The 57,671-nt window shown below is 61.7% G+C and carries 44 protein-coding genes and 3 tRNA genes (1 of these 47 running past the window's edge); 23 read left to right on the forward strand and 24 right to left on the reverse strand.

The annotated features are described in order from the left end of the window. Positions 1–247 precede the first annotated feature (247 nt). On the forward strand, positions 248–2,413 hold the full coding sequence (locus AB0N65_RS17455) for a RecQ family ATP-dependent DNA helicase (protein WP_364164427.1): 2,166 nt from the start codon (positions 248–250) through the stop codon (positions 2,411–2,413). A 110-nt stretch (positions 2,414–2,523) separates the two neighbouring features. Beyond that, a complete protein-coding gene (locus AB0N65_RS17460; protein WP_364164430.1) occupies positions 2,524–3,945 on the forward strand; it encodes an MFS transporter in 1,422 nt (473 codons plus the stop codon). A 120-nt stretch (positions 3,946–4,065) separates the two neighbouring features. On the opposite strand, the gene AB0N65_RS17465 is transcribed toward AB0N65_RS17460, so the two are convergent. Both AB0N65_RS17465 and AB0N65_RS17470 read right to left on the reverse strand, forming a co-directional pair. Next, a tRNA-Ser gene (locus tag AB0N65_RS17465) sits at positions 4,066–4,154 on the reverse strand. A 171-nt stretch (positions 4,155–4,325) separates the two neighbouring features. After that, on the reverse strand, positions 4,326–6,650 hold the full coding sequence (locus tag AB0N65_RS17470; protein WP_364164433.1) for a prolyl oligopeptidase family serine peptidase: 2,325 nt from the start codon (positions 6,648–6,650) through the stop codon (positions 4,326–4,328). Between the two features lie 59 nt (positions 6,651–6,709). On the opposite strand from AB0N65_RS17470, the gene AB0N65_RS17475 reads away from it, so the two are divergent. Beyond that, on the forward strand, positions 6,710–8,698 hold the full coding sequence (locus AB0N65_RS17475; RefSeq protein WP_364164436.1) for an FAD/NAD(P)-binding protein: 1,989 nt from the start codon (positions 6,710–6,712) through the stop codon (positions 8,696–8,698). Between the two features lie 72 nt (positions 8,699–8,770). Here AB0N65_RS17475 and AB0N65_RS17480 read toward each other — a convergent pair whose 3' ends face one another. From AB0N65_RS17480 to AB0N65_RS17495, 4 genes are all read right to left on the reverse strand, one after another. Beyond that, positions 8,771–13,300, reverse strand: a complete 4,530-nt coding sequence (locus AB0N65_RS17480) for an ExeM/NucH family extracellular endonuclease (RefSeq protein WP_364164439.1) — start codon at positions 13,298–13,300, stop codon at positions 8,771–8,773. 181 nt (positions 13,301–13,481) lie between these two features. Continuing rightward, positions 13,482–13,973 carry a septum formation family protein gene (locus AB0N65_RS17485; RefSeq protein WP_364164441.1) on the reverse strand — a complete coding sequence of 164 codons (492 nt, stop codon included), beginning with the start codon at positions 13,971–13,973 and terminating at the stop codon, positions 13,482–13,484. Between the two features lie 183 nt (positions 13,974–14,156). Next, a complete protein-coding gene (locus AB0N65_RS17490) occupies positions 14,157–14,942 on the reverse strand; it encodes a VOC family protein (protein ID WP_364164444.1) in 786 nt (261 codons plus the stop codon). 198 nt (positions 14,943–15,140) lie between these two features. Then, positions 15,141–15,231 (reverse strand) — tRNA-Ser (locus AB0N65_RS17495). A 102-nt stretch (positions 15,232–15,333) separates the two neighbouring features. Here AB0N65_RS17495 and AB0N65_RS17500 point away from each other — a divergent pair. From AB0N65_RS17500 to AB0N65_RS17530, 7 genes are all read left to right on the forward strand, one after another. Next, positions 15,334–16,317 (forward strand): NAD(P)H-quinone oxidoreductase, encoded by a 984-nt coding sequence (locus AB0N65_RS17500; RefSeq protein WP_364164447.1) that lies wholly within the window; start codon positions 15,334–15,336, stop codon positions 16,315–16,317. A 49-nt stretch (positions 16,318–16,366) separates the two neighbouring features. After that, a complete protein-coding gene (locus AB0N65_RS17505) occupies positions 16,367–16,903 on the forward strand; it encodes a PadR family transcriptional regulator (protein ID WP_364164450.1) in 537 nt (178 codons plus the stop codon). 152 nt (positions 16,904–17,055) lie between these two features. Further along, positions 17,056–19,317, forward strand: a complete 2,262-nt coding sequence (locus tag AB0N65_RS17510; RefSeq protein WP_364164453.1) for a carbon starvation CstA family protein — start codon at positions 17,056–17,058, stop codon at positions 19,315–19,317. Continuing rightward, positions 19,317–19,508: a YbdD/YjiX family protein gene (locus AB0N65_RS17515; RefSeq protein ID WP_364164455.1), complete on the forward strand. Its 192-nt coding sequence runs from the start codon at positions 19,317–19,319 to the stop codon at positions 19,506–19,508. Before AB0N65_RS17510 ends, AB0N65_RS17515 begins: the two co-directional genes overlap by 1 nt. A gap of 79 nt (positions 19,509–19,587) precedes the next feature. Next, a complete protein-coding gene (locus AB0N65_RS17520; protein WP_364164458.1) occupies positions 19,588–20,241 on the forward strand; it encodes a bacterial proteasome activator family protein in 654 nt (217 codons plus the stop codon). 8 nt (positions 20,242–20,249) lie between these two features. Then, complete coding sequence (locus AB0N65_RS17525; RefSeq protein ID WP_364164461.1) at positions 20,250–20,690, forward strand: hypothetical protein; 441 nt, start codon at positions 20,250–20,252, stop codon at positions 20,688–20,690. Positions 20,691–20,822: 132 nt separating this feature from the next. After that, positions 20,823–21,662 carry an aldo/keto reductase gene (locus tag AB0N65_RS17530; RefSeq protein WP_364164463.1) on the forward strand — a complete coding sequence of 280 codons (840 nt, stop codon included), beginning with the start codon at positions 20,823–20,825 and terminating at the stop codon, positions 21,660–21,662. Between the two features lie 157 nt (positions 21,663–21,819). Here AB0N65_RS17530 and AB0N65_RS17535 read toward each other — a convergent pair whose 3' ends face one another. From AB0N65_RS17535 to AB0N65_RS17555, 5 genes are all read right to left on the reverse strand, one after another. After that, complete coding sequence (locus tag AB0N65_RS17535; RefSeq protein ID WP_364164602.1) at positions 21,820–23,382, reverse strand: APC family permease; 1,563 nt, start codon at positions 23,380–23,382, stop codon at positions 21,820–21,822. Between the two features lie 146 nt (positions 23,383–23,528). After that, positions 23,529–25,187 (reverse strand): GMC oxidoreductase, encoded by a 1,659-nt coding sequence (locus AB0N65_RS17540; protein ID WP_364164466.1) that lies wholly within the window; start codon positions 25,185–25,187, stop codon positions 23,529–23,531. Next, the gene (locus tag AB0N65_RS17545) at positions 25,188–26,684 is read right to left on the reverse strand and encodes an aldehyde dehydrogenase family protein (protein ID WP_364164468.1); all 1,497 of its coding nucleotides are present in this window, start codon (positions 26,682–26,684) and stop codon (positions 25,188–25,190) included. Between the two features lie 355 nt (positions 26,685–27,039). Next, a complete protein-coding gene (locus AB0N65_RS17550) occupies positions 27,040–27,639 on the reverse strand; it encodes a TetR/AcrR family transcriptional regulator (RefSeq protein ID WP_364164471.1) in 600 nt (199 codons plus the stop codon). A 94-nt stretch (positions 27,640–27,733) separates the two neighbouring features. Beyond that, positions 27,734–28,543, reverse strand: coding sequence for a cyclase family protein (locus AB0N65_RS17555; protein WP_364164474.1), 810 nt, complete (start codon positions 28,541–28,543; stop codon positions 27,734–27,736). Between the two features lie 295 nt (positions 28,544–28,838). Here AB0N65_RS17555 and AB0N65_RS17560 point away from each other — a divergent pair, with 295 nt between their 5' ends. From AB0N65_RS17560 to AB0N65_RS17590, 7 genes are all read left to right on the forward strand, one after another. After that, positions 28,839–30,173, forward strand: a complete 1,335-nt coding sequence (locus AB0N65_RS17560) for an MFS transporter (protein WP_364164476.1) — start codon at positions 28,839–28,841, stop codon at positions 30,171–30,173. A 46-nt stretch (positions 30,174–30,219) separates the two neighbouring features. Next, complete coding sequence (locus tag AB0N65_RS17565) at positions 30,220–31,359, forward strand: thiolase family protein (RefSeq protein WP_364164479.1); 1,140 nt, start codon at positions 30,220–30,222, stop codon at positions 31,357–31,359. Beyond that, positions 31,356–31,679, forward strand: a complete 324-nt coding sequence (locus AB0N65_RS17570; RefSeq protein WP_364164482.1) for a zinc ribbon domain-containing protein — start codon at positions 31,356–31,358, stop codon at positions 31,677–31,679. The genes AB0N65_RS17565 and AB0N65_RS17570 overlap by 4 nt, the downstream gene beginning before the upstream one ends. Beyond that, positions 31,676–33,271: an ATP-dependent acyl-CoA ligase gene (locus AB0N65_RS17575; protein ID WP_364164484.1), complete on the forward strand. Its 1,596-nt coding sequence runs from the start codon at positions 31,676–31,678 to the stop codon at positions 33,269–33,271. The genes AB0N65_RS17570 and AB0N65_RS17575 overlap by 4 nt, the downstream gene beginning before the upstream one ends. A gap of 29 nt (positions 33,272–33,300) precedes the next feature. Next, on the forward strand, positions 33,301–34,254 hold the full coding sequence (locus tag AB0N65_RS17580) for a LysR substrate-binding domain-containing protein (protein ID WP_364164486.1): 954 nt from the start codon (positions 33,301–33,303) through the stop codon (positions 34,252–34,254). Between the two features lie 115 nt (positions 34,255–34,369). Continuing rightward, on the forward strand, positions 34,370–36,085 hold the full coding sequence (locus AB0N65_RS17585) for a thiamine pyrophosphate-binding protein (RefSeq protein ID WP_364164489.1): 1,716 nt from the start codon (positions 34,370–34,372) through the stop codon (positions 36,083–36,085). 315 nt (positions 36,086–36,400) lie between these two features. Continuing rightward, a complete protein-coding gene (locus AB0N65_RS17590) occupies positions 36,401–37,186 on the forward strand; it encodes a phosphatase PAP2 family protein (RefSeq protein ID WP_364164491.1) in 786 nt (261 codons plus the stop codon). Between the two features lie 318 nt (positions 37,187–37,504). Here the strand turns inward: AB0N65_RS17590 and AB0N65_RS17595 are convergent, their stop codons facing one another. Together AB0N65_RS17595 and AB0N65_RS17600 are read right to left on the reverse strand one after the other, a co-directional pair. Then, entirely contained in the window at positions 37,505–38,443 is a 939-nt protein-coding gene (locus AB0N65_RS17595; protein WP_364164494.1) for a site-specific integrase, read from the reverse strand. A 206-nt stretch (positions 38,444–38,649) separates the two neighbouring features. After that, complete coding sequence (locus AB0N65_RS17600; RefSeq protein WP_364164497.1) at positions 38,650–39,303, reverse strand: hypothetical protein; 654 nt, start codon at positions 39,301–39,303, stop codon at positions 38,650–38,652. Positions 39,304–39,755: 452 nt separating this feature from the next. Between AB0N65_RS17600 and AB0N65_RS17605 the strand changes: the two genes are divergently transcribed. After that, entirely contained in the window at positions 39,756–40,247 is a 492-nt protein-coding gene (locus AB0N65_RS17605; protein WP_364164500.1) for an HNH endonuclease signature motif containing protein, read from the forward strand. A 525-nt stretch (positions 40,248–40,772) separates the two neighbouring features. Here the strand turns inward: AB0N65_RS17605 and AB0N65_RS17610 are convergent. Together AB0N65_RS17610 and AB0N65_RS17615 are read right to left on the reverse strand one after the other, a co-directional pair. Next, positions 40,773–41,000: a hypothetical protein gene (locus AB0N65_RS17610; protein WP_364164503.1), complete on the reverse strand. Its 228-nt coding sequence runs from the start codon at positions 40,998–41,000 to the stop codon at positions 40,773–40,775. 25 nt (positions 41,001–41,025) lie between these two features. Further along, positions 41,026–41,316 (reverse strand): endonuclease VII domain-containing protein, encoded by a 291-nt coding sequence (locus AB0N65_RS17615; protein ID WP_364164605.1) that lies wholly within the window; start codon positions 41,314–41,316, stop codon positions 41,026–41,028. 246 nt (positions 41,317–41,562) lie between these two features. On the opposite strand from AB0N65_RS17615, the gene AB0N65_RS17620 reads away from it, so the two are divergent. Together AB0N65_RS17620 and AB0N65_RS17625 are read left to right on the forward strand one after the other, a co-directional pair. Next, on the forward strand, positions 41,563–42,345 hold the full coding sequence (locus AB0N65_RS17620) for a hypothetical protein (protein WP_364164617.1): 783 nt from the start codon (positions 41,563–41,565) through the stop codon (positions 42,343–42,345). Next, complete coding sequence (locus AB0N65_RS17625; protein ID WP_364164506.1) at positions 42,249–42,566, forward strand: helix-turn-helix transcriptional regulator; 318 nt, start codon at positions 42,249–42,251, stop codon at positions 42,564–42,566. Before AB0N65_RS17620 ends, AB0N65_RS17625 begins: the two co-directional genes overlap by 97 nt. Positions 42,567–42,822: 256 nt before the next feature. On the opposite strand, the gene AB0N65_RS17630 is transcribed toward AB0N65_RS17625, so the two are convergent. From AB0N65_RS17630 to AB0N65_RS17640, 3 genes are all read right to left on the reverse strand, one after another. Next, positions 42,823–43,545, reverse strand: a complete 723-nt coding sequence (locus AB0N65_RS17630) for a hypothetical protein (protein ID WP_364164509.1) — start codon at positions 43,543–43,545, stop codon at positions 42,823–42,825. Between the two features lie 381 nt (positions 43,546–43,926). Then, entirely contained in the window at positions 43,927–44,409 is a 483-nt protein-coding gene (locus AB0N65_RS17635) for a type II toxin-antitoxin system VapC family toxin (protein ID WP_364164512.1), read from the reverse strand. Next, positions 44,399–45,229, reverse strand: coding sequence for a hypothetical protein (locus AB0N65_RS17640; RefSeq protein ID WP_364164515.1), 831 nt, complete (start codon positions 45,227–45,229; stop codon positions 44,399–44,401). The genes AB0N65_RS17635 and AB0N65_RS17640 overlap by 11 nt, the downstream gene beginning before the upstream one ends. 218 nt (positions 45,230–45,447) lie before the next feature. Here AB0N65_RS17640 and AB0N65_RS17645 point away from each other — a divergent pair, with 218 nt between their 5' ends. Continuing rightward, on the forward strand, positions 45,448–46,371 hold the full coding sequence (locus tag AB0N65_RS17645) for a tyrosine-type recombinase/integrase (RefSeq protein WP_364164518.1): 924 nt from the start codon (positions 45,448–45,450) through the stop codon (positions 46,369–46,371). 11 nt (positions 46,372–46,382) lie between these two features. Here the strand turns inward: AB0N65_RS17645 and AB0N65_RS17650 are convergent, their stop codons facing one another. The 3 genes from AB0N65_RS17650 to AB0N65_RS17660 form a co-directional block, all read right to left on the reverse strand. Continuing rightward, the gene (locus AB0N65_RS17650) at positions 46,383–48,971 is read right to left on the reverse strand and encodes a DEAD/DEAH box helicase (RefSeq protein WP_364164521.1); all 2,589 of its coding nucleotides are present in this window, start codon (positions 48,969–48,971) and stop codon (positions 46,383–46,385) included. A gap of 226 nt (positions 48,972–49,197) precedes the next feature. After that, entirely contained in the window at positions 49,198–52,434 is a 3,237-nt protein-coding gene (locus AB0N65_RS17655; RefSeq protein WP_364164524.1) for a type ISP restriction/modification enzyme, read from the reverse strand. Between the two features lie 231 nt (positions 52,435–52,665). Beyond that, a tRNA-Thr gene (locus AB0N65_RS17660) sits at positions 52,666–52,738 on the reverse strand. Between the two features lie 215 nt (positions 52,739–52,953). On the opposite strand from AB0N65_RS17660, the gene AB0N65_RS17665 reads away from it, so the two are divergent. Next, on the forward strand, positions 52,954–53,685 hold the full coding sequence (locus tag AB0N65_RS17665; protein WP_364164527.1) for an HAD family hydrolase: 732 nt from the start codon (positions 52,954–52,956) through the stop codon (positions 53,683–53,685). 13 nt (positions 53,686–53,698) lie between these two features. Here AB0N65_RS17665 and AB0N65_RS17670 read toward each other — a convergent pair whose 3' ends face one another. From AB0N65_RS17670 to tmk, 3 genes are read right to left on the reverse strand one after another with little or no spacing between them, the layout of a single operon-like run. Next, positions 53,699–55,333: an alpha/beta hydrolase gene (locus AB0N65_RS17670; protein ID WP_364164529.1), complete on the reverse strand. Its 1,635-nt coding sequence runs from the start codon at positions 55,331–55,333 to the stop codon at positions 53,699–53,701. Between the two features lie 8 nt (positions 55,334–55,341). Further along, positions 55,342–56,493, reverse strand: a complete 1,152-nt coding sequence (locus AB0N65_RS17675) for a DNA polymerase III subunit delta' (protein ID WP_364164532.1) — start codon at positions 56,491–56,493, stop codon at positions 55,342–55,344. Beyond that, a complete protein-coding gene (gene tmk / locus AB0N65_RS17680) occupies positions 56,490–57,170 on the reverse strand; it encodes a dTMP kinase (RefSeq protein WP_364164535.1) in 681 nt (226 codons plus the stop codon). The genes AB0N65_RS17675 and tmk overlap by 4 nt, the downstream gene beginning before the upstream one ends. A 73-nt stretch (positions 57,171–57,243) precedes the next feature. On the opposite strand from tmk, the gene AB0N65_RS17685 reads away from it, so the two are divergent. After that, positions 57,244–57,671, forward strand: the start of a protein-coding gene (locus tag AB0N65_RS17685; RefSeq protein ID WP_364164538.1) for an aminotransferase class I/II-fold pyridoxal phosphate-dependent enzyme. The gene runs 757 nt beyond the window's last position; the window shows 428 of its 1,185 coding nt (coding positions 1–428); the start codon lies at positions 57,244–57,246; its stop codon lies beyond the right edge, outside the window.

Raw genomic sequence — 57,671 nt, forward strand, 5'->3', positions numbered from 1 at the left:
AACGCAGCACCAACGGCCTCGACAATCTCAGCCGTGATGGATTCCCCCACGATCCCCCTGACGTCATACGCCTTAAAGGAAGCCGAAAGGTCAAAGGTCTTGATCTGCTCGCTAGTCACGCGCTCAATCCTACTGTGGTGGCGCAATTCGGCATGAAAACGGACCCGGCTATGTGGAAAACCCCACTTGTCCACATAGGGCAGTTCACGGGTTCTGACCGTCGGAGCCTGCTGTAATACTGGGTTGCATGTCCAACACCTCTCCAGATGCCGTTGTTTCCGTGCAAACGCCAACCCGACAGGAGGCGTTGGCGTGCTTGAGGGAGCTTGTAGGGCATCCGGAAGCTGATTTCCACGATGGACAATTCGAGGCCATTGAGGCGTTGGTTGACGCAAGCCGCCGTGCGCTGGTTGTCCAGAGGACCGGCTGGGGAAAGTCGGCCGTTTATTTCGTTGCCTCGCTGCTCCTGCGCCGGCGGGGTGCGGGTCCAACGTTGATCGTTTCGCCGTTGCTCGCCCTCATGCGGGACCAGGTTGCGGCGGCCGCGCGGGCAGGAGTCCGTGCAGTAGCCATCAACTCCGCGAATGCACTTGAGTGGGACACGGTACTGGCGCAACTGGCTGCCGACGACGTGGACGTCCTCCTGGTGTCGCCGGAGCGGCTTACCAACCCGTCATTCCGGGAAAACCAACTTCCCGAGCTCATCCGGCGAACAGGACTGCTGGTTATCGATGAGGCGCACTGTATTTCGGACTGGGGACACGATTTCCGGCCGGACTATCGACGTATCGCAGATCTTATAGAACGCTTGCCGGAGTCCGTGCCTGTTCTTGCCACGACGGCAACGGCCAACTCAAGAGTGGTTCACGACATCGAGGAACAGTTGGGCGCCGGTGTATTGACCATTCGTGGCGCGCTCGGCCGCGAATCGCTGAGGCTGGGCGTGCTGAACCTGCCGAATTCACGGGATCGGCTCGGCTGGCTGTTGACTCACCTTGCTGATATGCCCGGAAGCGGGATTATCTATGCGCTGACAGTTTCAGCGGCCGAAGACACCGCCCGTTTGCTGGCTGAAGCCGGCCACAACGTCCTGTCCTACACAGGCAGGACGGATCCCGCGGACAGGGAACGGGCAGAGCAGCTCCTCAAGGACAACCAAGTGAAGGCGCTGGTCGCCACATCCGCTTTGGGTATGGGGTTCGACAAGCCGGACCTCGGATTCGTGATCCATTTGGGAGCCCCCTCATCACCAGTGGCGTATTACCAACAGGTGGGCCGTGCCGGTCGAGGCGCTGCGAACGCGGATGTCCTTCTGCTTCCTGGCTCGGAAGACCGCGAAATCTGGCAGTACTTTGCTACCGCTTCCATGCCTGCAGAAGACAAAGCCGCAGCGGTTCTCACTGCGCTCAGTGAGGCCGGCTCGGCGTTGTCCACAGTTGCGCTGGAAGCGCGGGTGGATCTTCGCCGCACACCCTTGGAGCTCCTCCTGAAGGTCTTGGCGGTGGACGGCGCTGTGGAACGTGTAGGCGGTGGTTGGCGGTCGACGGGACGCCCGTGGGCCTATGACGCCGAGCGCTATGCGCGCATCGCTGAGGCACGCGTGGACGAGCAGGACTCCATGGTGATTTACCAGGACACTGCAGGCTGCCGCATGGAGTTCATCACGTCGGTCCTGGATGACGAGACCGCCGCGCCTTGCGGTCGGTGCGACAACTGCGCAGGACGATGGTTCCCTGTGGACATTGCCGCGGAGGCCGTGGACGCTGCCGGGCAAACCCTGCGACGAGCAGGGATTGCGGTGGAGCCCCGGCTCCAATGGCCGAGTGGGATGGACAGGCTCGGTGTGCAGGTGAAGGGAAAGATCAAACCGGAGGTGAGCGTCTCGGAGGGGCGCGTCCTGGCTAGGCTGACGGACCTGGGCTGGGGCGGCGCACTGCGGGAGCTCTTTGCAGCCGGCGCTTCCGACAGGCAGGTCGATCCCGCCATGCTCCAAGCATGCGTCCAGGTCCTGCGCGAATGGTCCGGGGCTGAGGGTGGTTCGGCTTGGAGCGGAGTTGGACGTCCGGCAGCAGTCGTCAGTATTCCATCCAGGAGCAAGCCGCAACTCGTGGACTCACTGGCGCAGGGGATTGCGGGGATAGGGAGGATGCCGTACTTGGGGCAGCTGCAGCTTGCGCACGGCGGTCCTACAGGATCGCGCGGTGGTAACAGTGCGTACAGGCTTGCCGGGGTGTGGGACCGGCTGGTGGCAGGGCCTGAAGTGGCTCAAGCCGTCGCCGGGCTTGGCGGCCAGCCGTTGTTGTTGGTGGATGACCTCATCGATAGCCGATGGACGATGACGGTGGCTGCCCAGGTGCTTCGGCGGGCAGGGGCTTCTGCTGTGCTTCCCTTTGCCTTGGCCCAGGCAGGATGAGGCGATTCACGAACGTCATGTTGTGATCGCTCCCACTGGGCATCTATAGGATCGAGCAAACACATCCGCTCCGCACATGCGGACGCCCAGCCAGATCCCGGACGGGAGCCATGAGCACACATTCCAACACCTCGGACGTCGAATCTGCCACGGGGACTTCCTGGCAGCCACGTTTGGCTCTGCTGGTGGCCGCGACTTTCTTCATGGAGTTCCTGGATGGCACTGTCCTAACCACAGCCATACCGAGCATCGCCTTGGACTTCAACGTGGCGGCGGCAGACGTCAACATCACTATGACTGCCTACCTGGTGACTGTGGCCATGGGCATCCCACTCAGCAGCTGGCTCGCGGAACGACTCGGCGCCCGCACCGTGTTTTGCCTGGCCATCGCAGTCTTCACTGTCGCCTCGCTCCTCTGCGCCGTAAGCCAGGACCTCACCATGCTCACGCTGAGCCGTGTCGCCCAGGGAGCCGGTGGAGCGATGATGGTGCCCGTGGGCACGCTTGTCGTGCTCCGTGGGACTCCAAAGCCGGAGCTGCTGAGGGCCACGGCCTACCTGGTTTGGCCCGGGCTGTTGGCGCCCGTCTTAGCCCCGATGGTCGGTGGGGCGCTGACCACGTTCCTTTCCTGGCACTGGATCTTCATCATCAACGTCCCGCTGGGTATCGCAGCCTTCATTGCGGCCCTGAGGTTGGTACCCAAGACGCAACCCGACGGAGAACGCAGGCTCGACTGGTTCGGGCTCCTCCTGACGACACTGGGTGTGGGGGCCGTGGTGGTCGGGCTGGAAACCCTGGGCGGCAATGCACCCGGGCTGCTGGCCGCCGTCGTGGTTTCTGCCGGTGTCTTGTCTTTGGCAGCTGCGGTCTGGTGGATGACCAAGGCCAAAGTCCCGCTGTTCAACCTCAGGGTGTTTGGAACCAGGACGTTCCGGGCAACATCGACCGGCGGTTTCATCTATCGCCTCACCATCAGTTCCGTACCGTTCCTCCTGCCGTTGATGTTCCAGGACGGGTTTGGATGGGACCCACTGAAGGCCGGTGTGATGGTTGCGGCTGTCTTTGTGGGCAACATCGGAATCAAACCAGCCACCACGCCCATCATCAGGCGCTTTGGCTTCAAGCCTGTGCTCGTCTTCTCATCATTGGCTTCGGCCGTGACCTTCGCCCTGTGTGCCTTCCTGACCGCGCAGACACCTGAGCCGGTCATTTTCGCCCTGCTGTTGCTTAGCGGCGCTTTCCGTTCAATCGGGTTCTCGGCCTACGCTTCCGTGCAGTATGCAGACATCGTTCCTGAGCAGTTGCCCTCGGCCAACGCCATTTCCGCCACGTTGGTTCAGTTGGCGGCCGGTGCCGGAATCGCCGTGGGTGCCCTCTTCCTGAGGCTCTTCGAGGCGGCACACATCGTTGGGCTGGACGGAGTGGGCGCCTACAAGGGTGCTTTCCTCGCAATGGCAGTACTGATGCTGGTCAGCACCGTGGACAGCTTGGGTCTTCACCGCAGCGCCGGGGCCGAGGTCAGCGGACGATAGCCCTTGCAATGACGCCCAAGGCCGGGCGTAGCCCTGTGTGCTCCGCGGCGGCGGGTAACTTCGTGCGGACATCCGCTGGTTAACGCAAAAGGTCCCGGTTCGAAAACCGGGACCAATTCGCGGAGACGGGGGGATTTGAACCCCCGGTCGAGTTTAACCCCGACCCTTCATTAGCAGTGAAGTCCATTCGGCCGCTCTGGCACGTCTCCAATTGCTATTGCTAGCCCACCAAGGATACGCAGAACCGGCGGCCCAGTGCAAAACAGACCCTGACGTGCTTCAGCCCGTGAACGATTGCCATGGCTCGCTGCGGACGGTTCCAAGCACCTAATGCGCAGGCAAGCGTCTAATGGGCGGTGCGGGCGGAAAGCAACAGCGGCCTAGTGGCTTCCAGCAAGGGCACGCCAGAGGAAATGGTTGCTCCGGGCTTGGAGCGCCGCGGCCTGCCGGTTGTCCGATGCCCCCGCATGTCCGCCTTCGAGAGCCTCGTGGAACCAGACGTTGGGAATACCCATCGCGTGCATGCGTGCTGCCATCTTCCGGGCCTGGACCGGCCCCACGCGATCGTCGGAGGTGGCGGTCCAAATGAACGTCTCGGGATATTCCACGCCGTCACGGAGCAGATGGTACGGAGAGAAGGTACGGATGAATTCCCACTGGTCGGGCACGTCGGGGTCGCCGTATTCGGCGATCCAGGAATAGCCGGCGGAGAGCTTGGAATAACGCCGCATGTCCAAAAGCGGCACGCCGCAGGACACGGCACCGAACAGTTCCGGATACCGGGTCAGCATGTTGCCCACGAGCAGTCCGCCGTTGGACCCACCAACGCAGCCCAAACGTCGGCGGCTGGTAACGCCACGCGAGATCAGGTCCTTGGCCACCGCAGCGAAGTCCTCATAGGCGCGGTGCCGGTTTTCCCGTAGCGCGGCCCGGTGCCAGGACGGCCCGTATTCACCTCCACCGCGGATGTTTGCCACGACGTATACGCCCCCGCGGGAGCGGGAATCTTCAGCTTGACCCAGGCCAACAGTGCGGCGCTCCAGCCATGCCCGGCCAATCGTCCCGCTGTAGGCGGGAGTGCGGGAAACTTCGAATCCTCCATAGCCCGAAAGCTGGGTGGGATTCTGGCCGTCCAGGACCAATTCCTTCGAGGCCACCTGGAAGTAGGGGACGCGGGTCCCGTCCTCAGAAACGGCGAAAAATTGTTGGACCTCGTAGTCGGACTCGTTGAAGAACGACGGAGACCGCTTCACAACAGCGTGCCGGCTGGTAACTCCGCCAAACCGGTCCCCTCCAATCCGGTCCCTGCCAATTTGTTCCGCGGAGCCGCTCGTGCCCGCCGTCCCTGCTGCCGTGAGCGTTCCACGGGTGAGCGTTCCACGGGTGAGCGTGGTGGGCGTGGTGAATCCGGTAGCAACGAGCCAGTAGTCGTTGCCCGCTCCGGACGAATCCTCGTCGTCCACCGCATAGGCGTTGACGTCATGCAATGGCGGGCAGGCATCCAAGACGGTGGAGCCCCACGTCCCAACGGTGCCGGGCAAGCCATCGCGACCAGACAAGCCATCGGTGCCAAGCCTGGAAGGGTCGAGCACCCGGATCTCGGATGAGACATCCCGGAGCAGGTTCAGCAGCAGGTAATCCCTGGTCCAACTCCAGGACTGCAGGGACGTATGGGCATCCGGCGCGAACAAGACCACCACGTCCCGCGACCCAGCCAACCAGTCCTCGAAACCGGCAGCAAGCAACGAACCGGCCGGGTACACAGTTCCAGCGATATCCCAGTCTTTTTGCGGACGGAACAGCAGCCATTCACGGTGGGCACTGATGTTCACGTCTGTGGGAACGTCAATCGCGGTCCAGGACCCGTCCCGAAGCAGCCACGTGCTCCGGTTATGGAAGTCGATGTAATCCACTGCGAACGTCCGCTCGAAGCCTGGCGTGGAGTCATGGGCCACCACGGTCAACATGTGGTCCTCGGGAATCTCGAAGAGACGCTCGGCTTCCGCCAGGGACTGGCCTCGGCGCAGCTTGACACCGGTTCGTGCGTAGGACGACGTCGTTGCAGGCAGCCCCGCCGCAGTGCTGGACACGAGCAGCGTATCGGCGTCGAGCCAGCTGACGTTGCCCTTGGCCGTCGGGATGTCGAATCCGCCCGACGCCGGATCTACGAAGGTGCGGGATTCGACGTCGAACTCGCGGTAGCGGTCGGCGTCACCGCCGTCCGGCGAGAGCGCGATCATGGCGAACCGGTACTCGGAGCCTTGGGTCGGGCGCAGGAAGTTGGTTCCGTGGAACACCCATTCCTGGCCTTCAGTTGCGGACAAGGCGTCAACGTCGAGCAGGACGTCCCACTCGGGTTCCTCCGCCAGGTAGCTTTCCCACGTGGTCCGGCGCCACAGCCCTTTGGGGTGCTGCTGGTCCTTCCAGAAGTTGTAGTAGTAGTCGCCGCGCTTACTGACCATCGCGATTCGATCAGTGGAGTCCAGTACCTCCAGGATGCCGGCCTCGACCGCGGCGTACTCGTCGTCCTCCAGCAATTCCTCGGTGCGGGCGTTCTGTTCACGGACCCAGGCCAGCTGTTCTTCGCCGTGAATCTCTTCAAGCCACACGTTTTCATCCGTAGGCTCAGGGGCAACCCCCACTGCGGAGGGCGGCACGGCGTCGTTCTCTGGGAGTGGCGTCTGATCAGCTGCTGTGGTGGTCATCGCCCCATCCAAGCAACACTGCTCAACGGGAAGCAAGTCACAGGAAGTTAAGCTTGAGCGTGGCTAAATCGCAAACCAACCGTGTTGCCCTCATCGGGGCCGGCCCTCGGGGCACCAGCGTCCTTGAGCGGTTGCTCGCGAACTGGGCTGCGGCCACCAGCCCACCCGCCACCAGCCCAACCGCCGGCAGCCCCGCGGGCGTAACCGCGGATGCGGCACCCAGGCTGCACATCGACGTCGTAGACCCTTACCCGGCGGGTTCGGGCCATGTCTGGCAACCGGAACAGTCACGGCTGTACCTGATGAATACCCAGTCGTTCTACCCCACGCTCATTCCCGAGGATCCGGAACTTGCGCCGCCCCTCGCGGGTGGTTCCTTCGACCGCTGGCGCGAGGCCCGCCGTCGGGATGGCCGGGGAGTGAACGACGCTGAAAAGGCGGAGCTGGCAACACTCGAGTCCCACGACTTCCCCAGCCGGGCGCTGTACGGCCGGTACTTGCGGCAGACCTTGGAGGAGCTGCTGGCGCGGCTGCCCGACGGCGTGGAGGTCACCTTCCATGAGACGACCGCCGTCGCCGCACGCCCGGCGGGGCAGATGTTCGACGTCGAACTGGCCGGCGGCGCTACCCTCACCGTCGGTTCGGTGGTGCTCGCGCTCGGTCACATCGATGCCCGGTTGAGCCCTGAGCAGAGGTCGTTCCGGCGGGCGGCGGAGGAACAGGGCCTGTTGTACTTCCCGCCGGCACCGCCGGCCGATGTCGACTGGCAGCAAGTGCCGGACAACGAGCCCGTCCTGGTTCGCGGCATGGGCCTGAACTTCTTCGACGTCGTGGGCCAATTGACCGAGGGCCGCGGCGGCAAGTTCGTCGAGGCAGGTGTGCCGGGAGCAGGAGTGCTGGAATACCGGCCCTCAGGCCGGGAACCGAAGATCATCGCAGCGTCCCGCCGCGGAACCCCGTACCGGGCGAAGGCCGGGCTGGCCGGCTATTACCCGAGCAGCGTCACCATGCGGTACCTGACGGAAGCGGCCATGGACAGGTTTACGGCAGCCGGTATCCAGCCTGCATTCGACCACGACTTGTGGCCGCTGCTGCACCGCGATGCGTTGTGGGCGTACTACACAACGCTGGCCAGCTCCCAGCCGGCTGCCATCCGCGATCCCAAGCAGTTCCTTGCCGACCTCGAGGACGCGTTGCAGCCGCATGCGCATACCACTGCGAATTGGGAAAGCAACGTGGGGGACCTGGTGGAGAAACATGTTGCGGCATCGCGCCGCTTGAATCTTCGCGGGTTGGCGGCCCCTTTGGCAGGCCGGAGCTTCGCATCCCGGCGGCAGCTGGACTCCGCGATCACTGCCTACCTGGATGACGACGCACGCCGCTCCGCGCTGGGCGAATCGGACCCTGTGAAGATGGCGATCGGCGCCCTGCACACCGGCAGGGCGATCCTCAAAGCCGTGGTTGCCGACGGCGGCATCACGGACGAATCGTGGTTGGCGGGGCTCCGCGGTTGGTTCGAGTCCTTCGTCGAGGGGCTCGCGAGCGGACCTCCTGCGCTGCGTTCCGAGCAGTTGGCAGCGTTGGCGCGTGCCGGCGTCGTAAGTTTCGTGGGCCCGGACCCGAAGTTCAGCGTGGACCGGACCGCGAAAGTCTTCCGCGCGTTTTCACCCTGGGTTCGCGACGCTCCGGCGGAGGCTCGGACGCTGATTGAGGCGATGTCGCCGGCCAACAGGGTGGGCTTCAATGTCTCGCCGCTCCTGGAACAGCTCATGACCGATGGGTTGGTACGCACCAAGATCATGATGAGCGTCGAGGGTACGCCCGTGCAGACAACGGGTCTGGATGTGGAACCCCACCCATACCGGCCCGTCGCATCCAATGGGTCCGTGACGGAGGGGATGTATGTGCTGGGCCTTCAGCTCTCGTCAAACCAGTGGGGGACAGCCATCGCTGCGGAGGCCCGGCCAGCCGACGGACGGGTCTACAGCAGCGGGCAGCGCACCCTTAGGGACGCGGACGAAATTGCCCGCAGCATCCTGCGGGGATAGTCCTGAAGTAGCAGTCATGCCCCCAAGGCGCCTTGGGGGCATGACTTTGTGGTTCCAGCGTCAAACGGGCAGCTAGCCCCTAAGGCACTTCTGGTACTCCAACCAGGCGAAGGTGTATTTCAGCCAGCCCACGACGTCGTACCACTTGCCGGGCTTTACCGGAGCGATGCATTGCGGCGGGTTCGGCCCGCTTTCGGCGACATTCACCTCGGCTTTCACCACGGTGCCGGTTTCGACGGCGGTGAGCACCAAAGTGGCCGTTCCTGCGGCCGCTGCCGCGGGAACCTTGAGGTCCACCGCTGCGGAACCACCGCTGACCGGAACGTCGCCCAGCGCGATGGTCGTTCCCTTTGCGTCGGTGAACACGGCCTTGAGGGTCTTGTTGGCCGGGCTGCCGATGGAGGTGAGGTCCAGCTTGGACACGGCGAGGGTCATCGCATCTCCGCCCTTGACCTCTGCCGCCGTGGAGTTCGCCACGGCAACGGAGCGGCGGGCGAAGTCCGGGGACACCGGGTTGTGGGCTTGGAGGTACTTGATCCAGGCATCGCGATCTACCAAACCGGTATCCTTCGTATCAGCGCCTTCCTTGAAGATCCGGAAGTTGTCACCGCCGGTTGCGAGGAAGCTGAAGGTACCGATCCTGTACTGCTTGGCCGGATCAATGCCCTCGCCATTTACCCGGATGCTGGTAATGCGGTCGCCTGCAGGGCGGGCGGCGTCGTAGGTGTAGTTCACGTTCTTGGAGAGTCCCAGTTGCTGGTAGGGCCGGCTGGGGATGGTGCCGTCCGCGTTGGTCTGCCACTGCTGTTCCAGGAGCGTCTTGAACTGGGCGCCGGTGAGCGACGTGGTCCAAAGGTTGTTCACGAACGGCAGGACCGCATTGGCTTCGGCGTACGTAATGCTGCCGTCCGGGGCGTAGTACAGCTCGTTGCGTAGCCCACCGGGGTTAACGACGCCGATCTCCGCGGCACCAAGTTCAGGAGCCTTGAGGGTGTCCACCAGGGAGTCCGCCACGAGGTTTCCAAGTGTGGATTCGTTCGCGCGATCGTCCCGCTTGGGGGCGCCGCCTGCCGGGTCCGGGGTGAACGCCGTGGTGATATCAGCGGTCACTGCGCCCACCTGCTGGTTGCCGATGACCGCGGCGTCAGCGAGGGCTTTATCCACGATCGTTTTGACGGCTGCAGCGCGCGGGTACGCAGCAACGAGGCTTTCCGCGGTGTCCGTGGTGCGGTCCACGATGGCGGCTTTGTAGGCGGTGACGGACTTCGTGGCGGTGTCCACGGTGAGCGTCACACTGCCCACGTTTTCTCCGTAGTTCCCGGTCTGCACAATCGGCCGGGTCTTGCCGGTGGGTTGCCCGCTGCTGTCCAGCACGGGAGCGTCCCACGCGTATTCCTTGTGGGTATGCCCCGTGAAGATCGCGGCAACATCCGGCGTGGTTTGGTTCACGAGCTTGGCGAAGGGACCACCGGCGGCGACTTCCTGCTCCAGCGTGGCGCCCTCGGGTGTGCCTGCGGCAGCGCCGTCGTGGTTCTCCACGATGATGAGGTCAGCCAGGTCCTCGGCTTTGATTTTCGCGGCAACCCGGTTGATGGCTTCAACGGGATCACCGAACTCAAGCTCTGTGATCCCGGCCGGAGTCACGAGCGTCGGAACTTCCTGGGTCACAGTGCCGATGACCGCCACGCGCAGGCCGTTCATGTCCAGGACCTTGTACTCGGGCAGGACCGGGGTTGTGGTGCCCTTTTGGTACACGTTGGCACCCAGGTACGCGAACTTCGCATTGGTACCTCCGGAGATGATGCGGTCGCGCAGGTCTGCCCAACCGCCGTCGAACTCGTGGTTACCCACCGCGGAAGCCTGCAGGTCGAGGGCGTTCAGGACGTCGATGGTGGGTTGGTCCTTCGCGACGGACGAAGCGAAGAGGGAAGCGCCGATGTTATCGCCGGCTGAGATGAACGCCGTTGCGCCCGGGGCTGCTGCTGCACGGAGCTTTTCCACCGTTCCTGCGAACAGGACCGTGTTGGAATCAATACGGCCGTGGAAGTCGTTGATGCCGAGGAACTGCAGGTCAACAGTGGCCGGGGCGTCCGGAGCCAGGTTGAGGCCGACCACCACGGGATCATGGTCGCTGGCCCGGAACTCGTCCTCGGCGTAGTAGTTGGTCACATTGTTGTTATACCTGCTGTACTCCAGCGCCACGGACTCCACCGAGTTGATGTTCCAGATGTCAGTGCCGGTTACCACGTTGTGGGCAGCCGGTGAAGCCAGGATGTGGTCCAGCGAACCGACCATGCCACCGAACAGGTAGGAGTGCTTGCCCGTTCCATCCTCGAGGTCCGTGTACCCGGCACCGGTAAGGACGTTGATGGGATCTTCTTTGGCGTAGGCGTTGAAGTCGCCGATGAGGAAGACTTTGTCCGTTCCCTTGGAAGCCTGAAGCTCGTTGGCGAAGGCAAGCAGGGATTCGGCCTGCCTGGTCCGGGCGATGTTGGAAGCGCCCTGGCCCTTGTCGGTGTCATCCGGCGTGGCGGCAGAGCCCTTGGACTTGAAGTGGTTCACGATGGCGATGAACTTCTTGTCATCGTCCGCGCCCACCGGCTTGAACACCTGGGCTAGGGGTTTGCGGGCGCTCGCGAAGGCCACGGTGTCGTTGTGGATGATGGACTCGCCTAGGGGTGCGGCCACGGCCTTCTTGTATATGAATGCGGTGCGGATCATGTCTTCGTCGCTCAGCGGGGGAGCGTTTGCGGGTGTCCGGACGTAGTCCCAGACCCCGGGCGTCCTGACGTTGAGGGCGTCCACCAGTTTGGACAGGGCGTCGTCGCGGTCTTTGCCGAACTGTGCGGAGTTTTCGATTTCCTCAAGCGATACGACGTCGGCGCCGGCCTTGGTGATGGCGGAGACGATCTTGGCCTGCTGGCGCTCGAAGTTCTCAGCGTTGGCAGCTCCACGGGCGTTGCAGCCCTCCTTTACCGTGATGGGGTTTCCCTCGCGGTCGGTGTAGAAAATGCAGCCGCTGAGCTGGTCGCCTGTGGTGGGGAAGTAGTTCAGGACGTTGAAGGAGGCCAGCTTGAGGTTGCCGCCCACATCCGCCGGGCCGTCGGGGCGGGTAGCTGCAAAGCTCGCGGGCTGGACGGAGTCCGCGTCGGAAGGGGTGAGCGGTGCGAGGGGCTGGAACTTCCAGGAATTGTTGCCGTAGCCCAGGATGACGTCGGTCCTGAACTGTGCGGGCGACCCCACACGGACGGGGTCCGATGTAGTCAGGTAGGGGAGAGGGAGTGCTTTGGTGGCTGCATCCTTAAGGAAGTTGGTGGAGGCGCCGTCGTCGAGCTTGATGCCGCGCAGGGCGTTGTCAGCAACCACGGCGTTGTACTCCTCGGAGCCGTAGGCGGCCACCGCCGTCGGCTGTATCAAGGGAGAAGTACCGGCGGCGAGGCCGATCTCGCCGTACTGGTTCAACGAGTAGTTGTCCGTGACGGTGAAGTTGCCTTGCGGGGCAATGAGCATTCCCTCGAGGCTTTCGCGGGCTGCCTCGTTGGCGGGCATGGTGAATGGCGTGGTCTTGACCTCGGGTGCGGCTTCGGTCAGTTTCTTCAAACCGGCCGGGTCAACGGTGAGCTGGGTTTGGTTGGCAAATTCGCTCACGGCGCCGGTGAGTTCGAGGTACTCACCCGGCTGCACCGTCGCTGCCGTCGTGGGGGAGTAGATGAACAAAGCGTCCGACGCCGACCTGGCCGCCCCGGCTGTTTCGCCGCCGGTTCCGGGGGTCTGGACATAGTAGCCATTGAAGCCACCGGTGGCGTAGACGGCGGTTACTTTGCCGCGGGTGGTGACCGTGCTGCCGACGAGCGGGCTGGAGGCAGCAGTGCCTTGGATCTCGGCAATCGTCTTGACGCCAGGCCCGGGCTCCTCAACCGGCGGTGTAACGCCGCCGGAAGCCGTGGGGGTGATTGTTGCGCTCAGGCTGAAGTCGGCCGTGTTGGAGTCGGTGTCTGTGGCGTTGCTCCGGGTAATACTCTTCACATCAGTGTTGCCTGCCGGGGCCGTGGCCGCGGCGGTTTCGAATGTGTTGGAGGTGCCGTAGCCGAGCAGGTCTGCGATGGCGGGATTGCCGGTTACCGAGCCCGCAGGGAGGGGAGACACGGCAGTGGTTTGCTTGGCCAGCACCAGGGTTCCCGCTGTCCCGCTGGGGTTGAGCGTGCCGGTCGCCTGCACGTCCGGCGTCGGAAGGGACGGCGCCGTGGACGTGGTGCTGTTTGTTGCTCCCTGAACCAGGTAATAGCCTCTGGCCGGGATGCTTCCAGTGAGGGGCGTGATTCCGGTGGGCGCCGTGGTGCTTCCTGCCGACCTGTACTGGATGGACCAGCCCGTCAGGCTGACCGGAGCGTCGGAAGGGTTGTAGAGCTCAACGAACTTGTTCTTGAAAGCTGAGCCGGTGCTGCCCCCGCTCAGGTAGGCCTCGTTGATGACTACCGGCGACGTGCCGGCCGGGCTGGACGGATCGTCCGCCGCGATGGCCGGTACAACCGTCAGCGGGGCCGCAATCAAACCCGCCGACAGGACAGTACCCGCCGCTAATTTCCAGTGTTGTTGGTACATCCGCTTCAACTTTCATTAGGGAGCCCTGTGGGGCCCTTTGGACGACGCCCGCTGTCTTGTGAAGTGGGCGAATCCGGAAACTTACTCCGGGTAAACCTAGCGATCGGGCATAGCAGAACACGGTGGAATGAATGGGAGGTTGACCGTTGGTGGCCGAAGGGCGTTCGCCGGCCATCAACGGCTACTTGGCGGCGCCCTTCAGGGTTCCGGTGGTTGCTTCGCCCGGAGCGCCGCCGATCAGGCAGACAATCTCACGGTCGTCAGCGGCCCACGTTTCGCTGGTGGGGTAGAAGTAGGTCAGTTCCAAGGTGGATTGGTCGTAGGGCAATCCGACGAACGTGGCGAATTCCGCACCGCAGTATTCTTCGGACTGCCTTTCCACCTCGCTGTCGCCGGGGTACGCGTCGGCAGCGATGTCCTTGGCAGCGTATGCCTCGAGGTCGTGGCTTTGCTCGCAGGGGATGATGGAAACGTCCTTGACCTCGTTGCCTGACGGCTCAGCGATACAGTCGCCGACCTTGACCTTGAAAGCATCGGCAACGGACGTCTCCGTGGGTTTTCCTGACTCGTCCCTCTTCGCGTCTCCGCTGCTGATGATCGAACAACCCACGAGCGCGATTGACGCCATGCACAGCACCGCGGTTGCCCTGATGGGTGTGGATGGATGTTGCATTTCTGGTCCTCATTCCCAGAAGGACCACAGTTGAGCGTCGGACATGTCCTGGCGGAGCTGCGGTCGAACGATGGGGGACCAGACAATGACCCACGCCGAGCGATCCCCCAAGATCAGCAATGAGCGGATCGCGCCGGTTGCCCATGGGTGGGGGGCCGCCGGCGCGAACCCGAGAGTCTGGAGCTAGGCCGTCAGGGCCAAATCCTGGACCAGCTTGAAAACAGCGCCCGTGGGATCCGAAAGAGTGGCCAACCGCCCAAAGGGAGTGTCCTCGGCAGGTTGGATGATGGTGGCACCCAGGGCCAGGGCCTGCTCCACCGTGGCGTCCATGTTGTCCACGGCAAAGTACACGCTCCACATGGACGGCACCTGTTCCGGCAGGAACCCGGACGCGTCCATGATGCCCGCCTTGGCGTCGTTGCCGGAACCCAGGGTGGTGTAGCGGAACTCAGGGGTATCGCCTACAACGGCGGTGTCCCAACCGAAGACGTTCTGGTAGAAGGACACCGCGGACTCGTAGTCCTTGGAAAGAAGCTCGTGCCATGCCGGGGCACCGGACTCAGCAGCGAGCTCGTAGCCTTTCATCCCACCGAATTGCCACGCACCAATGGCCGCTCCCGATGAGTCTCCGTACAAGGCCATGCTGCCTTGCTCCGGAACCTCCATGGGGTCCATGTAGATCTGGCCCCCGTGGGCGGCGGCGGCCTCGGTGGTGGCCTGGATATCGTCCGTACGCAGGTAGGTGGACCAGACGTCCGGCATGGCGCCCATGTCCGCCTGCTTCTGCATGATGCCTGCCACCATCCGGCCATCCTTGGACGCCGTGATGTAACCGCCGTACTTCTCCTGGTCTCCGGTCTCGTAAGTCCAGCCGAAAAGTGCGTTGTAAAACGCCTTGGCCTTCTCGGTATCGGACGTCATCAGATCAATCCAGCACGGTGCACCAGGGGTGATTTCAGGCGAAGGCATGCGTCAGGCTCCTGTGTTGTTTCGCGGCCCAAGCCACGGCTGTTGTCAGAGGTTGTGAAGACAGACAGAACACTATGCGCGGGGTCTGACAGTTTCAATGATTTTCTGGGTGTCAGTTCTCAGATCCACGCCTGAGCCATAAGCAACTCGTCCCGCAGGCACAAAAATGCCCCGGGTTGGTGGACCCGGGGCATCTCTTGGCGGAAGGTAAGGGATTTGAACCCTTGGTACGGGGTTACCGCACACTGGTTTTCAAGACCAGCTCCTTAGGCCGCTCGGACAACCTTCCCTGCCTAGTAGTGTTTCATAGGGAGTTGGCTGTACCAAAACATCAGGTCCTCCAGGCCCTGCCCCGGGCTTTGGATGACAGGCAAGAAACCGGGAGTTCGTCATGAAAGCCGTCTACATCTCAGAACCAGGCGGACCCGAAGTCCTCGACGTCAGGGAGGTACCGGCTCCGGTGCCCGGCGACGGCGAGGTGCTGATCGACGTCGTGGCCGCCGGCCTGAACCGGGCGGACGTCCAGCAGCGCCGCGGCTTCTACCCGCCGCCTGCGGGCGCTTCCGAAATTCCGGGCCTTGAAGTGTCCGGGCGCATTGCAGCCTTTGGCCCCGGCGTCACCAAAGCGTTCTCGGTAGGCGACAAAGTAGTTGCCCTGCTATCGGGAGGGGGCTACGCACAGCAGGTTGCCGTGCCGGCCGAACAGGTCCTCCGGCTGCCTGAAGGCGTGGACCTGGTCACCGCAGCGGCGCTGCCGGAAGTTGCGGCAACTGTCTACTCGAACCTCATCATGACAGCGCAGCTCCAGCCCGGCGAGACCGTGCTGATCCACGGCGCCACGGGCGGCATTGGCACCATGGCGATCCAACTGGCCAAAGCCTACGGGGCAAAAGTCGCCACGACGGCCGGTACGGACGAGAAAGTCGGTACCGCAAAGGCCTTCCTCGGTGCCGACATCGCCATCAACTACGCGGAAGAGGATTTTCCCGAGAGCCTCAAGGCGCAAAACGGTGGCAAAGGCGCGGACGTGATCCTCGACGTCGTCGGTGCCAAGTACCTCGAACAAAACATTGAGGCGCTCGCTGACTATGGAAGGCTCATCGTGATCGGCCTGCAGGGCGGCACCAAAGCGCAAATCAACCTGGGCCAGCTCCTCAACAAGCGTGCCGCCGTCATCGGGACGGCGCTCCGGCCACGGCCCGTTGCGGAAAAGGGCATCATCATGTCAACAGTTCGCGAGTCCGTGTGGCCCATGCTTGCCGACGGCCGCATCAAACCCCTGGTGGCCAAGACGTTCCCGCTGGACCGGGTCCGCGAGGCCCACGAGTATTTTGATTCGGGAGAGCACGTGGGGAAGGTCCTCTTGCTCCTCTGAGCCGGTTACTGCGCAATTCAACCCGTCCCTACCCGCAGCAAGGAGCTTCATGTCCATCCGGCACAGCCTGCTGGCCCTGCTCCATGACCAGCCCCGGTATGGCTATGAGCTGCGTGTTGAGTTCGAGGACCGCACGGGCGCGGCGTGGCCGCTGAACATCGGCCAGGTTTACACCACGCTGGACCGGCTTGAGCGCGACGGCCTGGTCAGCAAGGACGGCGACGACGGCGGCGGCCACGTCGTCTACAGCATCACTGACGCCGGGGTCGAGGAAGTCGCGGCCTGGTTTGAGGGAGCGGTGGAGCGCGGCAACCCGCCGCGGAACGAGATCGCCATCAAACTGGCGCTCGCGGTGACCCTGCCGGGCGTGGATGCCTCTGCTGTAATCCAATCCCAGCGGGAGGTCTCGATCCGGGCCTTGCAGGAACACACCCAGACCCGGAAGGCAGTCTCGGCAAACCAAAAACCTGCGGACACTGCATGGCTGTTGGTCTTGGACTCCCTGATTTTCCAGGCTGAAGCTGAAGTCCGTTGGCTGGATCTTTGTGAAGCACGCATGGTCCAGGCCCAAGGCAAAGCCGGCTGAACCTACCGCTCGCCGCACCCGCACCGCCGCTCGGCGCGCAGACCCCGTCTTTCAGTGTGTTGGGTCATGCCTGCGCTTCCTGTGATTGCTAGCCTGCGGCCTTAAGTCTGCCTGCCCACGGTCGGCAGCCCGGCGGCTCTCAAGGAGGAGATATGGATAGCAAGGCTGAACTCGCGGAAGGACTGGATCCGACGCTGCCCGCGCCGGCGGTGGACGATTCGGTTCGGGAAGCTGAAGAACGTAAATGGACCCCGGCCAAGATCGGACTGTGGGTGGCGATTTCGCTGCTCGGCGCGGTGGCGTGGTTCATGCTCGCCTTGGTGCGCGGTGAGACCGTCAACGCCATCTGGTTTGTATTCGCAGCGGTGTGTACGTACCTGATCGGTTACCGTTTCTATTCCAAAGTCATTGAGCGCTACCTCCTGAAGCCGGATGACCGGCGCGCAACTCCGGCCGAGTACAAAGCCGACGGCAAGGACTACGTCAGGACGGACCGCAACGTCCTCTTCGGCCACCACTTCGCGGCCATCGCAGGTGCCGGTCCGCTGGTTGGGCCGGTCATTGCTGCCCAGATGGGTTACCTGCCGGGCACCATCTGGATCATCATCGGCGTCGTTCTTGCCGGGGCCGTCCAGGACTATCTGGTGATGTTCTTCTCCATGCGCCGCGGTGGGCGCTCCCTCGGCCAGATGGCACGCGAGGAATTGGGCGTCATCGGCGGTACGGCGGCTTTGATCGCCACGCTGCTCATCATGATCATCATCGTGGCCATCCTCGCGCTTGTGGTGGTCAATGCTTTGGGTGAGAGCCCCTGGGGCGTCTTCTCTGTAGGCATGACCATCCCGATCGCGCTGTTCATGGGTGTGTATCTTCGCTTCATCCGTCCCGGCAAGGTCATGGAAGTGTCCATCATCGGCTTCGTGCTGCTGATGGCCGCGATCATCGGTGGTGGGGCTGTTGCGGGCACGGAATGGGGTGCGGCGTTCTTCCACCTGGACAAGGTCACTATCGCCTGGGGCATCATCGTCTATGGCTTCATCGCCGCCATCCTTCCGGTCTGGCTGCTCCTTGCTCCGCGAGACTACCTCTCCACCTTCATGAAGATCGGCGTGATCGTGATGTTGGCCGTGGCCATCATCGTGGTCCGGCCCGAGATCGACGTCCCTGCCTTCAGTGAGTTTGCCGGCCGGGAGAACGGGCCCGTCTTCTCCGGTGCCTTGTTCCCCTTCCTGTTTGTCACCATCGCCTGCGGTGCCTTGTCCGGCTTCCACGCCCTGATCTCCTCCGGCACCACGCCCAAGCTGATAGAAAAGGAACGCCAGACCCGCTTCATCGGCTACGGCGGCATGCTGATGGAATCCTTCGTGGCCATCATGGCCCTCGTAGCCGCCATCTCGATTGATCGTGGCATCTATTTTGCGATGAACGCGCCGCTGGCCCTGACCGGAGGCACCGTGGAATCCGCCGCGCAATGGGTGAACAGCCTTGGCCTGGCCAACGTCAACATCACACCGGACGCGTTGGCCCAAACCGCGCGCGATGTTGGCGAGGAGAGCATCATTTCGCGTTCCGGCGGCGCTCCGACGCTGGCCGTCGGGCTCGCGCATATCATGCAGCAGTTCATTGGTGGGCCGGGAATGATGGCCTTCTGGTACCACTTTGCCATCATGTTCGAGGCACTCTTCATCCTCACGGCAGTGGACGCCGGTACGCGTGTGGCCCGCTTCATGTTGCAGGACTCCATCGGAAACTTTGTTCCGAAGTTCAAGGAGGCTTCATGGCGTCCCGGTGCCTGGCTGTGCACCGCAATCATGGTGGGTGCCTGGGGTGCGGTCCTGTTGATGGGCGTGACTGATCCGCTGGGCGGCATCAACACGCTCTTCCCCTTGTTCGGCATCGCCAACCAGTTGTTGGCTGCGATCGCGCTGGCCGTCTGCCTTGCAATCGCCGCCAAGCGTGGAGTGTTCAAGTGGCTCTGGATTGTGGCGGTTCCGCTTGCATTCGCGGCTGTCGTCACCATCACGGCCAGCTTCCACAAAATTTTCTCACCCGTCCCGGCAGTGGGTTACTTCGCGAACAACCAGGCTTTTTCCAAGGCGTTGGCTGAGGGCAAGACGGAGTTCGGCACGGCCAAGACAGTGGCCGCCATGGAAGCAGTCGTACGGAACACCATGATCCAGGGCGTGCTTTCAGTCATCTTCGTGACCTTGAGCATCATCGTGATTGTTACCGCTGTGATTGCCACCATCAGGGCATTCCGGGCTGGCGGCGGGCAGGATCACGAAGACGCTCCTGTCGCGTCCAGGGTTTACGCCCCCGCAGGCCTGGTTCCCACTGCCGCCGAGAAGGAGTTGCTTGCCAAGTGGAACGCCTTGCCGCCGGAGAAGCACGCCCAAAAGGCCGGGCATCACTGATGAATACCGTCACTACGGGTTTGAAGGGCTTCGCGGCATATATGCGCTCCTTGATGGGAGCGGACGCCTACCAAAAGTACCTGGAGCACTTCGAATCCACAGGCCATCCCGGACCCGCCATGACTGAACGTCAGTTTTGGCGGGACCGGATGGACCGGCAGGACACGAATCCGCAAGGCAGATGCTGCTGAGAGGGAGTTTCGCTACGAACGAAGTCCATAATCCGGTCTTGGCCACGGGCTGGCACGAACCCCATGAGAGTATGAACGCATGAGCGATCTGAACAACATTCAGCCCACGGATGAGGCTTCGGACGACACTCCGGTGGAAGGGACCACCCTGGACGAGGGCACACCGGCGCCCGACGGGCAACAGCCAGGCCAGGAGGTGCCATCCAAGGATGCAAAGCCGAAGGGCACAAACCTCCAGGAACTCGTTGACGAGCCGGCCAAGGTGATGCGCATCGGCACCATGATCCGTCAGCTCCTTGAAGAGGTGAAGAGCGCGCCGTTGGATGATGCGGCCCGTGGCCGCCTTGCCGAAATTCATGAACGCTCCATCAAGGAACTCGAAGACGGGCTCGCTCCCGAGCTCATCGAGGAACTTGAACGCATCAGCCTGCCGTTTCCGGAGGAAAAGGCACCTTCGGACGCCGAATTGAGGATCGCCCAGGCCCAGCTTGTCGGTTGGCTTGAAGGACTCTTCCATGGCATCCAGGCTGCGATCGCTGCCCAGCAGGCAGCGCGGGACCATGCCGCTGCGCAGATGCAGCTCCGGCAGCTCCCGCCAGGAACGGTCATCGCCCCGGGAATCGTCATCGGGGAAAACGGTCAACCCCAGCGTGCCGCGGCTCCGGGTGCTCCGGGCGCAGCTCCGCAAGGCCGTCCTGAAGATCCGGACCACGGCCCGGGCCAGTACCTCTGAGCTGATCTGTGGGTTTCTTTGGGGCCGTCCGGCAAGGGCGGAAGGACGATCTTGAACTCGGCAAGGGTCTTTGGCGGCGCGCCCACGATCGCTTTCACCGCGGCCTGGACCGGTACCATCAGGTTCTTGAGGGCGTCGATGACGAGCAGCTGTACAACGAGCTCGTCGAGATCGCCAATGAACTGGCTGAGTTGTCTCCTCGGGTGCGGGCCGTGTGCGTGGAGGCCCAGAAGCGCGCGCCGAGTGACGGGCTGGATGTCCCGGGTTCCCTGGCCGGAGTCCACCGGGCTTTGTCCAAGGCAGGAAACTCCCTTGCCACCACGGCTGAAGCGGCCGCCATGCTCCGGCTGGCCGTAGGTCCCGTTCCTGTGGGTGCCCTGTCGGTGCGCAGGCGGGCTGAATCCGTGTTTGAGCAGGTTGCCGATGCTGAGAGGCATCTCGCTGGCTGAAGTGATGACTTTGTGCCGCGTGCGCAACTACCAGCGTGCGCGTCTATTCCTATTGCGCAATGAATTAAGCGGATAGCTGACTTCCGTAACATTTGGTGCTTTGAGCAACTTCATGCTGGCAGGATTGCAGCCATGACTTCCTCACCAACGCTTACTTTCAACGACGGCAACACCATTCCCCAGCTCGGCTACGGGGTATGGCAGGTTGAAGACGATGTAGCCGAAAAGGTGGTCCGCCAGGCGTTCGAGGCCGGCTTCCGCCACATCGATACCGCCAAGATTTACGGCAACGAGGCCGGCGTCGGACGCGCCATTGCCTCCTCGGGACTTTCCGCCGAGGAAATCTTCATCACCACCAAGTTGTGGAACGCCGACCAGGGCTACGAGTCCACGCTGGAGGCTTTCGAGAAGTCCCTGGACCGACTCGGGCTGGAGACCCTGGACCTGTACCTGATTCACTGGCAGCAGCCCAAGCAGGACAAGTACGTAGATACCTGGAAGGCCCTCATTGAGCTGAAAAAGCGCGGTCGGGTCAAGTCCATCGGTGTTTCCAACTTCACCACCGAGGGCCTGCAGCGCATCATCGACGAGTCCGGCGTTGTCCCGGCCATCAACCAGATTGAACTGCACCCGTTCTTCAACCAGTCCGAACTGCGCGAGTTCAACGCCTCCAAGGGCATCCTCACGCAGGCTTGGTCTCCGCTTGGCCAAGGCGGTGAGCTGCTGGAGAACGCTACGATCGCCGGGATCGCAGCCAAGCACGACGCCACGCCGGCACAGGTTGTCATCGCCTGGCACCTTGCGATCGGCAACGTTGTCATCCCCAAGTCCGTCACGGAGTCCCGCATCCAGGAGAACTTCGCGGCCCTGTCCGTGAAGCTGGATGACGCCGATGTCGAGGCAATCAACGGCCTGGACCGCGGGGCCGAAGGCCGCATCGGCCCGGACCCGGCGGTTTCCGATTTCGCCTAAGCCACACGCAAAAAGCGCCCCGCACCCAACTGGGTAGCAGTAGTGCGCGTTTTGATCGCTCAAAACGTGCACAAATGCGACTCAGTTGGGTGGGGGCGCTTTCAGTTAACGTGCGGCTTTCGTTAGGGCACAGCTTTCGGTTAACGTGCGGCTTTCGTTAGGGCACGACGGCGGGTGGCGGGTTTTGGGGGACAGGTCCAGGCTCCGATCCGGAGGATGGATGTGCCGCAACCGCCGCGGCGTGCTCGGCGAGGACGCCCGTTTGGTGCCGGATCTTCAGCCGGTACAACAACGCTCCGCCTACGGTAACGGCAGTTACGAAGATCACTCCGCCCCACTGCAGGTACCACTCGAAGGGTGGCACGGAGTTGTAGATTTCCTGCCGGGGCCAGATGAGGTTGATGGTCATGGCGCCACCCCACAGCACGGCAAGGATGTTGACGGGCAGTCCCCACTTGCCCATGGAGAAGCCGGGTTCGGAGCCGTCTGAGGTGACGAGCGGCCACTTCTTCTGGAACCTCTTCCGGAGCAACGGCACTGTCACCAGAAGGTAGGACAGGTAGATCAGTACGATGCTGATGCTGGAGAGGATAGTGAAGATGGCCGGCTGCATCACGTTGATGAGCAGCGGGATGACGGCCAGCACACCAATGACAATCGCTGCCACCGTGGGGGTCCGGCGTACGGGATCCACCTTGCTGAGCTGGCGGCTGAAGGGCAGGTTGTTGTCCCTGGCCATGGCGAACATCATGCGGATGGCGGCAGCGTGCACCGCAAGGGTGCAGACCACCACGGCGACCACGATGCAGGCCAGGAATGCCTTGCCGAACGGCCCGCCGAGGACGCTGAGCACGATGTACTGGAGCCCGCCGTCAGCTTGTCCCACCTTGGGGTCATTGAGGTCCGGTGCGGCCAGGATGCCGAACAGCAGCATCAGCCCGCCCAGCAGGAAGGACGCAGTGACGGCCCGGAGGATGGCCTTCGGAGCTGTCCTCTTGGGGTCCTTGGTTTCCTCGCCAAGGGAGCTGGCAGTATCGAAGCCGTACATGACGTAGCCCGACGCCATGGCGCCGATCAGGAAGACACCAAAGAAGCCGAGGTCGTTGCCTTCACCGAAGCCGGCGGTGTCGAAAAAGACCTCCGGTCCGCGCACCACGTGCCAGCCCAGTGCGAGGATCAGCAGCACCGCCGCAATCAGCTCGACGAAGACGCCGATGCTGTTGATCCGCGTCATGAGCTTCACGCCGAACGCGTTGATGAGTGTGGAGATGGTGATCATGATCGTCGCCAGAACCACGCCGTTCATGGCGAAATCAAAGGGACCACTCCCGTCGCCCACCAACTGGAAGCCGGACCATAGCTGCGGGAGGGTGATCTGCAGCGCCAGTGCTACAGACCCCAACGCCATGATGGAGGACAGCAGCAACAGCCAGCCCGCCAGCCACGACGACGTTCCCGACGCGAGCCGTTTGGCCCAGTTGTAAACCGAGCCTGCAACCGGGTAGCGGCCCGCAAGCTCGGCGAAGCACAGGGCCACCATCAGCTGGCCCACGAAGACTATCGGCCAGGACCAGGCGTACGCCGGGCCGGCCATGGAAAAACCGAAATAGAACAGTTGAAAAACACCGGTAAGGATGGAGATATAGCTGACGCCGGCAGCGAAACTGGCGAACTTGCCAATGCTGCGGTCAAGGGTTTGCGTGTAGCCAAATTCGTCCATGCCGCTTGAATCATTACTCTTGCTGGGTTCCACTGTGGACTCCTTATCAGAAAAGCAAGATAGGATCGGCCGCCCTGGGGCGCGGCGGAATCAAAATTTGCTGTGGTGACTTTCCCCCAACGGGAGGGGCCCCGAAGGGCCGCCCCTCAGGCGTACGACGGCGTGAAATCCTCCTCTTCGCTCGCTACGGCGACGACGGCACCGCTCGCTTCCAGCCGGTCAGCCCGGATCAGGTCGGCACAGCGTTCACCGATCATCATGACGGTGATGTTCGGGTTGACCGTCACGTGCTCGGGCATGACGGACGCATCGGCGACCCGCAACCCGGTGACCCCCTTGACCCGCAAGCCGGGATCCAAAGGCGACATGTCGTCGTCGTACGCTCCCATCCGAACGGTTCCCACCGGGTGGTATACCGTGTTGTGGGTCTTGCGGATGTACTCCTGCAGTTCCTCATCCGTCTGCGCTTCAATGCCCGGAGAGAGCTCCCGCCCCGTCCACTCAGCCATGGCAGGCTGCGCGGCGATTTCCCGTGCCTTGCGGATGCCCGCAACCATGACGCGCATGTCGTGGCCCTCGGGGTCCGTGAAGTAGCGCGGGTCCACCATGGGCTTGTCGCGGAAGTCGCGGCTGCGAAGCCGTACGGTGCCGCGCGAGCGGGCGTGCGTGACGTTCGGAGTGAGGCTGAAGCCGTTCTCCGTCGTCGGGTAGCCGTGCCGCAAGGTGTTCATGTCGAAAGGGACCGAACCGTAGTGCATCATCAGGTCGGGACGGTCCAGGCCGTCTTCCGTGGGCGTGAAAATGCCGATTTCCCACCACTGGGTAGAAGTCTGGACCATGGGCTGCTTGGCCTCGAACTGGACCAGGCCTTCTGGGTGGTCCTGCAGGTTCTCGCCCACGCCGGGGGAATCCACCAACGCCTCGATGCCGTGCTCCGCGAGGTGGGCGGCCGGGCCGATGCCGGAGAGCATGAGGAGCTTGGGGGAGTCGATCGCACCCGTCGAGAGGATGACCTCGTGGCGCGCAGCGAGCCGGTGGGTGCGGCCGAACGCCGAGTCGACGACGTCGACGCCGGTGCAGCGCTTGTCCGCGTCGAACACCAGTTGGCGGGCCCGTAGCCCGGTCAGCAGGGTGAAGTTTTCGCGGTCGATGATCGGGTGGATGTACGACACCGAACTGGAGGACCGGGTACCGTCTGCACGGCGGTTGATCTGAAAGAAGTTTGCTCCGTTCACGACAGTGGCGCCCGTGTTGAACTTGGCGCGGGGGATGCCCGACTGCTCGCAGGCATCCAGGAGCGCGACGCCGGCGGGATCAGCCGGGGGCACGTTCATCAGGTGCACAGGGCCTGAGTCGCCGTGGTGAGGCGCGTCCGGCCCCGCGTCCTCGTTGGTTTCCAGCCGCTTATACAACGGCCAGGCGGCATCCGCGTTCCATCCGGTGGCACCGTACTTGGATTCCCATTCGTCCAGGTCTTCGCGGGGTGCCCAGAAAGCGATGCAGGAGTTATGGCTGGAACAGCCGCCCATGACCTTGGCGCGTGCGTGACGCATGAATGAATTGCCGTTTTCCTGCGGCTCGATCGGGTAGTCCCAGTCGTAGCCGGATTCCAACAGTTCCATCCAGCGATCCAGCTGCAGGATCTCGGGCAGGTTGCGGTCATCCGGCCCCGCCTCCACGAGGGCCACCGTGACGTCCGGATCCTCGCTCAGCCTCGCGGCCACAGCGGCGCCGGCAGACCCGCCGCCGATGACGACATAGTCGAACGCGCGCTCGTCGAGGTTCTCGATGTTGTCGAAGTGCATCTAGTTCTCCTTACTGTGGTCGGCGAACCAGCCAGTGACCTGCGGGCTGGTGTTCTGGTAGATGTGCTTGGCTTCCTGGTACTCCGCCAGGCCCGTGGGGCCGAGTTCCCGGCCGACTCCGGACTGGCCGAATCCTCCCCACTCCGCCTGCGGGAGGTAAGGGTGGTAGTCGTTGATCCAGATGGTGCCGTGGCGCAGGCGTTTTGCCACGCGCTGCGCCTTGCCGGCGTCCTGCGTCCAGACGGCACCGGCCAGGCCGTAGATGGTGTCGTTGGCGATGGCCACGGCTTCGTCTTCGGTACGGAACGTTTCCACCGTCACTACCGGGCCGAACGCTTCGTCGGTGACCACGGACATTCCCCGGGTGACGCGGTCCAGGACGGTCGGCTGGTAGTAGAACCCGGCGTCGTACTTTGTGCCTTCAGCCGGCGCGCCGCCGGTCCGCAGCCGTGCACCTTCCTCGACGCCGCGCTGGACGTAGGCATGGACCTTGTCCCGGTGCTCGGCGGAGATCAGCGGCCCGGTTTCGGCGTCCTCGTCGAACGGGCCGCCAAGGCGGATGGCCTCGGCACGACGAACCAGCTCGTCCACGAATCGCTCGGCGATGGATTCCTCCACCACCAGCCGGGCGCCTGCAGAGCAGACCTGGCCGGAGTGGAGGAAAGCGCCGTTGAGCGCATTATCGACGGCGGCTTCGAAGTCAGCGTCGGCGAAGACAACGTTGGGGTTCTTGCCGCCCAGTTCCAGGGCTATCTTCTTGACGGTGGCGGAGGCTGCCGCGGCGATGCGCTTACCCGTATCCAGTCCGCCGGTGAAGGAGACAAGGTCGACGGCGGGATGTTCCGAAAGCGGTGCACCCGCCTTGGCGCCGGGCCCGGTGACGAGATTCGCGACGCCGGCCGGCAGCCCAAGGTCCTGCATGAGCTGCATGATCAGGATGCTGGTGGACGGGGTCAGTTCGGAAGGCTTGAGGACAAAGGTGCAGCCTGCCGCCAAAGCCGGAGCGATCTTCCACGCGGCCTGCAGGAGGGGGTAGTTCCATGGCGTGATGAGGCCGCAGACGCCCAGCGGTTCGTAGGAGATCCTGCTGACGACATCGGGGTTCCCGGCGTCCACCACGCGGCCAGCGTCCTGACCTGCCAGCCTGCCGAAGTACTCGAAGCACGCGGCGATGTCATCGATGTCGATGCGGCTTTCGATGATCCGCTTGCCTGTGTCCAAAGATTCGGCGCGGGCGAACTTTTCCCGATGTTCCCGCAATCCCGCGGCGACCTTTAACAGGAAAGTGCCGCGCTCCGGTGCGGGTGTCCCGGGCCAAACCCCGGAATCGAAGGCCGCCCGAGCCGCCGCGATGGCGCGCTCGGTGTCCTCGCGGCCGGCCTCGGACACCGTGGCGACGAACTCGCCGTCGGCGGGATTGCGGATTTCGCTCACGGCGCCGGAAGCGGCCGGCTCCCATGAGCCGTTGATGAAGAGGGTGGATGCTGTTTTTGGCATGGATCTCCCTAGGTAGTGGGCCCGGTCTTCTGCCTGGGCGGGGGTTTCAGGGCACGGCCGAGCTACGCCTGATACCGGCGTTGGCTGCTTGGGTGTGTGGTGCGTTCGCAGGCCGTGGTGCGGGTGCGCCTGGTTGCGGGGTTGCGGCCGTTCGTGGGGCGCTGTGCTTTGGGTGCGCCTGCTAAAACGTGGCTTGTTTTGCTAGGTGCCCGGACTGAGTGTGTCGTAGGTCATAGAAAGACACTAGAGCACTTTGAACGATCGTTCAAGGGTTTTGAGGCGAGATATATCAATACGCGCATTTGTGACGCTGCCTCGGGGCGCGAGCTGCCGCGTGCAGCGGCGCATGGTTGCGCTACTTGGTTTCGCGCGCAGGGGCGAAGGCGATTTCCTCAGTGCGGGCAATGCCTCGTTGGATCGCGGCCTTGTCTATTCCAAGAAGGGAGGTCAGCCACATGCCGTTCTGGATAACGACGATATCGGCTGCGCGGTCCCGGCATTCTTCCCAGGAAAGCTCAGGTTTTGCGTTGTTGATCAGGGTGGCCACGCCGTCGAGGTAGCGGTCGAAAGCGGCCGCGTTGATTTCCGCATACCCTTCGTCAGCTTGCGCGAGGGCCCACAGGTGCAGACGCAGCGACATGTACCGGGTGGTCAGTAGATCCGGGCCGGCGACGCGGTGGAGGGCCTGGCGAAGATGCTCGTCCGGGTCTGAGCCCGGGCTTGTTGCAACGAGCAGGAGGTCGTCCTCATCGACGCGGCGGAGGGCGGCCCGGATCAGGCTGGTCTTGTCGTCGAAGTAGTAGTTAACCAAGCCCAAGGCGACGCCGGCTTCCCGGGCCACCGCACGCATGCTGACACCGGCGATGCCGTGCTTGGAGAGCAGCTCCATCGCAGCGTCGAGAATGCGGGACTGCTTGTCTAGCTGCTCACCGGAATTCAAGGCGTTTGTCCCCATATGGCAACACTATTGCCTTCGTCGCCGTGAGGGCGATTTGGGACGTTGGGGGTGGCGGTGGGTTGCAGGGCTTCGCGGCGCTTTTTTGCTCGCTTTAGCTGGCGTCAACCAAGGCGAACACACGTGCCGGGCTGCCCGTCCCGCCGACGATGGGCAGCGGCGCCACGATAATGGCTGCCCCTACCGGCGGCAATTCGCCCAGATTGCGCAGCGACGTGATCCCATATTTGTCGTTTCCCAGCAGGAAGTGGTGGGCCGGAAACGGGGGATGTTGCCCTGCTGCCATACCCGCGTCAATGCCCACGGTCTCTACGCCGATACCGGACAATCCGGACTCCCCGGCGATCCAGCGGGCACATTCAGCAGTAAGCCCGGGTGAGTGTGGCATCCCCTGTTCGTCGTTGTTGAGGAACCGCTCCCTGCTGTCGGAGCGGCTCTCCCAGCCGGTTCGGATGAGAAGCCAGCCGCCTCTGGGAAGTGGTCCGTATTCCGCTTCCCAGGCGCGGATGTGGTGAATGTCGAGCAGGAAGTCACTGTCGGCTTCGACCTCGCCCGAGACATCCAGCACCAGCGCGGGGCCCACTAACCTGTCAGGCGCAATGCGGGACACGTCCTTCCCCTCACGCCCGGTGACCCAGTGGACCGGAGCGTCCAGGTGAGTGCCGATGTGCTCGCCCGTGTGGATGTTGTGGTGCTTCCAAAAGGGTCCAGGCTCGTTGTAGGCCGACACTTCCTCAAGCGAGAAATCGATGAGGTTGGCGAAGGGCGTCGGTAATTCGAGCGTTGGAGTTGCGGCCGACAGCGGGGAGGTGAGGTCAAGCACGCTGATGCTGCGGGAGCCAAGCCCAGTGAGAAGCCGGTTCAGGGCTGCTGGGGCTGCGTCGTTCACAATGCTGGATTCCATGGGAGCTCCTGGTTGTCATGTGGCCTCGTCGAGGCTCGTTCAAAGGCGATGGTGGCGACGCTAGCACCGCCCATCCGGCTGGGGAATGGGATGGCCAAGGCATACCGGATTCTGCATAGACCTTGGCGGGTTAGGCATTCGACGCTGCCCTGCAGGGGAGGGAGACTGAAAGAACCAGACGTTACCCTCATCACATTCCGCGACTCCCAGCCGTGAAATGCATCGTCGCTTTTCCGATCGTCGCGGGTCCCGGATGGGGTCCCAAGCCAGAGTCTCAGCTACCAAGGAGCAGCAAATGTCGCACCATCAACTCCCTTCACAGGGACTACGCCCCCGGGTCCATCGATTTGTTGTTGCATCCTTGGTTGGCAACGCCCTCGAGTGGTATGACTTCTTTCTCTATGCCACGGCATCGGCAGTGGTCTTTGGCCGGTTGTTCTTTCCAGCCGATACGGATCCCCTGGTAGGCACCATGGCTGCTTTTGCCGGCTTCGCCGTGGGTTTCGCGGCGCGTCCGCTGGGTGGACTGATTTTTGGCCATATAGGTGACAGGCTGGGCCGCAAGCGTTCGTTGGTCTTGACCTTGTCAATCATGGGCATCAGCACGGCGCTCATGGGCCTGCTGCCCACCTACGCCCAGGTGGGGCTCTTGGCCCCTGCGCTTCTCATTATTCTGCGCGTATTGCAGGGAATCGCCGCCGGTGGGGAGTGGGGTGGCGGTGTCTTGTTGATCAGCGAGAACTCCAACAGTTCGCGGCGGGGCATGCTCTCGGCGTTCAGCCAGGGCGGCATTTCGCTGGGCTTTGTATTGTCCTCCCTGGCATTCTTCCTGGTGCAGCTGATGCCCGAGCCTGATTTCCTGGCGTGGGGCTGGCGCGTACCGTTCCTTGTCAGCATCCTCCTTCTCGGAGTCGGGGCCTACATCCGGTTCAAGCTGCCTGAGTCAAAGGAGTTCACCGAAGTTCGCGAAAGCAAGCCCCAGCATCGTCTGGCCGCTATTGAAGCTTTGCGCGCCCATCCGCGCGAAATCCTCATCGCCATGGGCCTGCGTGTGGCTGAAAACGGCGGTTCGTACATCTTCCTGTCCTTCTCCATCGTCTACGGCGTCCACGTGGGCGTGGACAAAGGACTGTTGCTCCTGGCTGTGGCGGTGTCCATGCTGGCGTCGTTCGGAACTTACATCTTCTTCGGCTACCTCTCCGATCTCATCGGCCGTCGCCTTGTCTATGCGCTTGGAGCCGTCGGGATGGGCCTGATGGCCTTCCCGTTCTTCGCCATGATCGACGCCAACACCCCTGCGATCGTGATCCTCGGGTTCCTTATCGCCAACGGCATCTGCCACGGCGCAATGATCGGGACTCAGCCGGCGTTCTTCCATGAAATGTTCTCCGCCGAGGTCCGGTATTCAGGCATGGCGATCGCGCACGAAGTCGCCGCCGTCTTCGCAGGCGGTTTTGCACCCTTGATCGCCACAGCGCTGCTGCTGAACTTCAATTCCTCGGCCCCGGTCTCCATCTACGTCATTGGCATGGTGCTGATAACGCTCATCGCCGTGCTCGCCTCCGGGCGGAAGCAGGTCCACGGCAGTCGCGATCACAGCGAACGTACGACGCCGGAACGCGTCTCCTAGAGGCACCCCACCTTCCGCTCCGCTTAGCACTAGTGAAAGGACCGACGTGACGGTCTCCATCATCGGGACAGGACAGTCCGCCTACACCCGACATCCCCGAGCAGGAACAACGACTTCCGGCGTTATCTCCCGCGCAGTCCGGAACGCCCTGACGGAAGCGGGACTGACGCCGGCCGACGTCGACGGTTTTGCGGTCTCAAGCTTCACGCTCGGTCCGGACCACGCCATCGATCTCGCCTGGCGTATGGGTCTCAAGCTCACCTGGTTGATGCAGGATACGAACGGTGGTGCAAGCGCCGGCGGGATGCTCCAGCATGCGGTGCGGGCGATCGAGGCCGGAGACGCCAAAGTCATCGTTCTTGCGACCGGCGATCTGATGGAAGGGCAGGCATTCGCGGAGCTGGTAGCGAACTACAACAGCGCAACCCGGGACCATCTTTCCCCCTTGCCGATGAACGGGCCCAACGCGTTGTTCGCCATGCTGACCACCAAACAAATGGAAACCCTTGGGCTCACGCGGGAGGACTATGGCCACATCGCCATCGCCCAACGGGAGTGGGCGGGACTCAATCCGGACGCCGTGTACAGGAATGCCCTCACCATGGACGAGTACCTGGGCGCCCCGGTCGTTGCCACCCCGTTGGGACGCTTTGATTGCGTACCGCCCGTGACCGGCGCGGATGCTGTGGTGCTCACAGCCGATCCGGGCGACGGGACGCCGCGAGCAAACGTGCTCTCTGTGCGGGCCTCGTACAATGCCGATCAGCAGGCTGGTGACGGGCTGGCAACAGGTCTGCGGAGTATTGCGGGTCCAGCATGGAACGAGTCCGGCATCGGCCCGGAAGACGTTGGTCTTGCCTGCGTCTATGACGACTACCCGTCCATGGTGGTGGCGCAGTTGGCCGATCTTGGTGTGCTGCCGGCCGAGGAAGACCCTTCAATTTTCATTAAGCGCCGCATCGCAACCCGGGAGTTGCCGGTCAACACGTCCGGGGGCCAACTCTCAGCCGGACAGGCTGGTGCTTCCGGCGGTATGCATGGGCTCGTTGAGGCCGCCAGGCAGCTGAGAGGCACGGCGGGATTGCGGCAAGTCCACGCCCAACACGCTGTGGTCAGTGGATACGGAATGGTGCTGTATCGCTACGGTGCGTGCGCCACGATGGCAGTGCTGGAGCGTGGAGAATGAGCGCGGCCATCCAGCAATGCTCCTTGTGCCAGGCCAAACTTTTCCCTGCGCGGCTCTTCTGCCCGGCGTGCGGCGGCGATAGCTTCCTGTCCGCCGCTGTGGACGTTGGAACGGTTTCGGCGACCACCACGCTTGCCGACGGCACCATCCTTGCCACGCTGACCCTCGACGGCGGCGCCCAGGTGGTTGCCCGGCTCACTGGAACCGATGTGGAGCCGGAGCCCGGACGCACAGTGCCCCTGACCAACTTCCGGGATGCCGGTCCAGGCATCCATGCGTACATACCTACCTACCTTGAGATGAATGAGGACTCCCAATGAACCCCACACGTGCCCAGCGCCGACAGCGACCGTTGACCATCCCGGAGATGCTCCTGGAACGCGCCCGGAACGCACCGGCAGCCCCTCTCTTCCGCTGCGGCGACGTCAGCCGCGACGGCCAGGCGATGGTGCAGGCTGTCGCCAAAGCGGGCGGCATGCTGCGTAACGCGGGCATCGAACGCGGCCAGACAGTAGCGCTGATGTCCTCCAACAGGACTGAGCTGATGGACGTGATCCTTGGTTGCGCCTGGATCGGTGCTGTCGCAGTTCCCATTAACACGGCAAGCCGCGGCGAGCAGTTGCGGCATGTGCTGGAGAACTCGCAGGCGCAACTCGTTGTGGCGGAAGCGGAGTATGTGTCCCACCTGGACGCTGTGGCCCCTGCGACGCTCAAGACTGCTTGGGTGATCGATGGTGCGGAGCAGGAATCCTTGGATTCCTTGGATCTCCTCCCTCTTCCCGCATACGGAGTTGCTGTGGAACCTGTGGATGCAGCCCCATCAGCTACCGCAGCCATTTTGTATACCTCGGGAACCACGGGGGTCTCCAAGGGCGTGCTTTGCCCCCAGGGCCAGTTCTATTGGTGGGCCGCCAACATGTCCGACCAGTTGGGCCTCGGACCCGACGACGTTCTGTACACGTGCCTTCCGCTTTTCCACACCAATGCCCTCAATGCCTTTATGCAGGCCATTGAGTGCGGGGGAGAGTACGTCCTTGGACCGCGGTTTTCTGCTTCCCGTTTCTGGGCGGACGCAGCCTCTGCCGGTGCGACGGTGACATACCTGCTGGGGGCCATGGTCGGGATACTCATGAGCAAGGATTCTTTGCCTAACGAACGGGCTCACAGGATCCGTTTGGCGTTGTCGCCGGCCACGCCGGCACGGCTCGTGGAGGCTTTCCGAACCCGATTTGGAGTGCAGTTGCTGGACGGGTATGGATCCACCGAAACAAATTCGGTGATCGGTTCCACCACCGATGAATGGCGGGCCGGTTATATGGGTAAGGTCCGCCCGGGCTTTTCGGTTCGCGTGGTTGATGCGGACGGGGTTCCGGTTCCGGATGGTGTTGCCGGCGAACTTTTGATCCGGAGCGAGCAGCCGCACGCGGTGGCTACCGGCTATCACGGGATGCCGGAAGCCACGGCTAAAGCATGGCAGGACCTGTGGTTCCACAGCGGGGACAGGGTAGTGGTCGAGGATGACGGATGGATACGGTTTGTCGACCGCATCAAGGATGTGATCCGCCGCCGCGGGGAGAACATTTCCTCCATGGAGGTGGAGCACGTGCTCCGCCAACACCCTGCGATCCAGGATGTTGCGGTCTACGCTGTGGACTCCGAGCTGGGCGAGGACGAGGTCATGGCTGCCCTGAAGCTCCGTGAACCCGTTGATTTTGCCGAACTGACGGAGTTCTGCGTTCCACGTCTGGCGTCCTTTGCCATCCCGCGGTTTTTCCGGGTGCTGGACGAGTTTCCGCAAACGGAGAACGGCAAGGTCCGCAAACATGTCCTCAAATCAGCAGGCAGGGAAGCAGCGGAGTGGGACCGCGAGGCAGCGTTGCCCCGCACTGCGGCCGCAGTTGGAGCCCGTTGAGTTTCCGCGCCCGCACGTAGGATGAGGGGATGGATCTGCGGGGGCTGCTGACGACGCACCTGAAGTTGCGCCACCTTGTGATTGTCCTTGCAATTGAGGAACAAGGCAGCCTGGTCCGTGCCGCGGAGGAACTGTATTTGACGCAGCCTGCCCTGAGCCGGGCCCTGGGAGAAGCCGAGAAGGCAGTGGGCTGTGCGCTCTTCGAGCGGACCGGCAGGCGGATGGTTCCCACGCCTGCCGGGCTTGCCTATCTTGAACATGCCAGAGCGATCGTCGGCCATCTAGGCACGCTGCAGCGCAGGGTGGATGAACTCACCGATCCCAATGTGGGACTGGTCCGCTTGGGTGCACACGTTACGGGTGCGAACCTGCTGATTCCCCGGTCCATTGCCAGGTTCACTGCTGAACGGCCACGAGTGGAGGTCCGGCTCCGGGAGGCGCCGCCCGAGACGCTGATCCAGGAGTTAGGCAACGGGGATTTGGACTTGCTGGTGGGTCGCGTGACTGACCACCCAAGTACGTCCCGCTTGCGGCTGGTCCCCCTGTATCGGGAGGATTTCCGGATCGTTGCAGCACCTTCCCATCCCGCGCACCGGCTTCCCAACGCGACGCTAAAGGATTTGGTGGAGTATCCATGGGTTGTGCCGCTGGCTAACACTCCTCTTCGCGATGAGCTTGAGGAGAACTTCCGGAACGCCAGGCTTGGTTCACCGGCGCGGCGCGTTGAATCGTCGACGCCCGCCACTGTTCGCACGCTCGTGGCGGAGTCCGGTTTCCTCGCTCTCATGCCGGAGTCGATGGCTGTTGCTGAGCCGGGCCTGAAGGTGGTGAAGCTCCACCTGGACGGGCTGGCTCAACAGGTTGGCCTCATGTTCCACGCGGACCGACCCATCGCACTGAGCGCTCAACTGTTGGCCAGCACGCTCCAGGACGTAGGAGCTGAGATAGGCCGGGAACTCCAACGGACCACGTCCGAAACCTGAATATTCCGATCCATTGACGATCGTAAAAACTAGTCAATACTATTGGGGGTAAGCGGAACCCTGGACGGCACGCCGACCAGTACGCTTTCCCAGCCTCTTCGAAGGAGACACAACAATGACGGTGACCGCCAACAGACTTGAAGCCTCGCATCAGAATCCGGAGGCATCAGCTGCCCTTGAGCCCCGCAATGTCAGTGAGCTCGTGGGCTTCACCTTGGCCCGCTTGGGAGTGGGCCACGTTTTCGGTGTTGTGGGCAGCGGAAACTTCGCAGTCACCAATGCACTGCGGAAGGCCGGTGTTGCCTACACGGCCGCCCGACATGAAGGCGGCGCTGCCACCATGGCTGACGCATACGGCCGAATGTCCGGAAAGGTGGGCGTGGTTTCCACCCATCAGGGCTGTGGACTGACAAACGCCATCACCGGTATCGGCGAAGCCGCGAAAAGCCGAACCCCAATGATTGTTGTCACCGCTGACACCGCAGCCTCCGCGGTGGGGTCCAATTTCAAGATCGACCAGGATGGCCTTGCCAAGAGTGTTGGGGCTGTGGCCGAGCGCGTTCATTCTCCCAAAACCGCTGTTGCTGACACGGTCCGCGCGTACCGCAAGGCAGTCAACGAGCGCAGGACGGTAGTCCTGTCGCTGCCCACGGACATACAGGCTGCGCCGGTTACGGGGAGCACCGTGCTGGATCGGCCACTTGCGCCGCCGCAAAAGATTGCGCCGTCGCAAGCGGCCGTCGTCGCTTTGGCTGAACTGATCCGTAAGGCGGAACGGCCCGTTTTCGTCGCCGGCCGCGGCGGGCGGGGAGCCGGACCTGAAATTGCCGCGCTCGCTGAGGCCACCGGGGCGCTTGTGGCGACTTCCGCCGTCGCTCATGGCCTGTTCCACGACGACCCCTTCAACTTGGGTATCTCGGGAGGCTTTTCGTCTCCGTTCACGGCGAAGACCATTTCCGAAGCCGACCTGATCGTGGGCTGGGGCTGCGCGCTGAATATGTGGACCATGCGCCACGGATCATTGATCGGACCGAAGGCCACAGTGGTACAGGTGGACGTGGAGGACGGCGGACTCGGAGCCAACCGTCCAATAGACCTGGGGGTCCTCGGCGACAGTGCCGAAACCGCCGTGGCGGTTCTTGCAGCGCTGCAAGGGTGGGGGTACCGGGCAACAGGCCTGCGAACGCCAGAGATGGCTGCAGCAATCGGGCAGCATGCCCGCTGGAATTCCGAGGTCACCGAGGACCTGTCCACGAGCGAAGTCATCGATCCGCGGGTGCTGAGCCGGGAACTCGACCGGATTCTTCCCACCGACAGGATTCTCTCCGTGGACTCGGGAAATTTCATGGGTTACCCCAGCGCCTACCTCTCCGTCCCTGACGAGTTCGGTTTCTGTTTCACCCAGGCCTTCCAGTCAATCGGCCTTGGGCTCTACACCGCTATCGGTGCGGCGAAGGCCCGCCCGGACAGGCTCCCTGTCCTGGGTGCCGGCGACGGCGGATTCCTCATGGCCATTTCCGAACTCGAAACTGTGGTGCGGGAACGGATCCCGCTTGTGGCAATCGTCTACAACGACTCAAGCTACGGCGCAGAGGTGCATCATTTCGACGTCAGTGACGAGGAACTGGACGTGGTCCGCTTTCCTACCACGGACATCGCTGCCATCGCCCGGGGTTACGGCGCTGCTGCTGTGACAGTACGACAAGTGGCGGACCTGGAGGCTGTGCGGGATTGGCTGGCCGGGCCGCGGGATGTTCCCTTGGTCATCGACGCCCGCATCGCTTCGGATGGCGGGTCCTGGTGGTTGGCAGAGGCGTTCAAGGGCCATTAGTTGTCAAGGGAGTAGCTCTTGTATTCTGCCGCCGCGTCGGTGACGTGATCGCCGTCGAACTTCAACGGCTGGCTGGCCGCTCACGTGGCTCGCCGCCCGAGTGGGCCGGGGCTGAAGATGCGCCGGGCCAGACCGCGCGCTGGTCAGCTAGCGTGCTGGCCCCGCAGTCTCCCGATATCAGGTTCCTGAAAACGCTCGTTCTTGGCCGCCAAGTATCGGAGAATGATTCCACCTTCAGCAGCGGGGGCTCCGATCGCGAGCAATGGGCGGTTTGCGGTGCCAAGTCAATCAGCCGGTGGGCGTCAACGGTGGCGGATGCTCCACGACAAGTTCGTGGTCGAGGAACGGTACATGGAACCCAGGGCCCGCAAGGCCCTCTACCGCACTGCGGTTCTGCTGGTCGTTGCCGGACTGGTGCTCTTCCTGGCAACACTTATCAGCGTGTTGCGCAAGGACGGGCTGGCCAGTGCGGACGACGAGCAAACCCAGTGGTTGGTGAGCATCCGGTCCGAGCCCATGACCACGGCCATGATCATTGTGGCTATCGTTTTTGGACCCGTCGCCATGCCCGTCGTCGTTTTCGTCGTCACTGCGACATGGGTTATTGTCGCCAAGCACGCGTGGCGGCCGGTCCTGCTGGCCGGGGCTATGCTGACGGGGGTCGGCCTGGCCCAAGTGATCAGCCGGTCGGTCGGCCGGCCGCGGCCACCCGTCGAGCTGATGCTCTTCGGCGCCGACTACACTTTCTCGTTCCCGTCAGGGCACGTTTTGGGTGCCTCGAACTTCCTGCTCATCACCACATTTCTGGTTTTCTCGAGGCACAAGAATCCCAAGGCCGCCGTTCTCAGCTTTATCGTCGCGGCCGCGTGCGTTGTCCTCACGACCGTGTGCCGGCTTTATCTGGGCTACCACTGGGTCAGTGACGCCATCGCTTCGGTGTCATTGTCGCTTGTGGTGCTGGGCGGTGTGATTGCCCTGGATACATGGCGCACAGCGCGTGTTCCCGGGGAGGACGTCACAGGGGACTGGTCCGTGGTGGAACCGGCGGGAACGTCAGAGTCAGGCGCGGCCGAAGGGGCGGGGGACGGCCAAGAGATCTGATGGCGTTCAGGGCAACGACAACAGACACAGCTTCGCCATGTTCCAGCCGCACAATGGTTCCACGGGTTACCTTCAAGCCGGCGGTGCGCCCGGCTGACACGAAGGTGTGCGTTAAGTACGCTCCTTTCCCCGGCGGCCCCATCGGCCTAGCGGCGAACTAACGGCGAAAGAAGAGAACCCCCGGAAATCCGCAGATTTCCGGGGGTTCAACCGAGCTTCCTATCAGAATCGAACTGATGACCTTTTCATTACGAGGGACAGTCCTTTGAGCCTAGATTGAGGCCAGGCAGGGGTTCTTGGTGACGAAAAAGTGACGAGCTACTTCCAGCCCAAGCCAGACAGGGCATCGTTCAAGCGCCCAGCGCTGTCATGTAGATCGTGGTCAAAAAGTCCGGCATACGTGTCCAGGGTCATGGTCGCGCTTGCGTGTCCGGCAATGCGCTGAACTACCTTGACATTAGCGCCAGAACTGATCGCCAGGCTCACTGCGGTGTGACGGAGGTCGTGGAAGGTTGGCCGAGGGAAGGATGGGTCTTGTATGGCTGCCCGGGCGATGGCAGGCGTGTAGTGCCGTCGTGTCCACGTATTGTTGCGAAGCGCTGAACCGCGTCCACCGCTAAAGATTCTTGTACTCAGTGAACCTGCGGGTAGAGCAAGTTCAAGTCTGCGGGCGACTAGCCGGGGGAGTGGCACCACCCTGCTTTCACCGCCTTTGGTTGGACCTAGCACCAACTTGCCGCCGACTTCGGAGTAGGCCCTGCGCACGGCAACGGATGGCATTAGGCCAAGATCCAAATCTTCATAGGTTAGCGCCGTGATCTCTCCCCACCTCAGTCCGCATGTACCCGCCAACATGACAAACAGTTCAAAATCGCCGCACTCGGCGGCCAAGCGGGTGAGTTGCGGCATGGTCAGATAGACGTGGTCCCGCTGTTTCTCGCGCGCGGGCACGTAGTCAGTTTGACCGGCGGGATCCTTCGCCGGATTACTAGGCAGCAGACGACGCTTGACCGCGTGCCCCATAAGTCGACCGAAGTAGAGTCCAACCTCCCGGCGGGTTGTGATCCCAGCGGGCCGTCCGTCGCGGCCCTTGAGGCTTGTGATCCACTCAGCCACGTCGTCATATCTGACGCTTGCGACTGGAGTGTGGGCCCAGCGGGGGCCCACATAGTTCTCGTACCGCCTTCGATAGTTGTCGACAGTCTTCGGGCTGGCCGGTTTCCTGCCGCGCGCTCCCACGGATGTGATTCGATCCATCCAGTCCTCGTACAACTGGCCGACGGTAGTCTTGCTTGCTGCGCGGGGATCAATGAACGTGCCTCCACGAATGGACCTCACGGTGGCGTGTAGGAAGTCCTCCGCTTCTCGCTTGGTAGCGAACCTCTTCCGCTGACGCACCCCGTCTGCGGTGGTCCAATCGGCCTGCCAGCGCTTTACGCCGGTCGTCAGTCGTTTTACGGCCACTAGTCAGAGTCCCTTCCTGCTTTTATGTCCTTCCAGATGTCGTCGACAACGCTGCTGAATGCCGGGGAAATGCGGGAAGCTTTTCCCTTGCCTTCCAAAATTCCCTTGGCTCGCGCGCGCCGAAGTCGTGCCGACCAGGTCTCCACGCTTTCGCCGCTCCAATCACGAAGCTTCTTTACTGGCTCAAGCGAGACGCCTGCCAGTGCCACATATGCCGCTGCGATGTGAGCGTAGTCGCGGTCTGATTCCACTCGGGGCGGAAGAGGGGAAAAAGCGCGGTGCACATCCGCAACAGAGATCTGCTCGTATCGATCCTGCATCAGCGCTATTGCATGCGCCATGGGAATGGACCGTAGCAGGGAAGTTGTAATTCCCTCAAAGGCCCGTCGTTCGCTACCCTCCGCGTCTTTGACGTAGCCCATGCCGTGATCAAAGGCGTCGAAATCGATGCTTAGGGAGTTGGGTTGCCGAAAGTCCCCCATCGGATGCCCGATGATCCAGCCGATGGTGACATTGAGGCCATGCACTCGGTAGCGAGCCCTCAGGATGGGCAGTTCCAGCCCTCCTTCGAGGACGACGTGCTCCTCAACCTCAGCGTTTCGTCCTATGTATTCAACCCCGGCGGGGAGGGGTGGTAGCCGCACAGTATCCATGTCAAAACTGTAGCACTGTTTGCTTGGCAGGAAAACAGTGCGTGACACGGTTGCGTTGCCAAGCAAACTGTACTAGTGTGTTGGTCACACGGTTTGGTTGGCAAGATAACCGTGCTTTCACTTCACTAGTAAGGATTTTCTTTGCGCGTCATCCCTCAGATCGGCTCAACCGATCACCCGCTGGCTAAGGCCGCTTCCCCATCCGCATATCTAACGCGGCGACAAACCGCCGAGTACCTGAACGTTTCCGAAAAGTGGTTGGCGCAGTCCGGACGATCTTCCGGCCCGACCTTCTACAAGTTCGGCAACCATTGCCGCTACCACCTCGAAGACATACAACAGTGGGCTCGCCAGCAGAAAGTGAAGCTCTGATGGGAGCAGGGTCTGCACTCATGAAATCCCGTGCGATGCCAGACAGCGCGCCGCGGTCCACACGGCAGAGGTTAAACCTGATGGGCGATTCCTTTGCCGTCGGTTACCTTGCGGCCGCCAATCCTAGATTTGACGACTTCGTCGGTCCTAATGTGGATGGTTGCCATATTTGGGCTGGAGCGAGGAACTCCAAAGGCTACGGGAGGTTTCGGCTGGGAGGTCGGGTAGTGTTTGCGCACAGGTTTGCATTCGAGCGAACCAAAGGGATCATCCCTGATGGCATACAGGTAGACCACATCTGTGGAACTCCGTCCTGTGTTCATCCTGATCATCTGCAGCTCGTCACATCGCAACAGAATCTCGCTTTGGCCCGCATACGGGCTGGGAAGGCGTCGTCATACGGGCGCCAGGACGCGCGCAACGATGGATTGGCTATCGACGTTGACGATTTGCCTTTGTACGAGGCGGATTCACCTTCTAGTGTGGGGGCGCAGGCTTGGGTGCCACCGCTGATCAGTGGTCACTGGGGTCTGATTGACGAAGGATGGAGCGATCCACGTTTCCACAACTGACCGCTGATAGGCCCATTTGGACAGCCGAGCGTTATCGCGAGGCCGTGGAAGCGTCTTCCTTGAGAGCGAGCGTCCGGAACACATTGCACGCAATGGTTGACCACGCTGCGGCTCAGTACTCAACAATCGATCGAGCGACACTTCTGCAATTGACAGGTGGTCGTCGAGAGGCCACGGTAACCGCTCACTGGGATAAGGCGCGGTCTCATGGTCTGCTCGTTAGCAAGCAGCGATTCAACACCACTTCTATTCATAAGTTCACGATTCCTGGTGCCGACAGCGCTGACATCGACGTGCTGGCGATTGGGATGCCGTTACGGGCGCATCTCTGGACGCCCGCAGAGCTGGCGTGGTGGGATACCCTTTCCGTTGACGATCCTGAGGAGCCTCCCTGGTCGGCCGATCAAGCACCGTTCTGAAACCGCATTCTAAATAAGGTGAACCAGAGCCGATGGCTTGTGAACCTTATTCTTCGACACCGATTGGATCGGTCGGCGCCCAATGACTGGCTGATTGTCTTTGACATCAGCCTGTTACGCCAGCAAGGTGCTTCTCGGAATACGCGATCGCGTATTCGGTCAGCTTGATCGACTTCTCGCGCACAGTAAATAGCTCTACACCTGGGGGAGGCTCCGGCTGCATGCCGGAGTCTTCCTCGCATTCAGGGATTTCGGACTCTCTTCGCCTGCGCGTTGGCGCAGGAGCTTTGGTATCACGGCCGACGCGACCAGCGATGTGTGGAACAGAAGTCACGTCGTGTTCCAAGTGAAAGGAAGCATCAAGATGCCGCTTTTCGTTCCGATGGCTCGTGAAAACTCAGGTAAGCAATAGCCATTCGAAACAGGTTCATATCGTCTTTGAACAGGCCTAGGCCCCGATTGCAGTTGGCGCATAGGATCCCCCGAACGCAGTTCCCACAGGAGTATTCTCCTGGACAGCAGGAGTGGTCGTGGTCGACGGCTAGGCGTACTCCGCCCGCCCCGAGCGGGGCCGTGCAGATCGCACATCCTCCTCCCTGGGCTTCGAGCATTTCGTCGTATTCGTCGATGTCAATTCCATAACGCAGCATCTTGAGCGAGGACGCTTGACAGCGTCGGCACCTGTGGTTGAGGCCATCCCGAGAGAAGGATGATTTGCTGAAATCTGATTCTTGCTTCCATTCGTTGCAGCTCGGGCACAACTTATTTCCGTCCCCATCACGGTCCAGGACCCCCTTGCCGCGATTCCGGTTTCCGCGCAGCGGCACCAGCACTTTGCCTTCTGCCTGTTGCCGCAGGTGGTGGCGGCAAAGTCCGCCGCCGTTTGGGACATCCTTATGACGGCATTCAGGGAATATGCAGGCCTTCGACTCGCCGCGCTCCCGCAGCACGACGAGTGGCTTGAGGTTCTGCCCGCGATTGGATTGGCCATAATGCCCAATGCAAAGCTGAAGGCTCTTGTTGTGCATTGGGCGTCCGCAGATTTCACCGTCCGCGCCTGGGCCAATGCATGGCCCAGAAGGCACATTGGTTCTTCTTATTGGCTTCAAAACGCCCGCTGTTCTCAGTTGCTTAGTGTGAGGAGCGCAAAGAAGGGTTTCCCGGGATTGGACTTTACGTTCACACTGTTCATCGCCATCTCGACCAGGGCCGCTGCACTGAAGGTCGCCCAGGGCCCCGAGTCTCTGCTGAATTGGCCCGAGCCACCCGCGAGTGTTCATCTGATCGTGATGGGTCCTGCAAAGTTCTGTCGCCCTAACCTTGATCGGCCTGCCACAAGACTCACCCTCATCCAGTCCGGGCCCGATGCATTCTTTTCCGGCGGAGACCTGATCACCAGGACGGGTCCCTACACGAGGGGGGCCGGTTGGCTCAACTTCGGTCTTGCCGGTGATCCAAACCTCTGGGGCATGCTCGCCCGGGGTGTTGTTGCAGTCCATATCCTCTATGACCTCCATCGCAATCCAGTCAATGTATCACTAGTGGAGCAGACAAGACTGACATTATTGCTTGACATAGAAAGATGCCCACTAGACCCAGCCAATCGTCGGAAGCGCAGCTTCTTCGTTGGCAGCGGCGTCGGGAGCTCATCGGTGCTCGGATCCGGGAACTTCGCTTAGAGCAGGGACTTTCCCAGGAATCACTTGCGCTCGAATCTGGCCTTAGCCGAAATATGATCATCGGTATTGAATGGGGCCGCAAGAGCGTGGCTTACGAAAGGCTGTGGGACATTGCGGAAGTTCTAGGGGTTGGGGTAGACGTGTTCATTAGTGAACCGACTTCAGGCCCGCAGCATAGAGTGCACAGAGGCGGACGCAACCCTATGTCGCCGTCCGACTGATAGCCCTGACATCTGTGGGCTGCGTGTCTGAGCCGAGTAGCAGTAGGCGGACATTCGCAGCGGGGGCTCGGCTCAGTGGTAATTTTCGCCCCTAATTGCCCCAATAGGGGTCGTTTGTAACGCTGCGGATCGCAGTGTCCGCGCGGGATTTAACGATTTTGGTCGGCTTTCTAACCCGTACGCGACCGGAGCCGCTATCACGACCGGGGAGGCGAACGCATTGGGAAGGGGTCCTCCCCCCCGCCATTCCGTACGGTCACCCAGCCGGAGGGCGAGGATCGGTGATCTGTAGATTGCGGTAGCGCAGTCCGATTGTGGCTTGAACCACCTGTGGTAGCGCGAACCAGCCCTCGCAATGCAAGAGCGAAAGTTCTGCTGATTCCCGGTCTAGATGCTCAAGTATCTTGAGGGTGTTCTTGTCCGTAATCGGTAGGCTAGCTCCTGTTCTCAGGTAGAAGTCCTGGACCTTCGCGCCCCGCGCCCGGACCTCGAAGCGGAAACTGCAGCTCGGATACTCAGCTTCCAAGTCCTTTTGTAAGTCAGGGAGGACTGCAACGAGCCATGTGGCCATGTCTTCCCATTGCTCAGCGCCTATTTGCTTGGGATCTATGTGATCAGCCAGCAGTATGACCATCGCGGGAGGTAAAAGACCGTGGCGCTTACGGCTCGCTACGCGGGCATGCCAAGCCAATGCGAACTTCACCAACTGGATACTGATGCCAATCGGCTTCATGAAATCGAAGATGTCTCCTACTATGCCGCCGGTGCTTGACCCAACCCCAACCGGCTGCGCCGCCTGACACCGAATACCTGCTCGTTCTAAGAATTCGACAACATGAAGGGTCATGGCCTCGCCGTCCGGCTGCGCCAAACGGGAACGGTTTCCTACTCGTACGTTGACTCCCACTATGTCCGCGGGCAGGTCAACGAAGTCCAGCCACCTGCGTCGGTCAAAACGTTCCTGCTCGCCTTGCTTCATGCTCGCCTCTTCTAATGTGCCGGAGTTCCATCCAAAGGCTACACACTGCATGCGTCCCGTAAGCGAAGAGAATCAAGACGCCTTGGATGCAAAACGCCATGTTGTGGGTACCCCCGAAAAGTTGCCACTCGCGTCGCGCGTATCCCTGACAAATTCCTGTTGATTGGAGGTGGCTAAAGACTCCTGGGAGACATAGCGGGCGAGTGGGCACGGGAAAACTGATCCTGCATGGCGAGAGTCTCTACTAAATCGCAGGACACAAAGAGACAACTTCGAGACCTGCTAACGGCGGCCCCGCTTCGGGATCATCTGCAACTTCTCACGGAATGCGCTGTGGCAGCCCTGGACAGGCACATGGCTGGCCTGCAACAACGCTCGGCCTCAGTCAGCGTGATTGTCGATCTGGGCATCGTCAATCGTCGTGTTCCAGACGACCGACGGGTAGATGATTTTTGTCGTCCCTATTTTCTCCCCGTAAGGGAAGCGCTTGTCGCGGGACATGAAGTACTCCGCTTCGTAGCGGAGGGCGGTAGCAAGATGCGTGGCATCTGCGCCTCTGAGGAGGTGTTTCTTCGCAAGCTTGCGAGCTTCACTGGCGATGCTTACGTCAACCTCAACCCAATGAATCTTGGACTGTCGCAGGAACCGGTCGATCATGGAATCCTGATCAGCTTCCTTTAGCGCTCCGTTGTACCCTGAAAGTTCTACAAGGAGCAGTGTGGAAGCAACAATCTGAATGTCGCCGCGGTCCATTGCAAGAAGAACCTTTAGCCCCTCCTTCCAAAGGCCAGGCTCTTGTTTGATCACGCTGATAATGGGACATGTGTCGAGATACACGCGTGTGGCGGGGGGCTTAGCGGCCACGGGTCACCTCCATGTACTCGTCCGTCGAAAGGGATCCGGTGAAGTTTGGACTTGCACCTAAAAGCGTCCACGGAGACACCGCAGCTGCAGCGCGGTGCTCTTCGAGTAAAGTGAGCCCGAGGCTGATCACCTGCCCCCGGCTATTTCTTTTCAGCTGTCCATGTGCCACGACTTCTTGCCCCCAACATTCCTTCAGTTTGGCAACGTGTTCCGGCGACGCCTGGATCATCACAGCACGTCGCTCCATTGGCACGTAGACCTGTGCCCGAACGCCATGTCTATGACGGCTGTCCAGCACGTCCAAGATGCCGGTTACGCTGCCCCAACTTGTCCTAGATCCAGTCACGGCATCGTGAGCGTTCTTAGCTGTATCGGCCGTCAAGACTGTTTCACTGCGACTGCCATTTACGCTGGAGACACGTATGGCGTCAACGCGACCTTTGGAAATAGAACTGCTCACGCGCTCAACACGTCGAACCGTGGAGGCTGTAAAAAGTTGGGGAATTTCGGGTGTCGTGGCGAGCCCGTCTAGGCCGGAGACCAAGCCTCGGGCAGCAGAACTGACTGTTCCCATGTCGACTGACGGGGGCATAGTGATCGGCGCCAGCCATGCATGTATTGATTTGGATCCGCTAACTTCGACAATTCCCCACTCCACCCGCGCATTCTTGCCCGGACGAGTGGTCCTGTCGATTTCGTCCAAGGACCATGACAGCTGATTAAGGATTGTGGCGAATGTTGGAACCGGGATCCTGTTGGTGGTGTCGATGACTACTTCAATGGCCGTGTCCGCGGTCGGCCGCTCCAGCGTAATGGTCATCTTTCTCACCCCCTCGTCTTAGTAAAACATGAAAGCGCGGCAGGCGGGATCATAAGAAGCTAAGCGGGGCGGCGCGGTGCTGAGTAAGGTGACGCTTTGCACCCCGGGCGGTCTCGTCGCGAAAATCCGACGAATACGAGATGAGCCATCAATGCTGCAAATTCTCATAGGGCCGTGAATGTGACAGCCAACACGATAATGTCCGTTATCATGTGTGCATGACACTCGAACCGATCAGCACCCCGGTAGGGAACGAGCAGCGCTATCGCCACGCCATTAGTGCGTGGAAGCTGGCACAGACTTCGCCGCACACGATCCGTGCTTACGACCGGAGCGTGACTGACTTCTGTTCCTGGCTGGATGCCAGGGGATTGGACCTGCTGACGGTAAAGCGTCCGATTATCGACGGCTACCGCCACGCGCTGGCCAATCTGTCTCCGGCCACGGTGGCGGCAAAGCTGGCGGCGCTGTCCAGCTTCTACCGCTACGCGGTAACCGCTGACCTGATTACAGGTGGCAATCCGGTGGAGCTGGTGAAGCGTCCGAAGGTGGACGCGGACCACTCCAGCACTGAGGGGATGACCAAAGAGCAGGCGCGGGCGTTGCTAGCGGCGGCGCGGGCTGACGGCCCACGCTCCGACGCGCTGGTATCCCTCCTGCTGTTCACCGGAATTCGGCTCAGCGAGGCGCTGAATGCCAGCACCACCGACTACGGCCACGACACCGGACACCGGACGCTGAGCATCCGGCGCAAAGGCGGGAAGGATGGCAAGGTAGCCGTGCCGGCTCCTGCCGTAGAGGCCCTGAATGCCTACCTTGGAACCACCGGAGGTGAGCTGGTGGCAGGTACACCAGGTGGTGGCCTGCCGCTGTTCACGACGGCAACCGGCAATCGGTGGGCGGCATCTGAGGCGTTCCGTACCGTACAACGACTGGCTCGAGCTGCTGGTGTTGCCGGGCGCATCAGTCCCCACTCTTTGCGGCACACGTTCGCCACATTGGCTCTGGACGCAGGAACGTCCTTGCACGATCTTCAGGACAGCATGGGTCATGCCGACCCCCGCACCACACGCCGGTACGACCGTGCGCGGCACTCTCTAGAGAAGGCTGCAGGCTACGATGTGGCCCGCGCATTGGCTTAGCAGCTTGCGCACTACCTCACAGGGTTGCGAGTTAACCGTTCCTTAACCTGGGACGGCAGAACGCCATGTTCCCAGAACACCCTTGCAATTCTTGCTCGATGATCAGTGTCAGCGGTCGAAATTGTCCGGATGGCTTTCCAAGCGCGGTCAGCATCTAGCCCCAGCCTCAACACTTCTGTCGTGTTCACGAGATACAGCCACTCTCGAGCGATTGGCACTGCATCAGGATCAACCACCAACCGGGGTGAGGCCACCACGGTAAAGCTGCCTTCCGGCACGGACTCTGCCTTTCGATCAGCCGCCAATGAGTCCAGTTGCGTGTTGGCTTGCCGGACATACTCCATGCTTAGCAGGCCGCCGCTGCGTTGTTCACTCTTTGCCTCAATGGATACCCAGCATTCGTCCCAAATCCAAACACAGTCGGTCCGACCTTTGAAGGACGGCTTGTAGGATTCCGCGGCGCCAAGCAGTTTCCCCAGTATCTGCAAGCCACCTTCATATTCCGCAGAATCTGGTTGCATTAGCGCTGCATTCATTTTGCTGCTGGTTGCGTCGTACTTCGTTGCCGAGGCAGCTGGGCCCTCTTTGTAAGCGACAATCGCATCAACAGCTGATTCATCTACGCTGTCAAGCTGCAGGCTGTCCGAAGCGTACGTCTGCAGCTCTTTCAACCAGGTCGTTCCGTAGGTAGCCCTATGAGCCTGAGAGAGCATCTCAGTGGCTTTCCGCAAAGTCTCCGAGGAAGCTTCAGGCTTGCTCAAAGAAATCCACGAGTAAGCGAGGTAGGCCCATAGGGCTCTATACGACTTGAGTCCAGAGTCGGTTAAATGTTCGTATACATCAAGCGCGAGGCGTCCAGCCTCTTGCCAGTTCTGAGCCCAGGCCGCACGCCAGGCTTGCACCTCTCGGCCCGCGTTTTCACCCAGGTTTACTATTGCGGAACTTTCTGCCTTCTGGGCCGAGGTACGCAGATCTGCTATCTCGGGCTCCGCCTGTGTCTGCCAAAGCTCGTCTTGACTCAACGCGCTATCAACGAGCTGCAACAGGTGCTCCCTGGAGACATCGCTCGTGGTCATGCCGAAACTGATTTCCGCTTGCAGCTCGATCGGGAGGCTACTGACATTTTCTTTTCGGGATAAGTAGTGCACGAGGTCTTCTCCTTCGACCACAACGACTGCATAGTCCTTGGGCCCGCGAGTACACCGCCCCAGACCCTGCACGATGCGAGTCTGGACCCTTTCCCCTAAGACTTCCTTAGCCCTAAGCCTTTGATCAAAAAATGAATCCTGCATATGGCTGAACGCTGGGAGGCCGACCATCAACATCATCCGGCAGGCGTTGTCTGCTAGGTCCATTCCGTCATATCGATTCGGTGCCAACAGAGTGCCAGACTCGGCCTTGAGGAAGTTGGAAAAGCCCTCGGGGTCCCGAACTTCGAACTTGTCCTCTGCTTTGAGGCCAAGAGACTTTGCCACTGTGTCTGCGTCCTTCTGACTCGTTGTGAGGACCAGTTGTTTGCCTGTTCTTTTCATGATGTCTGCCCCAAAGTAGCCATCATATTCGGGGGCAGATATTTCGTGGTTGACGAAGTCGGGAAACACGAAGAACCGCCGCCCGCTGCCCGTTCGGTCCCACTGTTGCGGTACTGGAACACGCTCGACGGAAGCGATACCGAAGGCGCGCTCCAGCTCTCCGGAACGACCGAGGGTTGCGGAAAGATATACCCGCTGAGCCGGGTCAACGAAAGCAGGGTGGTCGAAGGTAGGCGGAATCATCGGGCGGAGGTACATGCCACGGCCGTTAACGTAGAAGAGGCAGGAGGCTAGGTTGGAACGGAGCCGCGAGAAGTTCCACTTGTCGTCATCGGGCAGTGACGCTTGAAGTGCTGTTTCTATCTCCGTCTTGTGATGGTCGACAACCGATACCGGAAGAAGGCGTATATCGACATCGGGCTGGTCGGGAAGCGCAACAGACCCTGCAAGTCGAGTTACGAGATCTTCTGGGAGGCTAGGTCGAAGCACATCCAATAGAGCGGTGTAGGCTTTGCCGGATGCAGGGATCTTAAGAGCCCAGGACTCTGCTACGTAGTTTTCCGCCGCGTGGGCATCATCAAAAACCAGCGTCCCAGCATCTGCGAACTTCGGATTGCTGTTGAAAACGTGGTTGTAAGTGGTGACGGCGACGGCCGCGCCCGAGGCATACATGAGTTTCTCTCGGGGATCCCAATTGGAGCTCTTGCCTGTCAGAAGGACTGTGGGTATCCCTTCATTCAACGCGGCAGTGTTTACCTGCCGAGCGAGTTGCACTGTGGGGCAGGCGTAAACAACTCGTTGGTCCAAGGCCCTACGTCGCCATTCAGCTATCAGAAGTCCGACAAGTGTCTTTCCCGAGCCTGTGGGAAGCTCCAGGGCAACGTTGGCGGAGTCCTTGTACAGCGAGTGATACGTCCGGAGCTGGTCGGCTTGATGAGACCATAGAGCGGGGACCCCTTGCGGCCGACGCGGCAAGTCTGAGAACAAGTCTTCAGGGCTGGACGGTTTGCGGAGAGTCTTCGCTCTCGTCTTAAACCCCATGGTCGCAAAAGAGTTGTTGTCGGTCATCTTTTCCCCATCATCGGTCGCGAGCCTAGGCACACTCAAGCTCGTTAACAGTTCTTCTAAGTGTGCTGCCCCTCAAAGAGTAGCTGCACCAGCCAGACAACCGCTGCTGTTCGGATACGGGTGATGAGATTCAAACAGAGGGCGACAGTTCGGCCATGTAGTGCCATTTCCTCTTTTGCACGCGTCCATGAAGTGCGGTCGGTAGACCGTAGCTGCTAGACCTCCTTTAGACCTTGGGGGCGGCCCGCTCACTGGGGGACGGGCTTGGAAGATCTTCAACCGCAATCAGCTCATCTGCAATAATCTTGGCCAGCAAATCGCTTTGCATCGGGTAAAGGTCCAACGTGTGGGTCAGCATCCTGAGGAGATCTAGGATCTCGTCGTTCCACGAGTCTTCCCATTCTTGAGGGCGGATCAAGTCAAGCGGGGTCGCCAGTTTAGGATTCGATGCTCGTCCCACGCCCTTGCGTGTGCGCGAGCCGATCCACCGTTCCACGACAGGGAATCCTGAGACAGAGAACTCCCACACTTCCCTCCGGATACCGGAAATGCGGCCGTCACCTATCTTGAGTTGGCGTGTCTGCTCGTCGTAGGAAATGTCAGCGCGCGAGTCGGGCAGCGCGGTAACAGGCGTTTCCCACCCGATCCCATCAATGTTGGGGATTCTGTTGCCACGCCCACTAGTGGTCGAGCTAAATCGTTGCGCGCCGGTCTGGAGCCACAAAAGCTGTTCGCCTAGACCGACAGCCTCATTGAACAGAGCTAGGTTCGCGGTCAATGGCAGGCGAGGCCCGGGGCGTGAGAGTTGCTCGTGGAAAGTCTGCTCGTAGGCAGGATGACTGAGAACGGCATAGGTATAGGCCGCCAGGTCCTCGGCAGAGACTGCTCGCCCCAACCGGGTTCCTAGAACATCCAAAAGTCCGTGAGTGACATTCGGTTGTTGTCCGGCGGCGTCACGATAGAGCGGAATGACATCCTTTCCTCCGCGTCCGCTGAAGTGGTGGAAGTCAGGTACGTAGACGCTTGCAGTGAGAGCCGGTCCACTTCCAAGAGGCGTGGTGGCAAGCGTGGATATAAAGATCTGTTTGTCAGAGACACTCGCCCAGAGGGAAGGCCGCTCTAGGAGCGCAACTCTCGGGTCTTGGAAGGTCCATTGGGCATCGAAACTCCGGTACGCAAGTCGGACTATGGGCTTGTGTGGCGCGTCGGGCGGGAGGTCCGATAGTCGGGTCAGACCCGTCACGGTGGTATGGATATTTCGCCCGGTGGGTGCAGTGACAAACGCTTCAGCACGCTCTTTCGCGTCAACGCGCGCAAGCAATGCCGCCCACCTGGCCTTCAACACAGACGGCGAGGGTGCAGTTGCCCACGAACGCCCAAATATGACCCCTGGCTGCTGCCATGGGAAGAGGTCCGTCACGGCTGGCATCGCGTCCCAGATATCGTCCTCAGAGGCCGGAAGTAGAACGCCGCCAGCATCGACAGTGAGGGTCTGCCAGCCGTCTGGGTCTATCTTGGGCGCCTGAATTGTTGTTAGAGCAGCCAGCTTTTCCCCTGCGGCACCAGACACACGCCTATACCGCACCACGGCTGGTTCCGCTGTGGTTGCTCCACGCCTAAAAATCGTAACCACGGCTACAGGTGTCTGAATGGAGAATATGTTCTCTTCACGCTGAGCGCCGCGGCCCTCTCCGCCTAAATCGACGATCCAAACCTCATCCCCTACGGATCTAACGAGTTCCCGCAGACCGACGAAGGCGGGGCCTCGCAGCCAGGATGAGCTTGTTATGAAAGATACAACGGCAGGGCCTGAGGGGCTCTGCTCGAATGCCTTCCAGATTGCCCAGCGCCAGAAGTATACGTAGTCGTCATAGATGCTCCGCATGGCACTGAAAATCACGCCGTGCTTTTGCGCAGCTTCAGTGATGTCGGCAAATAATGAGCGGCCGTTTGAAGGGTGGACGACCCAGCCACCACCAGAGCTGGCTGTACGGCGTTTATAGGGTGGGTTTCCCATCACTACAGTTACGGGTTGCAAACGTTTCACGTCGGCTGCCTTTGCCCGCTCTTCGGCGAGCACCGCAACGTCGCCCCAGACCCCCAACATAGGAGGGGCAGCGACAGGATCTTCGAGAGTGTCAGTGAGGTACACCCGCACCTCCTCGGGCGGTGTCAGGGTTCCTGCAATTTCGGCAAGCCGCTGCCCAATCCGAAGATGGGAAACCGCGTAGGGGCCCGGAAGGAGTTCGAAGGCCATCACGTTGGCCGCAAGAGATTTGGCGACTTGCCGAGGGCCTGCGGCACCGCGTTCGCGCTCCGCGACGAGTGCGGCCTGGTCAAGGACTGCAAGCGGGTAAGTGCCTGATCCTGTTGCTGGATCTAGCGTGACCACTTCTTGGTCGCCAAAACTGAGCGGCTTACCCAGCTCCTCGATAAGAATCTGATCGACAAGCCTCACCTGACATTCCACGACGTTCGTTGGGGTGTAGTAGACCCCTGCCTCTTTACGGGCCTTCGCGTCGTACTTCTCCAGGAAATCTTCGTAGAACCACAGCCATGGCTCGCCTCTCGAATCTTTCGAGGCCGCTATGGCGCCCGCGTCCACGACTGAAGCCAGGCGTTCGATTGCACCGATTTCGGGTGCCAAGGACTGATAGAGTCCCGATACTTCGAGCGCGGGACCTAGGGCTGCCGCCAGCACGCCGTTCGGTCCTCGAAGAAAGTCCCGTGCCTCGGTCAAGCTCAAGAAGTTGTCATGATTCGTGTCAGCGTGGCCCCTTAGAGCGGCTATTGCCAGCGAGTAGGAGACTACCTGGGCCAAATCGGAAGCGAAGTCCTTGTCCGAGACGCCTTCATGAACGTTTGCGGACCATGCTTTCTTTGCCGCAGATATTGCAGCGACAGGCGTTTCTGGCTGGAGTCCCGCTAGGACCCGCTCCCTCAGCAGCTTCGCGAGAGGCGCCAGCCGTGATGCCAGTTCTGAAACTCGCTTAATCGTGCGAGGTCGCGCACTGGAAAAGAGTCGCAGGAGATCGACCAACCCGCTGGCGTCCCAACCATCGGCAACCACAGGCATCGTTGCCTCTGCGACCTTCAGGCCTGTGTTGTAAAGAACAACCGCGTGTCCGTCGGTCACGATGAGCGAGTCCAGCTCGGCAAGTAATGCCCACTGTTTCTTCTCGCGTCCTTTCCACTGCTCACCCTCAACGGAATGGCCAGGAGCTTTCAGCTCCACCCAGCCGCAAGCCCGTCCATCTAAGAGGGCCGCAAAATCGGGACGAAGCCCGGTGAGCTGTGCTTCCCGCAGAAGGTCTAGACGCCCCAAGCCTTCGCTGTCGGTCAGTGCTACCAGCAGGTCGTGAACGGGGACTGTTAGCTGGGCTTCAGGTTCGGCGTCCACCCCAGCGGCGGCGGCCGAGGCAATGGACCGAGAGTATTTGAGCGCGGATTCCCCAAGAGTCATGGGATCACTCTGCCACAAGGCTGGAAGTGATCTCATCACCTGATGCCGTGGCGAGGTGTACACCGTGCAGCCGTAGCGCTTAGTTCGGATTGGCCTTCGGCGATGGTGACGAAAAAGTGACGAACACGCTGGGAACTGAAAGAAAAAACGGGGAACGCATAAGATTCCCCGTTTGTCTACCAGTCAGTGAAAAACCCCCTAGAAACCTTGATTTCTAGGGGGTTTGTTCCGAGCTTCCTATCAGAATCGAACTGATGACCTTTTCATTACGAGTGAAACGCTCTACCGACTGAGCTAAGGAAGCACCGCGTCCATCTGCTGGTTTCCCGGCCGATCACGCAAGACATAACTGTAATAGAGGCACGGCTTCCGGGTCAAAACGATGGCAGTGACCGCCGTTGCGGGGATGTTCACCCGGGCGTCGGGCCGGGTTCAGGCCGACTTTTCCCGGCCGCCGGAAGCTGGGGAATCAGCCGTCGCCGGGGGAACCGGTGTACCAAGAGCCGAAGGAGCCGCGCAATGACCGGGGACGCAATGACCAGGGACGCCCACCAGACACCCAACCGGTTGCGGCTGGCCGTGGTGGACATGGTGGGAACCACCATTACCGACGACGGTCGCACCGATCAGGCGATGTCCCGGGCGCTGGCGGAGGCTGGCGTCGAACCGGGCAGCAGCCGCTTCGAGAGCATGCTCGGCTACGCGCGCGACACCATGGGCTTCTCGAAGATGACGGTCTTCAGCCACCTCTTCAGCGACGCCGCTGTCGCAGAGAGCGCCAACAAGGTCTTTGAGAAGGCGTACGACGAGCTCATTGAGGACGGCGGCGTCCGCCCGATTCCGGGCGCCGAGGACGCGATCCTGTGGATGCGTGAATCCGGCATGCAAGTGTGCCTGGCCACCGGGTTCGGCCGGCACACACAGAACATGGTCCTTGAGTCCCTGGGCTGGATGGGCCTGGCTGACTTGAGCCTCTGCCCGGCGGACGCTGGACGTGGCAGGCCCTACCCGGACATGATCCTCACGGCAGTACTCGCCCTCGACCTCGACGATGTCCGGGAAGTGGCCGTCGTTGGGGACACCAGCTCAGATATGCTGTCCGGCGTACGCGCGGGGGCATCCCTGGTGGCGGGCGTCTTGACCGGCTCGCACTCGGAGGCGACGCTCCGCGCGGCGGGAGCGAACGTCGTCGTGGACTCCATTAAGCAGCTTTCGCTCCTGCTGGAGAAGCACGAAGCCCGTCACTTCTAGGGCCGCAGGGCGGCTAGCACTGCAGCCCGTCCTGCGGCAGCTTGCCGTCAACAAAGTAATCGTCGACGGCGGTGCTGACGCATGTGTTGGAGCGGCCGTACGCTGTGTGCCCCTCACCTTCCCAGGTGATCAACGCGGCATTCTCAAGCTGCTTGCGCAACGACTGTGCCCACTCCAACGGTGTGGCTGGATCGCCCGTGGTTCCAATGACGACGATCGGGGCAGACCCGGTGTATTCCACGGGCGCGGGTGTCCGGGTGCTCTTGTAAGGCCAGTCCTTGCAGCTCACGCCACCGTAGGCGAAGAAGGCCCCGAAAGTAGGCGACTCCTGCTTAAGGCGTGCTTCCTCTGCCCGCATCCCGGCCGTGTCCATGACCATCGGGTAATCGAGGCAGTTGATCGCGTTGAATGCGAAGGCTGAGTTGGAGCTGTACTTGCCGTTCGGCTCCCGGTCGGCACCAAGATCGGCGATGCGCAGCATTTGTGAAACGTCTCCGGAGAAGGCGCTATCCAAAGCCTGCGTCAGGGCGGGCCAGCTTTGGTCGTCGTAGAGCGGCAGGTAAATGCCGTTGACGAAGTCGGGGCCCGTGACGAGCCTGCCGTCCTTGGCCGTTTGCGGATCCCGATCCACTGCGTTGATGAGTTCCCTGATCTCCTGGATCCCGTTGTCCACGGACCCACTCAGCGGGCAGGAGTTCTGTCGCAGGCAGTCAGCAACGTACGCGCGGAGGGCTTTTTCAAACGCCCGGGCTTGTCCTGCGGTCAGTTCTTCATTGCTGATGGACGGATCCACGGCACCGTCCAGAACGAGGCGTCCCACATTGTCGGGGAACAGCGACGCGTAGGTGGAGCCTAGGAACGTCCCGTAGGAGTAGCCAAGATAGTTGAGCTTGGCTTCGTTCATCACGGCGCGCAGGATATCCAGGTCCTTCGCCGCGCTCACGGTATCGATGTGCCCCAGCACCGGGCCGGTCTTTTCGGCACACTGTTCAGCCACTGATTTGTTGAATTCCAAGGCGGCGGCCAAGCCTTCATCCGTGTCCTTACGGAACACCATCTCCCGCGACGCATCCCGTTCGGCATCCGACATGCACTCGACAGGCGCAGACCTCTTGACGCCGCGGGGATCGAAGCCGACGATGTCGAAGTTGGTGCGGAGCTTCTGGGTGAAATGCGTGTTGCCGGCGTCCTTCACGAAATCCACGCCGGAGCCGCCGGGCCCGCCGGGGTTCACCAGAATGGACCCCTGTTTGGTCCCCGTGCTCGCCAATTTGATGGTGGAGAGGGTTATTTCCTCCGACTCCGGCTTTTCGTAGTCCATGGGAACGCGGACCTTGCCGCATTGGAAGCCCTCCTCGCATGAACTCCACTCCACTTTCTGCGAGTAGTACTTCTCCAAGCCTTCGGGTGCCGATGCCGCGATGGACGGATCAACCGTGTTGGTTGTGGGCTTCGCAGTGGGCGTCGGCAAGAACGGCAGGGAACATGCACTCAGCACCAACGTGGAGGCGAGCGCCAAGCACAGCGCCGCGAGCACGCGCCGCCGGGCGCCGCCGACCGCAGCAGTCCGGGCGCCGCCGCCCGCAGCAGGCCGGGCAGACAGGTCCCTTGAAGGGGCACCGGCGGGCCGGCGGGATGCGGACTTCATGGATTCTCCTATTGCTGGATGAGGCTCGTCGCCATGGACTCGACCGCCAACAGCGGCGCCACGTTGGTGGTGGTGATGCGGACCCGGGCTGTGTTGATGGCATCCATCCGGGCGAGGGTGGATTCCGGGGTGGAACGGCCGGCGAAATCTTCAAGCTCGCTCTTGAGCTCAACGTTGACCAGCTCCACCGCGTTCCCTAATTGGATAATCAGGACGTCCCGGTAAAAGGACAGCAAGTCGGTCAGGGTCCTGTCCAATGAGTCGGTGATGGAACGCTTCGCCCGGCGCTTCTGGTCGTCCTCCAACTGCTTGACCTGGCTGCGCATGGACGGTGGCAGCGTGCCCGACTCAGGCGCGCCGAGGCTTGCCAGCAAGGCGGCCTTCTCTGCGGCGTCGCGCTCATCGTTGGAACTATTTGCCTCGTCCGTTGCGATCTTGACCAACTTCTCCGCCATCATTACGGCAGCGGTTACGCCACGGAGACCGAGGGGAATGCGGACAGTTTCAAGGCGACGTTCGCGGGCGTCGGCGTCACGGGCAAGCCTGCGGGCGATGCCGATATGGCTTTGCGCGGCGCGTGCTGCCCTGTCGGCAAGTTGGGGATCAACGCCGTCCCGTCTTACCAGGAGGGCGGCGACATCCGAGGCCGGCGGAAGGCGTAAGCTCACCGGACGGCAGCGCGAACGGATAGTGACCAGAACGTCCGCCGGAGACGGCGCGCACAGCATCCAGATGGTGCGGGGAGTTGGTTCTTCGATGGCTTTGAGCAGGACATTCGTGGTTCGTTCCGCCATACGGTCTGCATCTTCCACCACGATGATCCGCCACCGGCCAGTGGACGGCCGGTCGCCTGCTTTGGACACGAGCTCACGGGCTTCGTCGATGGTGATGGTGACTTTTTCGGTGCGTACGAACGTCACGTCCGAATGCGTTTCACCGAGGATAGTGTGGCAGGCCGGGCAGACGCCACAGCCGCGGAGGGTGACGTCGTCCTGCTCGCAATTCAAGGCCGCGGCAAAAGCCTTCGCCGCGTTGGAGCGGCCTGACCCGGGAGGGCCAGTGAACAGCCAGGCGTGGGTGAGCCCGGCGTCGCCCTGTGCTGCCTGCTTCAGCTGCGCGACGACGGGCGCCTGGCCTTGGAGGTCATCCCAGACGCTCACGGACGGACATCCGCATCGCGCGCTTCCGCCACCAAGCCACGCTCGGCCAGGAGAACATTTACACGGGCCAGGATCTCCGCGGCCAACGTTTCGATATCGGATTTGGCGGGCAGGACCAGGTAGCTCGCGGGGGCAGCAGCGGCGAGGTCCAAGAAAGCGTGGCGGATAGCGGTATGGAACTCATCGGGTTCCGATTCCAGCCGGTCTTCTGCCGCGTCGCCGGCGGTGCGGCGTTCCCTGCCGTCAGAGGGTTCGACGTCGAGCAGTACTGTCAGGTCCGGATGCAAGCCCTCCGTAGCCCACTCGTTGAGGGATAGCACGCCTTCGGCCCCCAGCCCCCGTCCCGCACCTTGATAGGCAACGGACGAGTCGATATAGCGATCGGTGATGACCACGCGTCCGGCGGCGAGTGCCGGCCGGATCACTTGGCTCGCATGCGCGGCCCGGGCCGCTGCGAACATGAGTGCTTCAGTGCGGGCATCGATGGTGCCATGGCCGTGATCCAAAACAAGGGAACGCAGCTTTTCGCCAATGGGTGTGCCGCCTGGCTCCCGGGTGCGCAGCACAGACAGCCCCCGCGACTCAAGGGCGTCGAAGAGCCGGGCGGCCTGGGTGGACTTGCCGGCTCCGTCCCCGCCTTCGAAGGCGATGAAAAGACCGGGGCTCTGAATACTCACCTGTCTAGCCTACCGAGCAGCCGCAAACGTAACGGCTTTCATCCACAGGCTCGCCCGCGACTACGCTGAATCCATGAGCCTTTCCAACCAGCACGCCGCGGATTTGTCCCCGGAAACCGTTGTGGTGGCTGCGGGCCGCCCCGAGCGCAAGCATGATGAACCGGTGAATCCGCCCATCGTCCTGTCCTCCACATACTTCGGAACCGGCTCCCTCGGCGACGGCGACCGCGGCTACGGCCGTTACGCGAACCCCACATGGGATCCCTTCGAGGACGCACTGGCAAAATTAGAAGGCGCTGAACTCCCTGGCCTGCTCTACGCGTCCGGCCTCGCAGCGGTCAGTTCGGCACTGTCGCTGGTACCCGCTGGCGGCGTAGTGGTCATGCCGTCCCACAGCTACGCCGGCTCGCTGGTGATGGCCACCGAACTCGCTGAAAAAGGCTTCCTGGAACTGCGTACCGTGGACATCGCGGACACTGAGGCAGTCAAGGCTCTCATCGC

Source organism: Paenarthrobacter sp. NPDC089322, assembly GCF_040684895.1.
Classification (GTDB): domain Bacteria; phylum Actinomycetota; class Actinomycetes; order Actinomycetales; family Micrococcaceae; genus Arthrobacter.

Excerpts from the sequence above, each read along its gene's own strand:
- AB0N65_RS17455 (WP_364164427.1), top strand. The coding sequence starts at position 248 with ATGTCCAACACCTCTCCAGATGCCGTTGTTTCCGTGCAAACGCCAACC.
- AB0N65_RS17460 (WP_364164430.1), top strand. The coding sequence starts at position 2,524 with ATGAGCACACATTCCAACACCTCGGACGTCGAATCTGCCACGGGGACT.
- AB0N65_RS17470 (WP_364164433.1), bottom strand. The coding sequence starts at position 6,650 with ATGACCACCACAGCAGCTGATCAGACGCCACTCCCAGAGAACGACGCC.
- AB0N65_RS17480 (WP_364164439.1), bottom strand. The coding sequence starts at position 13,300 with ATGTACCAACAACACTGGAAATTAGCGGCGGGTACTGTCCTGTCGGCG.
- AB0N65_RS17485 (WP_364164441.1), bottom strand. The coding sequence starts at position 13,973 with ATGCAACATCCATCCACACCCATCAGGGCAACCGCGGTGCTGTGCATG.
- AB0N65_RS17490 (WP_364164444.1), bottom strand. The coding sequence starts at position 14,942 with ATGCCTTCGCCTGAAATCACCCCTGGTGCACCGTGCTGGATTGATCTG.
- AB0N65_RS17500 (WP_364164447.1), top strand. The coding sequence starts at position 15,334 with ATGAAAGCCGTCTACATCTCAGAACCAGGCGGACCCGAAGTCCTCGAC.
- AB0N65_RS17505 (WP_364164450.1), top strand. The coding sequence starts at position 16,367 with ATGTCCATCCGGCACAGCCTGCTGGCCCTGCTCCATGACCAGCCCCGG.
- AB0N65_RS17510 (WP_364164453.1), top strand. The coding sequence starts at position 17,056 with ATGGATAGCAAGGCTGAACTCGCGGAAGGACTGGATCCGACGCTGCCC.
- AB0N65_RS17515 (WP_364164455.1), top strand. The coding sequence starts at position 19,317 with ATGAATACCGTCACTACGGGTTTGAAGGGCTTCGCGGCATATATGCGC.
- AB0N65_RS17520 (WP_364164458.1), top strand. The coding sequence starts at position 19,588 with ATGAGCGATCTGAACAACATTCAGCCCACGGATGAGGCTTCGGACGAC.
- AB0N65_RS17530 (WP_364164463.1), top strand. The coding sequence starts at position 20,823 with ATGACTTCCTCACCAACGCTTACTTTCAACGACGGCAACACCATTCCC.
- AB0N65_RS17535 (WP_364164602.1), bottom strand. The coding sequence starts at position 23,382 with ATGGACGAATTTGGCTACACGCAAACCCTTGACCGCAGCATTGGCAAG.
- AB0N65_RS17540 (WP_364164466.1), bottom strand. The coding sequence starts at position 25,187 with ATGCACTTCGACAACATCGAGAACCTCGACGAGCGCGCGTTCGACTAT.
- AB0N65_RS17545 (WP_364164468.1), bottom strand. The coding sequence starts at position 26,684 with ATGCCAAAAACAGCATCCACCCTCTTCATCAACGGCTCATGGGAGCCG.
- AB0N65_RS17550 (WP_364164471.1), bottom strand. The coding sequence starts at position 27,639 with ATGGGGACAAACGCCTTGAATTCCGGTGAGCAGCTAGACAAGCAGTCC.
- AB0N65_RS17555 (WP_364164474.1), bottom strand. The coding sequence starts at position 28,543 with ATGGAATCCAGCATTGTGAACGACGCAGCCCCAGCAGCCCTGAACCGG.
- AB0N65_RS17560 (WP_364164476.1), top strand. The coding sequence starts at position 28,839 with ATGTCGCACCATCAACTCCCTTCACAGGGACTACGCCCCCGGGTCCAT.
- AB0N65_RS17570 (WP_364164482.1), top strand. The coding sequence starts at position 31,356 with ATGAGCGCGGCCATCCAGCAATGCTCCTTGTGCCAGGCCAAACTTTTC.
- AB0N65_RS17575 (WP_364164484.1), top strand. The coding sequence starts at position 31,676 with ATGAACCCCACACGTGCCCAGCGCCGACAGCGACCGTTGACCATCCCG.
- AB0N65_RS17580 (WP_364164486.1), top strand. The coding sequence starts at position 33,301 with ATGGATCTGCGGGGGCTGCTGACGACGCACCTGAAGTTGCGCCACCTT.
- AB0N65_RS17585 (WP_364164489.1), top strand. The coding sequence starts at position 34,370 with ATGACGGTGACCGCCAACAGACTTGAAGCCTCGCATCAGAATCCGGAG.
- AB0N65_RS17590 (WP_364164491.1), top strand. The coding sequence starts at position 36,401 with ATGCTCCACGACAAGTTCGTGGTCGAGGAACGGTACATGGAACCCAGG.
- AB0N65_RS17595 (WP_364164494.1), bottom strand. The coding sequence starts at position 38,443 with ATGGATCGAATCACATCCGTGGGAGCGCGCGGCAGGAAACCGGCCAGC.
- AB0N65_RS17600 (WP_364164497.1), bottom strand. The coding sequence starts at position 39,303 with ATGGATACTGTGCGGCTACCACCCCTCCCCGCCGGGGTTGAATACATA.
- AB0N65_RS17605 (WP_364164500.1), top strand. The coding sequence starts at position 39,756 with ATGGGCGATTCCTTTGCCGTCGGTTACCTTGCGGCCGCCAATCCTAGA.
- AB0N65_RS17615 (WP_364164605.1), bottom strand. The coding sequence starts at position 41,316 with ATGCTGCGTTATGGAATTGACATCGACGAATACGACGAAATGCTCGAA.
- AB0N65_RS17620 (WP_364164617.1), top strand. The coding sequence starts at position 41,563 with ATGACGGCATTCAGGGAATATGCAGGCCTTCGACTCGCCGCGCTCCCG.
- AB0N65_RS17625 (WP_364164506.1), top strand. The coding sequence starts at position 42,249 with ATGCCCACTAGACCCAGCCAATCGTCGGAAGCGCAGCTTCTTCGTTGG.
- AB0N65_RS17630 (WP_364164509.1), bottom strand. The coding sequence starts at position 43,545 with ATGAAGCAAGGCGAGCAGGAACGTTTTGACCGACGCAGGTGGCTGGAC.
- AB0N65_RS17640 (WP_364164515.1), bottom strand. The coding sequence starts at position 45,229 with ATGACCATTACGCTGGAGCGGCCGACCGCGGACACGGCCATTGAAGTA.
- AB0N65_RS17645 (WP_364164518.1), top strand. The coding sequence starts at position 45,448 with ATGACACTCGAACCGATCAGCACCCCGGTAGGGAACGAGCAGCGCTAT.
- AB0N65_RS17650 (WP_364164521.1), bottom strand. The coding sequence starts at position 48,971 with ATGACCGACAACAACTCTTTTGCGACCATGGGGTTTAAGACGAGAGCG.
- AB0N65_RS17655 (WP_364164524.1), bottom strand. The coding sequence starts at position 52,434 with ATGACTCTTGGGGAATCCGCGCTCAAATACTCTCGGTCCATTGCCTCG.
- AB0N65_RS17665 (WP_364164527.1), top strand. The coding sequence starts at position 52,954 with ATGACCGGGGACGCAATGACCAGGGACGCCCACCAGACACCCAACCGG.
- AB0N65_RS17670 (WP_364164529.1), bottom strand. The coding sequence starts at position 55,333 with ATGAAGTCCGCATCCCGCCGGCCCGCCGGTGCCCCTTCAAGGGACCTG.